This window comes from Pseudomonas sp. B21-048, assembly GCF_024748615.1.
GTDB lineage: Bacteria > Pseudomonadota > Gammaproteobacteria > Pseudomonadales > Pseudomonadaceae > Aquipseudomonas.
In genome coordinates this window covers 114,263-171,933 of sequence record NZ_CP087168.1, presented here as the reverse complement: position 1 = coordinate 171,933, position 57,671 = coordinate 114,263, and the positions used below count along the sequence as shown (strand labels likewise).

The 57,671-nt window shown below is 59.3% G+C and carries 27 protein-coding genes, 2 tRNA genes, 4 rRNA genes and 6 pseudogenes (2 of these 39 running past the window's edge); 16 read left to right on the top strand and 23 right to left on the bottom strand.

What is annotated here, in order from left to right; all coding sequences use genetic code 11:
• The 4 genes from pgaB to LOY56_RS00725 form a co-directional block, all read right to left on the bottom strand.
• On the bottom strand, positions 1–542 hold the 5' end (the start) of the coding sequence (gene pgaB, locus LOY56_RS00740) for a poly-beta-1,6-N-acetyl-D-glucosamine N-deacetylase PgaB (protein ID WP_258618758.1). It extends 1,456 nt beyond the left edge of the window; 542 of the gene's 1,998 nt are visible here — the first part of the coding sequence; it begins with the start codon at positions 540–542; the stop codon falls past the left edge of the window.
• Between the two features lie 12 nt (positions 543–554).
• Complete coding sequence (gene pgaA, locus LOY56_RS00735) at positions 555–3,035, bottom strand: poly-beta-1,6 N-acetyl-D-glucosamine export porin PgaA (protein ID WP_258618750.1); 2,481 nt, start codon at positions 3,033–3,035, stop codon at positions 555–557.
• Between the two features lie 372 nt (positions 3,036–3,407).
• Complete coding sequence (locus LOY56_RS00730; protein WP_258618746.1) at positions 3,408–4,919, bottom strand: YdgA family protein; 1,512 nt, start codon at positions 4,917–4,919, stop codon at positions 3,408–3,410.
• A gap of 233 nt (positions 4,920–5,152) precedes the next feature.
• Positions 5,153–5,788 carry an NADH:ubiquinone oxidoreductase subunit N gene (locus tag LOY56_RS00725; RefSeq protein ID WP_258618744.1) on the bottom strand — a complete coding sequence of 212 codons (636 nt, stop codon included), beginning with the start codon at positions 5,786–5,788 and terminating at the stop codon, positions 5,153–5,155.
• 241 nt (positions 5,789–6,029) lie between these two features.
• Here LOY56_RS00725 and LOY56_RS00720 point away from each other — a divergent pair, with 241 nt between their 5' ends.
• Together LOY56_RS00720 and LOY56_RS00715 are read left to right on the top strand one after the other, a co-directional pair.
• A complete protein-coding gene (locus tag LOY56_RS00720; protein ID WP_258618743.1) occupies positions 6,030–6,308 on the top strand; it encodes an antitoxin of toxin-antitoxin stability system in 279 nt (92 codons plus the stop codon).
• On the top strand, positions 6,305–6,586 hold the full coding sequence (locus LOY56_RS00715) for a type II toxin-antitoxin system RelE/ParE family toxin (RefSeq protein ID WP_258618737.1): 282 nt from the start codon (positions 6,305–6,307) through the stop codon (positions 6,584–6,586). Before LOY56_RS00720 ends, LOY56_RS00715 begins: the two co-directional genes overlap by 4 nt.
• Positions 6,587–6,589: 3 nt before the next feature.
• Here LOY56_RS00715 and LOY56_RS00710 read toward each other — a convergent pair whose 3' ends face one another.
• The gene (locus LOY56_RS00710) at positions 6,590–6,835 is read right to left on the bottom strand and encodes a DUF2789 domain-containing protein (RefSeq protein WP_258618735.1); all 246 of its coding nucleotides are present in this window, start codon (positions 6,833–6,835) and stop codon (positions 6,590–6,592) included.
• Positions 6,836–6,936: 101 nt separating this feature from the next.
• Positions 6,937–7,404 (bottom strand): aminoacyl-tRNA deacylase, encoded by a 468-nt coding sequence (locus LOY56_RS00705; RefSeq protein ID WP_258618732.1) that lies wholly within the window; start codon positions 7,402–7,404, stop codon positions 6,937–6,939.
• 213 nt (positions 7,405–7,617) lie between these two features.
• Here LOY56_RS00705 and LOY56_RS00700 point away from each other — a divergent pair, with 213 nt between their 5' ends.
• Entirely contained in the window at positions 7,618–8,166 is a 549-nt protein-coding gene (locus tag LOY56_RS00700) for an NfeD family protein (RefSeq protein WP_258618730.1), read from the top strand.
• A 2-nt stretch (positions 8,167–8,168) separates the two neighbouring features.
• Positions 8,169–8,927, top strand: coding sequence for a slipin family protein (locus LOY56_RS00695; protein ID WP_258618729.1), 759 nt, complete (start codon positions 8,169–8,171; stop codon positions 8,925–8,927).
• 116 nt (positions 8,928–9,043) lie between these two features.
• On the opposite strand, the gene LOY56_RS00690 is transcribed toward LOY56_RS00695, so the two are convergent.
• From LOY56_RS00690 to LOY56_RS00665, 6 genes and pseudogenes are all read right to left on the bottom strand, one after another.
• Positions 9,044–9,988 carry a sulfotransferase family protein gene (locus LOY56_RS00690; protein ID WP_258618727.1) on the bottom strand — a complete coding sequence of 315 codons (945 nt, stop codon included), beginning with the start codon at positions 9,986–9,988 and terminating at the stop codon, positions 9,044–9,046.
• 72 nt (positions 9,989–10,060) lie between these two features.
• Positions 10,061–10,180, bottom strand: a pseudogene (locus tag LOY56_RS00685) (ABC transporter substrate-binding protein); the annotation flags it as partial.
• A 15-nt stretch (positions 10,181–10,195) separates the two neighbouring features.
• Positions 10,196–11,107: a TauD/TfdA family dioxygenase gene (locus LOY56_RS00680; RefSeq protein WP_258618725.1), complete on the bottom strand. Its 912-nt coding sequence runs from the start codon at positions 11,105–11,107 to the stop codon at positions 10,196–10,198.
• Between the two features lie 307 nt (positions 11,108–11,414).
• Positions 11,415–12,782: an HlyD family type I secretion periplasmic adaptor subunit gene (locus tag LOY56_RS00675; RefSeq protein WP_258618723.1), complete on the bottom strand. Its 1,368-nt coding sequence runs from the start codon at positions 12,780–12,782 to the stop codon at positions 11,415–11,417.
• Positions 12,772–14,928 (bottom strand): type I secretion system permease/ATPase, encoded by a 2,157-nt coding sequence (locus tag LOY56_RS00670; protein WP_258618721.1) that lies wholly within the window; start codon positions 14,926–14,928, stop codon positions 12,772–12,774. Before LOY56_RS00670 ends, LOY56_RS00675 begins: the two co-directional genes overlap by 11 nt.
• Before the next feature lie 39 nt (positions 14,929–14,967).
• On the bottom strand, positions 14,968–16,320 hold the full coding sequence (locus LOY56_RS00665) for a TolC family outer membrane protein (protein WP_258618719.1): 1,353 nt from the start codon (positions 16,318–16,320) through the stop codon (positions 14,968–14,970).
• Between the two features lie 320 nt (positions 16,321–16,640).
• Between LOY56_RS00665 and LOY56_RS26840 the strand changes: the two are divergent.
• From LOY56_RS26840 to LOY56_RS00655, 4 genes and pseudogenes are all read left to right on the top strand, one after another.
• Positions 16,641–17,693, top strand: a pseudogene (locus tag LOY56_RS26840) (retention module-containing protein); the annotation flags it as partial.
• Positions 17,692–17,889 (top strand): annotated as a pseudogene (locus tag LOY56_RS26870) (immunoglobulin-like domain-containing protein); the annotation flags it as partial. The pseudogenes LOY56_RS26840 and LOY56_RS26870, both read left to right, overlap by 2 nt.
• A 161-nt stretch (positions 17,890–18,050) precedes the next feature.
• Positions 18,051–34,709: a LapA family giant adhesin gene (locus LOY56_RS00660; RefSeq protein WP_408980364.1), complete on the top strand. Its 16,659-nt coding sequence runs from the start codon at positions 18,051–18,053 to the stop codon at positions 34,707–34,709.
• A gap of 147 nt (positions 34,710–34,856) precedes the next feature.
• On the top strand, positions 34,857–35,195 hold the full coding sequence (locus LOY56_RS00655) for a tryptophan synthase subunit beta (protein ID WP_258618717.1): 339 nt from the start codon (positions 34,857–34,859) through the stop codon (positions 35,193–35,195).
• Between the two features lie 163 nt (positions 35,196–35,358).
• Here the strand turns inward: LOY56_RS00655 and LOY56_RS00650 are convergent, their stop codons facing one another.
• The 3 genes from LOY56_RS00650 to lapG all read right to left on the bottom strand — a co-directional run bounded on the left by LOY56_RS00650 (position 35,359) and on the right by lapG (position 38,755).
• On the bottom strand, positions 35,359–35,685 hold the full coding sequence (locus tag LOY56_RS00650; RefSeq protein ID WP_408980363.1) for a DUF6124 family protein: 327 nt from the start codon (positions 35,683–35,685) through the stop codon (positions 35,359–35,361).
• A 416-nt stretch (positions 35,686–36,101) separates the two neighbouring features.
• Positions 36,102–38,048 (bottom strand): cyclic di-GMP receptor LapD, encoded by a 1,947-nt coding sequence (gene lapD, locus LOY56_RS00645; protein WP_258618713.1) that lies wholly within the window; start codon positions 38,046–38,048, stop codon positions 36,102–36,104.
• 14 nt (positions 38,049–38,062) lie between these two features.
• Positions 38,063–38,755, bottom strand: coding sequence for a cysteine protease LapG (lapG, locus tag LOY56_RS00640; protein WP_258618710.1), 693 nt, complete (start codon positions 38,753–38,755; stop codon positions 38,063–38,065).
• A gap of 198 nt (positions 38,756–38,953) precedes the next feature.
• Here lapG and LOY56_RS00635 point away from each other — a divergent pair, with 198 nt between their 5' ends.
• The 5 genes from LOY56_RS00635 to LOY56_RS00615 all read left to right on the top strand — a co-directional run bounded on the left by LOY56_RS00635 (position 38,954) and on the right by LOY56_RS00615 (position 46,025).
• A complete protein-coding gene (locus LOY56_RS00635) occupies positions 38,954–39,664 on the top strand; it encodes a GntR family transcriptional regulator (protein ID WP_258618708.1) in 711 nt (236 codons plus the stop codon).
• Positions 39,665–40,395: 731 nt separating this feature from the next.
• On the top strand, positions 40,396–41,172 hold the full coding sequence (locus LOY56_RS00630; protein ID WP_007941184.1) for a DUF3050 domain-containing protein: 777 nt from the start codon (positions 40,396–40,398) through the stop codon (positions 41,170–41,172).
• On the top strand, positions 41,169–42,098 hold the full coding sequence (locus LOY56_RS00625) for a diiron oxygenase (protein WP_258618704.1): 930 nt from the start codon (positions 41,169–41,171) through the stop codon (positions 42,096–42,098). Before LOY56_RS00630 ends, LOY56_RS00625 begins: the two co-directional genes overlap by 4 nt.
• A gap of 13 nt (positions 42,099–42,111) precedes the next feature.
• A complete protein-coding gene (locus LOY56_RS00620; protein ID WP_258618701.1) occupies positions 42,112–45,528 on the top strand; it encodes a non-ribosomal peptide synthetase in 3,417 nt (1,138 codons plus the stop codon).
• Positions 45,529–45,557: 29 nt separating this feature from the next.
• The gene (locus tag LOY56_RS00615; RefSeq protein WP_258618698.1) at positions 45,558–46,025 is read left to right on the top strand and encodes an SRPBCC family protein; all 468 of its coding nucleotides are present in this window, start codon (positions 45,558–45,560) and stop codon (positions 46,023–46,025) included.
• Positions 46,026–46,176: 151 nt separating this feature from the next.
• On the opposite strand, the gene LOY56_RS00610 is transcribed toward LOY56_RS00615, so the two are convergent.
• Positions 46,177–48,057, bottom strand: a complete 1,881-nt coding sequence (locus LOY56_RS00610) for a methyl-accepting chemotaxis protein (protein WP_258618697.1) — start codon at positions 48,055–48,057, stop codon at positions 46,177–46,179.
• A 203-nt stretch (positions 48,058–48,260) separates the two neighbouring features.
• On the opposite strand from LOY56_RS00610, the pseudogene LOY56_RS00605 reads away from it, so the two are divergent.
• The 3 pseudogenes from LOY56_RS00605 to LOY56_RS00595 all read left to right on the top strand — a co-directional run.
• Positions 48,261–48,737: pseudogene (locus LOY56_RS00605) on the top strand (hypothetical protein); the annotation flags it as partial.
• A gap of 93 nt (positions 48,738–48,830) precedes the next feature.
• Positions 48,831–49,428: pseudogene (locus LOY56_RS00600) on the top strand (secretin and TonB N-terminal domain-containing protein); the annotation flags it as partial.
• Positions 49,429–49,589: 161 nt separating this feature from the next.
• Positions 49,590–50,786, top strand: a pseudogene (locus tag LOY56_RS00595) (PepSY-associated TM helix domain-containing protein).
• 65 nt (positions 50,787–50,851) lie between these two features.
• On the opposite strand, the gene rrf (LOY56_RS00590) reads toward LOY56_RS00595, so the two are convergent.
• The 7 genes from rrf (LOY56_RS00590) to LOY56_RS00560 form a co-directional block, all read right to left on the bottom strand.
• Positions 50,852–50,967, bottom strand: a 5S ribosomal RNA gene (rrf, locus tag LOY56_RS00590).
• 107 nt (positions 50,968–51,074) lie between these two features.
• A 5S ribosomal RNA gene (gene rrf, locus LOY56_RS00585) occupies positions 51,075–51,190 on the bottom strand.
• A gap of 148 nt (positions 51,191–51,338) precedes the next feature.
• A 23S ribosomal RNA gene (locus tag LOY56_RS00580) occupies positions 51,339–54,230 on the bottom strand.
• Between the two features lie 235 nt (positions 54,231–54,465).
• Positions 54,466–54,541 (bottom strand) — tRNA-Ala (locus LOY56_RS00575).
• A gap of 30 nt (positions 54,542–54,571) precedes the next feature.
• A tRNA-Ile gene (locus tag LOY56_RS00570) sits at positions 54,572–54,648 on the bottom strand.
• An 82-nt stretch (positions 54,649–54,730) separates the two neighbouring features.
• Positions 54,731–56,267: ribosomal RNA gene (locus tag LOY56_RS00565) — 16S ribosomal RNA — on the bottom strand.
• The 16S, 23S and 5S rRNA genes sit together here with 2 tRNA genes alongside, the layout of an rRNA operon.
• 640 nt (positions 56,268–56,907) lie before the next feature.
• Positions 56,908–57,671: the 3' portion of a CaiB/BaiF CoA-transferase family protein gene (locus tag LOY56_RS00560; protein ID WP_258618695.1), read on the bottom strand. The gene runs 457 nt beyond the window's last position; 764 of the gene's 1,221 nt are visible here — the last part of the coding sequence; its start codon lies off the right edge, out of view; the stop codon is at positions 56,908–56,910.

Below are 57,671 nucleotides of genomic sequence, written 5' to 3'. Positions count from 1 at the left end.
TGGGCGGCGATTTCCACCAGACCGGATCGGGAAACCTCGCGAATCTGCTCCCAGGTCAGGAAGTCCGAACGCTTGCGCGGCGTACCGGCGAAATCCACCGGCTGGTTCAGCGGCGTATCGATCCACGTCCCCACCGGCGCCAGCAAGGCATGCCAGTTATAGGCGCGCAGCACCGGCATCACGCGGGTGTAGAAGCTCGAATAGCCATCGTCGAAACTCAGCATGATCGCCCGGGGCGGTAGTTCAGGGCCGCCATTGCGAGCCGCCATGACCTGGTCGACAGTGACCGGCTTGTAATTATTCTCCCGTAGCCACGCCAGTTGCTCGAGCAGGCGCTCGGTGCGTACGGCCACTACCGCCTGATCGGGGTCGCGGTCTTCGACATCGTGGTAAGCGATCCCGAGTACGTGGTTTTTCGGCCATGGCTGTTCATTGACCGCCACCGGACGTTCGGACGGCGTTGTGAAGGCCGGGGCTTGCTGGGCGCAGGCGCTGATCAACAGCGCTCCCAGCAGAAGGATGAAACGCGAAATAAAAGGCATCTTCAAACTCTTCTAGAAGCGGTAAGTGAGGTCTACGAGCAGGCGCAGATCGGTTTCGCGGTCACCGTCATAAGGTCGGTTGATCACGCTTAACAGGCCGCCTACCTCCAATACGTCGTTCCAGCTATAACGCTGGCCGTAACCCAGCAGACCGACGCCGCCAGTCCCGTGATCGCGCTGGCTATAGGTGCCCGCACCGGCCTGGAACTGCTGGCTCCAGGACGTTTCGTAGCGGTGATAGAGCACGTGATTGACGTTCACCGTCGGCAGCACGCTGAAGTCGGATTTGGGGTTGAAGTACGGCACGTCGTCGGACTTGGAGTTATGGCTGCTGCCAACCTCCAGGCCAAGATCAACCTGCAACCCCGGCGCGCGGTAAACACCCTCGCGACCGGTGAGCAAGGCTTCGACACGGTTGTTGCCGTCACTGAAGTGCGAGGGGCTGACCGCCAGCCTCCACTCACGGCTCTCATTGGCGCGCCAACGGATGAAACCGCTGCCGCCGTTCGCGGTGATGTCGCTGTTCAAGGCCCGCAACGGCGTTTGCGCCGACAGGTATTCGAGGCTGCCGCCGTACTGCCAGTGATCATTGATGTCTCGGGCAATCGCCAGGCGCGCGCCCTGTTTGTTACCGAAGCCATAGGAGTGGTTGGAGACTTCCGCTTCCAGGGTCATGTCGCGGGTCCGGCGTTCTAGCCCGACGCGCTGAAAGCGATGGTGGCCGGTGCCTTCCTGGAAGTCGCCGGTGGCGTAACCGGCACCGGCGAACAGGCGCCAGTCTTCATCGATGGGCGGGCTATACAGCGTGGTTTCGATGCCGAAATCGCGACTGCCATTGACCGCCCCGACGTCGCTGTCGCCACCGCCATAACTCTTGCCGCCATAGGCCTCCACCCGCAGTTCGGCCATCTCATGAACCGCACGCTGACGCTGCAAACGCTGGACCTGACGGTTGTTGGGGAAACGCGTGACCACATCATCGGTCAGCGCATCCAGCTGCCGCCATTCCTGCAGATCCATGGCAGTGTGGCCTTGCGCAACTTCCAGCCCGATGTCCCGCGGGACCATGCTCTCGGTATCCTTGAGCTGATTCTCGGCGCGCCGTGGCCAGTTCCGGGCCAGGTACAGATCGGCCTGGGCCAGACTCAAGCCGAGGTTGCCCGGGGCCTGATCCACCAACGCCTGCAAGCGCTGCTCGCCCGACGGCAGATCGGCGCCGTAGGTGCCCGCCTGGGCGGCGAGTTGTTGCGCGTCCATCCATTCATCGTTGGGGTTACCCACTGGCAAACCTTTGAGCTCGACTCGCGGTTTCTGGGTCTTGGCCAGGTCTTCGGCGACCTGACGCGCTTCATCGGCCTTGTCGCTTTCGAGCAAGGCGTAATAGAGCGCCGTGCTGTCTTCCAGACGGTCGCCGACATCGGCATCCGGCGCGACCAGTATCTGGCGATACAAATCGGCGGCGATTTCCGGCTGACGCTGATCCAGATAGGACGACGCCACCCAACGCAGGGCGTAGGTCGGAATCTTCACGCCTTCGGCGAGCCGCTTCTGGTATTCGGCGATTACCTCGGCGGTGCGCGCACGGGTCTTGAGGGCCCCCATGCGATCGATTCGCCAGCGGACAACGTCATCGTGGGCCTGAGGGTCCGGCGTCCAGGTCGCCAGTAACTGGTCGTAATCGGCCAGAGCCCGATCAGCGATCACATAACGTTCTTTTTCGTTGGGAGTCGCCAGCTCGGCCAGGCGCACGCGTTCTGCGGCCAGGTCCCCTTCAAGGCGTCGCAGCGTGACCGGATCAATCAATCCCGGCCGCTGACGCGCCAGGCGCAAGGCGGGCTCCGGCAGACGGGCACGTTGCAGGGCGATCACATATTCCCGAGCGATGTCGGGTTTGTTGCCAGCACGAATGAAAGCCTGGTCGTATTCAAACAGCGCGTCATAGGTGGCACCGGCGCGAGTCAGGGCGTAGGCCAGGGCCAGGCGGCGGGAAGGATCATCCGGTTTCGCCGCCACGAGCGCCCTGGCACGGGCAACGGCCTCGTCAGGTTTACCGGCGTCGGCCTGGGTCATTGCCAGGCCCAGCTGAAGGTCGGGATTTTGCGGCTCAAGGGCCAGGGCCTTGTTGTACACCTGGGTTGCCGAATCCCAGCGTTTGAGGTTGCGATAGGCGCGCGCGGTGGCGGTCAGGGCCTGAACCGGCAGCGCCCGATTGTACCCCTGGGTTTCATAGACCTGGACCACTTCGGCGTCCAGGCCGGCCCAGTTGGCGATCTGCAAGTGATCGCTGATCTGGCCGGTGGTGGCCTGATTTTCCGGCACTTGGCGCAACACGGTCAGCGCCGGCGCGTAATTGCCGGCCCGAGCATCGCGAACCATTTGGTCGTAGGGGGTGTCGGCAAGCGCTGGCATCGGCCACAGCAACTGGCCGCAGAGCGCAACGCGAAACAAGGGGCGCAACCCACGATGAATGAAGGGACCAGCAATACACGGCATTTGTCAGCATCCTTACATGGCTAGCCGGGTCGCAATGTCCCTTGCCCATTCGTAACGAGAAAAGCCGGGGCGAAAGACCCAGCCAAAATTTATCGACGCAGTTTTGCATGCAAGCGCAGTCGACTATTCAGAACACAATAATTATTCAGATTCCTGACGCTCGGCTTTTCTCTGGTGCCAGTCAGCCAAGCGTAAATCGGACCTGTAGGAGCCAGGCTTGCCGGCGAAGGCGTCCTTAAGAGCGCCTTCGCCGGCAAGCCTGGCTCCTACAAAAAGCGGTTCCTCTCCTCACCTCCTTTCGAAACCCCAGACAGCAAAACGCCCGGCGTCTGCGTGCTGCAGAGGCCGGGCGTTGCGCGCAAGCCTGCGGTTTTACTGGATGGTGACGTCGCTCGTGCCGCCGAGTTTGCTCATCACGAAGCCGACAAATTCTTCGAGGGTCATTTTCTGGCCGTTGAAGTCCACCTGATTATTGGCGTAGTGCAGTTTGGTGACGACGTTGTTACCGTCCAGTTTCGCCAGTTGCGTGCCGACCGCCATGCTGCCGAACATATCGGCGGTTGCGCTCGCCTGATCGGCAATCAGCTTGGCGTCGGTCTGGCCGTCGATTTGCGACTGCACGGTGAGCACATCAACCAGCATTGGCTTGGACACCAATAGGTTGAAGTCCAACAGAGCAATCAACTGCTTGACCAACTGGTCTGGCGGCAGGTCCATGGACTGCGGTTTGGTCAGGTCCAGCACCAGGTTGGCGCGGCTTTCGCCGTTGCTGGTATGGAACGACAGGTTTTCCAGAGCCACCTGCGGGCCGGCGGCCAGCAGTTTCTCCAGGCCGGTCTTGACCTGTGCCTCTTCGGCCGGCGTCAGGTTCAGCTCCGGCGCCGGTAGACCGGCGGTAGCAGCTTCAGCGGCGGCCCTCTCGTACGGTTGCAGTCTGGTCTGGTAGATCTGCATCAGCGACATCGTTGACGGGATGTCGAGGTTTTTCAGGCTCATGGCCATCTGCGCGGAACCGATAACCTTGCCGTTCAAGGACACTTCACCGACCTTGTAATCGGCACGCCCCGAAGCATTAGTGCCCGACTCCTCGGTCTTGTTCTTCATTTCAAAATTCTTGAAACCGAGTACCGATTGTTTCGCACCGAAAGTGGTCTTGCTATTGGTCAGCTCGACGGTGTTCTCACCGACGTAATAGCCGTAGGTGCTTTTGTTCAGGTTACTGGCCACGGTCAAGCCATTGAGCTCGACCTGCACCGGGGTCTGATCTTCGGCCACGGTGATCAGCTTCAGGCTGTCCATGTAACCGTCTGCCTTGACCTTTTGCGCCTGGGCGCTGGCGGCCACGTCCAGTTTCAACCCGGAGAATGTCAGATTGGACTTGTCATCCAGCGCGGCTTCCAGTGGCAGAAATTCGAGCGTGCCCTTGGTGGAATTGTCGTAACCGATGTTGACCACGCCTTTGACCGGAGAATTGTCCTTGGCGGCGACGAACCACTTCTCGGTCAGCGGGGTCTTTTCCAGCTCGTAGTGACTGGTGGCCAGGACCGGCAACCACTTCAGCGACACCAGGCGCGAGAACGGCAGCGGGCCGTGTTCGATGCGGTCGACGAACAGCAACTCGACCGGCGCTTCACCAAACATCTCGCCCTCGCCCTTGAGGCGGTAGTGCGCGGTGCTGCTGAACACATGGCGGTCCAGCGACACCAGCTCCAACGACGCCGTGCCATTGGAACCTGCCAGCGCGGCTTGCAGTTCTTTATTGGCGTCTGCGATCGAGGTGTTCAGCACCCCATCGAGTTTGCTGCCGGTGTACCACGCACCGCCAGCGCTGATTGCACCGATCGCCACGACAATTCCTAGAAACACGCCTGCTGATTTATTCATGAAGTACCCGTTCAATGTCCGTTGTTGAAAGTGTGGTCGTCTTCCCTGAACCCATGACGGGTTGCGGCTCGACTTCGCTGAAAGTGGAAGGAGATTAGCATTTGCGCCACAGGGCGGCCCAATGATTAAAGGTGCAAGAGTGTCTATGGGATATCGCTGCTTGTGGATAACTGGCAAGAGTTGAGAGTTTCGGCGGTCATGCCCGCGAAGGCGTCAGTCCAGCCAACATCAATTCAGGAATACTGAACCTCAATCTCATCCAATTGATGATCAAAGCTCTTGAGCCGTGCGGTCCAGGTGTACACCAGCACTTCAAAATCCCGATTGATCACCGTCCCCCCCGTCACTTCCCCGCGTGGATCGCAGAAGTCCAGTTGATAACGCTCGCGGGCCATGGCGTTGGCGACATCGGACAGCTCTCGCGCATTGTTGAGCCAGTGCCACCCCTCGTCGGCCACTTGCTTGTCCAACGCCAGGCATTGTTTTTTCAAGGTTTCGAGGCTTTTTTCCAGCGGCGTGCCGGTGAGTTCGCCCATGACTTCCTGGAACGTGCGCCCCGGTTGCCAGTAACTGCCCCAGAAATACCGGTCGAACACGGTTTCGACACGACGCAAAGCCACCTTGGTGTCCCAGATCAGCACCAGGGTCTTGCCTTGTTCGAGTTGTCGTTTCTTGATGCGCTGGTTCTGTAAAGAAGCCCAGGCGACCACCACGATAGCCATCACGGCGATCAACGCCACCGCGCTGTCGAGGAATATCAGCGCCGTGTCGAGCTGGTGAGCCAGCATCACGCCGTAGAAATAGGTGGCCGACAGCAAAACCAATGCCGCAATGGCGCACCAGAAGCCGGGAGCATAAGGGTTTTTCATTATTAGATCCCCATGACCAACGCAAGCCTGATCGACGGGTTCGCCGCGCGCCCCCATCAAGTCAAAGCATAGCAACGGGCTCAGGGTTTGCCGGGTTGTGAGCCTTGCGTTCGTCCGCTTTACCAGCCGCCACCCAAGGCAAGGAACAAACACGGCCGTCCGTCGTGACAGCATCGCTTGAAACTAGAGTAAGTAATGAAGGCGTATATACTCAGTCAGTACATATTCGGAGAACTTGAGCATGTCAAAACAAGCCGTTTTTACGATGAAACTCGAATCTGAATTGCGCGAACAATTCATGGCCGAAGCAGAAGCTTCTCATCGTCCTGCCTCTCAAATCGTCAGGGAAATGATGCGCCAATTCGTTCAAACACAACGAGAGTCGCGCGAGTACGAAGCATTCCTGCAGCGCAAAGTCGACAGTGCCCGAGCGTCCATGCGCGCAGGGGATGGCCTGACAAACGATGAAGTTGAAGCAGAATTCACTGCCAGGCGAGTGCGAGCAGCCATCCAGGAATGAAGATAATCTGGACACCCACAGCAGCACAGGATCGTGCAGACATTTGGGATTACTTGCATGCCGTCAACCCGCAAGCCGCGATCGACATGGATAATCGCTTCAAAAACGCGATATCCCGTATTGCCCAATACCCTGAAAGCGGCCCTGTCGGAATCATTGCAGGTACTCGCGAGTTGATTCCACATCAGAGCTATCGTGTCGTTTATGAACTGCAGCCAGACGCGATCTGGATACTCGCTCTAGCGCATACGTCCCGACAGTGGCCACCAGAAAGATGATTGTTACACCCCCCGTCCCTTCCTCAGCAGCACATCCAACTGATCCACCACCTCCGCCCAATCCGCATCATCCAGAATCTCCTCACGCAGCAGCTCTGCCTGGCTCTCGCTCCAGAAGAACGCGTCCGCCAGGTGCAATTCGGGTTTGAGCGGTGAATGGGTCGCGATGAATTTGTCGATGCTTTCGGCGTCGTCGGGCAGGCCGAGTTGTTTGAAAAGAGAGGGGAGGTTGTGGGTTGGGGATTCCATGTCGGGTTCCTTCGTGATGGCATATAGGAGGGGGACTGCGGCGCGGCTGTTCGCGGGCAAGCCTCGCTCCTACAGAACGAGGCTTACCCGCGATGTCGACGCTATGCCGATTGACTCAACTCGCATACCTCGGCGTGCGGCACCATTTTCAGGAATTCCGGAACGCTCATGTGTACCAGGTTGTTGTGGTTGCCGGCTTCGAGGTAAATGTCTTTCTGCCGGGTCAGCTGTGGGTCGATGACCATGTCCATCCCGTAGGACTCACCTAGAGCAGGCACGGCGCCGCGTTCGCAATCATCGAACAGGTGCGGCAGGTTGCTTTCCCGGGTGACTTGCCATTCGCTGCTGCCACGTACTTTGCTCAGGTCCAGGTGACGGCTGGCGGGCAGCACAGCCATCAAGTAGTGGCCGTGACGGTCATCAAGAATCACCGATTTGGCCACCCGTTCGGCAGGGATGCCCGCCAGCCGAGCCGTTTCAAGGCTGCTGGCCGAGTGCGGGTGGGAAACGATGTCATATTCGCAGTGAGCCTTTTCGAGGCTGTTCTGCACGGTTTTTGCCATTCGCATGATGCACCTCGGTGTCCGCAGCAACGAATCGCGGACGATGGTTAACTTTTTTGTCTCCCTTAAAAGTCTAGGCCCGCTGGTGGGATCTGGCGGGAAATCCGCCCGTCGGACGCTGTCGACAACGGGTCAAAATTCATACCAGTGCAGGCTCAACTAGACTTGTATACAGAGTCACGAAACGATTCGCGGACAGTTGACTCTGCGGAGGGTCAAGTGAACATGCGTTATTGTGCAATGGCGCTGCTGTTGGCCTTGTGCGGGCCGGTTTTCGCAGCGGACACCCTTGTAGTGCTGGTTCCCGACCCCCTCGGGATCTGGCTGATCACCTTCGGCATTGTGTTTTTGATCGCCGAGGCAGCCTTGCCCAATTATGGCGTGGTGGGCTTGGGCGGCTTGGTGATGTTCGTGATCGGCGCGGTGATTCTGACCAATGCCGAAGTGCCTGTTCCCTTGATGATCGGGCTGGGGCTGATCAGTGCACTGCTGCTGGCTTTCCTGCTGATCCGTGCCTTGAAAACCCGACCACGCCGCAACGTCAGCGGTGACGCCGAAATACTGGGCGCGGTGACACCAGTGACGTCGTTGCAGGCAGGCAATGTTTATATCGGCTGGGTCCATCTGCAAGGCGAACAATGGCAGGTACTGAGCGAAACACCGCTGCAACCGGGTCAACAGGTCCGGGTGGTGGCACGCAAGGGTCTGCTGCTGGAAGTGGCCGCGGCTGACGCGGCGCCCGCAATGAACAATGATGGCGGAGAATAGTCATGGGCCTGCAACTGGGTTTTGCCGCGCTGCTGTTATTGCTGATTGCACTGGCGGGGTCGACCTTCCGCATCCTGCGCGAATATGAGCGCGGCGTGGTGTTCCAGCTCGGACGCTTCTGGCAGGTCAAAGGCCCCGGCCTGATCCTGCTGATTCCGGTGGTTCAGCAAATGGTTCGCGTCGACCTGCGGACCGTGGTGCTCGACATACCGCCACAAGACGTCATCACCCGCGACAACGTCTCGGTCAAGGTCAATGCAGTGTTGTATTTTCGCGTGCTCGACCCGCAAAGGGCGATCATTCAGGTCGAAGACTTTCTCATGGCCACCAGCCAACTGGCGCAGACCACGTTGCGGGCGGTGCTGGGTAAACATGAACTCGATGAGTTGCTGGCCGAACGGGAGCGGCTGAACGTCGATGTCCAGCAAGTGCTCGATGCGCAGACCGATGCCTGGGGGATCAAGGTGGCCACCGTCGAGATCAAGCACGTGGACCTCAACGAATCGATGATTCGCGCCATCGCCAAACAGGCCGAGGCCGAACGGGAACGTCGGGCCAAGGTGATCCACGCCGAAGGCGAATTGCAAGCCTCGGAAAAACTCATGCAGGCTGCGGAAATGCTCGGCCGCCAGCCGGGGGCCATGCAGTTGCGTTACATGCAGACGCTGAGTTCGATTGCCGGCGACAAGAGTTCGACCATCGTCTTTCCGCTGCCGATCGAGTTGCTCAAGGGGATGGCGGATTTGTCGTCCAAGCCTTGATGCACCGATGACCTGTGGCGAGGGAGCTTGCTCCCGCTGGGTCGCGTAGCGGCCCTGAAATCTGCGACTGCTTCGCAGCCGAGCGGGAGCAAGCTCCCTCGCCACAAAGGCCGCGATCATATCTTGCGCAATTGCTCCAAAGCTTCATAAGGCTCTAGCGCCGATTGTTGTATGCGTTCATTAAGCATTGTCGAGGCTTCACGACGCTTGCCATCGCTGTCACCGACAAACACCTGCGACGGCTGCTTGGCATGTTGCCCCACCGCCGCAAACACCTGCCTGCGCTGCTCGATATCCAACGCAAAGAACGCGGCCAACCGCCCTGCCATGGCCTGCGGCAGTTCGCTGTAATTCACCGCCAGGCCACCAAGCGCCTGGCATTGCGCCAATCCCGACGCCAGCAACCGCCCCAATCGTCGCGCGATGAAATCCTCACGGCTACTGAACGCAAATTCGTCATCCAGCACGCTCGCCCCGATCATCCCCGGCACCATGTGCATGCCCGGGCGACGCAGATGCGAGACGGCGATTTCCAGCGGATCGCGATAAAGAAACAACCACGGCGTTTCAGGAAAACACTCGCGCAGCAACGGCAGTTCACCGATGTTCCAGGCATCGAGCTTGATCACCAGACGTTGCTCCACGCCAAACCGACGTTGCCCGTAGGCAGACAGCAAGCCTTTGATGGCAACACGGCGCTCGACGGCGGGCAAATCACTGCGCAGCAACGCATCCAGCGGCGGTGGTTCGCTGATGACGATGTGGTTATCGAGTTGCGCCAACATCTGGCTGCGCAGGGTCGAGCCGCAGCGGGAGGTGTGAAAGATAAAGGCGCTCGGCGTCAGGCCGGGACTGCAAACCTGCCAGTCAGCGAGGGTCGACAACGCAGTTTTCCGGTGAAACGCCTGATTGAACGGCAGCCGTAGCGCATCCTCCACCGCATCACGAAAAAACGGCTGATGCAGCCGCGTGTCACCGAACCAGCACCAGTCGACTTGCCATTGTCCGGCTTCTTGCCAGACGCGGATCGGCAACCAGCCTTCGAGATTCAGGCACTCCATTGTTCATTCCATTGACGTCGACCGTCAGTACGGTCGGCGAGTTCGGACCGAGCAAGTCATAGGTATTCAACACGCGATACGGATTTCACCTTCGGCGTGGGCGACGGTCGGCGCTACCAGGCTGCCGGCGAGCAGGCTGAAACCCAGGCCAATGGCCGCAGCCAAGGGTGCAAATGGAAGACGTTTGGACATGGGAACTCTCCGAAATCAGAAAGGCGCGTCGCCCTGGATGGTGGTGCGATACAACTTGCGGCGCAGATGGCTGGGGCATCCGGCGGCGAGGTGAATCAGCGAACGGTTGTCCCAGAACACCAGGTCGTTGGCCTGCCATTGATGGCGGTAAATGTTTTGCGCCAGCACGCTGTGGGCGTAGAGCTCGTCGAGCAATTGTTTGCTCTCGTCTTCCGGCAAACCGACGATGCGGGTGGTGAAGCCCTCGCTGACGAACAACGCCTTGCGGCCATTTTCGGGGTGGGCGCGGACGATGGGGTGAACCACTTCGGAGACCTGAGCGAGTTGCTCCGGCGTCAGGGTCGGGCGCCAGTTGCCTTCAAATTTTGTCTCGCTGTAGCGCGCCGTGTAGGAGTGCGCGGCCGAGCGGCCCTCGACGGTTTTACGCAGTGCTTCGGGCAGGCTGTCCCAGGCTTTGTGCATGTCGGCGAACAGCGTGTCGCCGCCTTCGGACGGCAGCTCCTGGGCATGCAGCATCGAGCCCAGGCTTGGCAGTTCTTTATAGGAGAGATCCGAATGCCAGAACTTGCCGGCGTCACCGAGGCCGATGGATTGGCCGTTTTCGATGATGTTGGAAACGATGAGGATTTCCGGATGCGCGGCCAGCAGGAACTGTTTGAGCACGTGAATCTGCAACACGCCAAAACGGCGGCCAAAGGCGATCTGCTGCTCGGGGGTAATGCGCTGGTCGCGGAACACCACGACGTGATGATCCAGATGCGCGCGATGGACGCGGGCGAAGTCCTGGTCGTTGATCGGGCGGGACAGGTCCAGGCCGATGATCTCGGCACCGACAGCGCCGCTGAATGGTCGGACTTCGAAGGCTTGCGACGCGAGGATGGCGGCGCTGGTTGATGCAGGCTTTGGAGAAAAAGAGACGGCTGACATAAAAATCACTCCCACGCACGGCACGCTCAAGGGCGCGCGTCGATCAGAAACTCACGGAGGTCCCGTGTTGGTTCGTGTCGTGCGGCGCGCCGATTGGTCGGCAGGTACGCAGGGGAGTGACTTTATAGGTATAAGAATTTAAATTTAAATACCGTTAGTGAATAACGATATGGCGGAACAGGCGATGAGTCACCTGTGGCGAGGGAGCTTGCTCCCGCTGGACTGCGTAGCAGTCCTTTTTTTGGATAAAGAGGGGGCCGCTTCGCGCCCCAGCGGGAGCAAGCTCCCTCGCCACAGACTTAGCGTCCTACCGCTCGTGCAACGCCTCAGCCCGAGCCCGAATAATCGGCTTGAGCAAATAACTGAGGACGGTCTTCTTGCCGGTAATGATGTCCACCGACGCTACCATCCCGGGGATGATCAACAAGGGTTTGTCATCCGTCCCGAGGTGACTGCGCTCGGTGCGCAGTTTGATGATGTAGTAGGTAGTCTTCTTGTCTTCGTCGGTAATGGTGTCGGCACCGATCTGCTCCAGCTTGGCTTTGAGGCCACCATAAATGGTGTAGTCGTAAGCCGTGAACTTCACCGTGGCATCTTGCCCCGGATGCAGAAACGCAATGTCTTGCGGACGAATTTTGGCTTCCACCAGCAAGGTGTCATCCAGCGGCACGATCTCCACCAGATCGCTGCCCGGCTGGATCACGCCGCCGATGGTGTTCACCAGCAACTTATTGACGATACCGCGCACCGGCGATGTCACCAGCGTCCGGCTGACCCGGTCTTCCAGGGCCTTGCCAGTGGCCTTGGCCTTGTTCAAATCGGTGCGTGCTTCGTTGAGTTGAGTCAGGGCTTCGCTGCGGAATTTGCCGCGAGTCTCGTCGATCTTGCGCTGCACTTCCTTGATCGCCGATTCAGCGCGAGGAATCGCCAGGGTGGTGGCGTCCAGTTGGCCGCGGGTTTCAACCTCGGCGCGTTTGAGTCGCAACACCTCCACCGGGGACACCGCGCCCTGAGCCACCAACGGCTCGGACATGTTGATTTCCTGGCGCTGCAAGGCCAGACCGCTGCGGTATTGAGCCTGCTTGGAGGTGAACTCACGCAGCTCTTGTTGACGCTGGATCAACTGCTCCTTCAAGCCACCAATTTCATCGTGCAATTGCTGACGACGACTGGTGTACAGCGACTCTTCACTGGCTGCCTGAATGGGAACAGCCTTGAGCACGTCGGCGGGGAAGTTCAGCGGACGGTCATCGACCTCGGCGCTCAAGCGTTCCACACGCAGCAGCATCGACAGCCGATCGGCCTCGGTTTCACCGACGTTGGAGGCAAACCGCGTGTCGTCCAGACGAATCAGCGGCGCACCGGCCTCGACGATCTGCCCTTCGGTGACGAACAACTCGGAGACGATGCCGCCCTCAAGGTTCTGGATTTTCTGGATCTTCGACGACGGAATCGCCTTGCCGTCGCCCTTGGTAACTTCATCGATCACCGCGAAATTGGCCCAGAGCATCAGGAACACGAAGAAGCCGATGATCGCCCAGATCGTCAATCGCACCACGCGCGGCGCGTCTTCAATCAGCGCTTTGTTGACCTCGGGCAGGGGCTGGCCTTGCAGCGATGCGGAGCCTTTGAAGTAGCGGCGGATGGAATCTTTGACCCCGGACTTAAGCAACACTGATCTGCCCCTTCTTCAACGCTTCCATCACGGCGGCTTTCGGGCCATCGGCGAGTATCTGTCCACGGTCGATCACCAACAAACGATCCACCAGCGACAACAGCGAAGCCCGGTGCGTCACCAGCACCACGGTCTTGTTTTCCACCACGGCAGCGAGGCGTTGCTTGAGGCGTTCTTCACCGGTGTTGTCCATGGCGCTGGTCGGTTCGTCCAGCAACAGAATCGGCGGGTTGAGCAGCAGCGCTCGGGCCAGGGCGACGTTCTGACGCTGACCGCCGGAGAGGTTCTGCCCACGTTCACCGACTTGCAGTTCATAACCTTGCGGGTGCAGACGGGCGAATTCGTGAACGCCGGCCAGTTCCGCGGCTTGCAGCACCAATTCGTCTTCGACATAGCGCGCGCCCGAGACCAAATTGTCGCGCAAGGTACCGGCGAGCAATTGAATGTCCTGGGGCACGTAGCCGATGTTGTGGCGCAATTCGCTGACGTCGATCTGACGGATATCCACACCATCAACCAGCAGCGCGCCGTTGTCCGGCTGATAGAGGCCCACCAGCAATTTGGCCAGGGAGCTTTTGCCAGAACCGCTGCGGCCAATGATGCCGATCTTCTCGCCGGGCTTGATGGTCAGGTTGATGTTCTTCAGCGCGGGGTTCTGCTGATCCGGGTAAGTGAAGTTCAGCTGACGGCATTCAATGGCGCCTTGCAGCACTTTGCGGCTCAGCGGGCGCTCGTCGAAATTGCGCTCCTGGGGCAGCTCCATCATCTGATCGACCGAGGTCATGGTCACGCGGGCCTGCTGGTAGCGGGTCAGCAGGCCGGACAACGAAGCCAATGGGCTGAGGGCACGACCGCTGAGCATGTAGCACGCGATCAAGCCGCCCATGCTCAGGTGACCGTCGATGATCTGGTACACGCCGAAGACGATCATGATCACCCCGGCCAGTTGCTGAATCAGCAAGGTGATGTTCATCGCCAGGCCGGACAGCATTTTCACCCGCAGCTCGAGGCGACTGAGGGTGCCGATGGTCTGCTCCCACTGATACTGGCGTTCGCTTTCGGCGTTGTTGACCTTCACCGCATCGAGGCCGGCGAGGGTTTCGATCAGGCTCGACTGGCGCTCGGCGCCCAGGGCCATGGTTCGTTCCATGGTCGCCACCAGCGGTTTCTGCAAGGCATAACCGATCAGCAGGGCAATCGGGAACGCCAACACCGGAATCCACACCAGATGCCCGCCCAGAATCGCGATGACCATGAAGATCAGTAGCGTAAACGGCAGATCGATCAGGCTGGTGAGGGTCAGCGACGCGAGGAAGTCCCGCAGGCTCTGAAACTCATGGATGTTCTGGGCGAAGCTGCCGACCCGCGCCGGGCGGTACTTCATGGCCATGCCAACGATGCGCTCGAACAGCGTCGCGGAGATGATCAGGTCGGTTTTCTTGCCGGCCAGGTCCAGGCACAAGCTGCGCAGGCTCTTGAGGATCAGGTCGAACAGATAAGCGCCGGTGATGCCGATGGCCAGGACCCAAAGGGTCGACTCGGCCTGGTTCGGTACCACGCGGTCGTAGACATTCATCACGAACAGCGGCGCGGCCATGGCAATGATGTTGATCAGAAAACTGGCGGCGATGGCATCGGCATACAACCAGCGCGAACGCTTGAGGGTGTCGCGAAACCAAGAACGCGCGCGCGGGATCAGCGTGCCGTGGTTGACGTCGAATTTGTGTTGGGGTTGAGCGAAGAAGACTTTGCCACTGTAATCGTCAGCGAGCAGTTCACGGCTGACACAGACTTCGCCACCATCGCTTTCGCTGAGCAGCAGGCGGGCCTGGTCTTCACCGTGCCAGCCGAGCAGCACCGCGCTGCGACCTTCCTTGAGCAGCAACAGCGCCGGCATGGCAATCGCCGGAATCTGCTCCAGCTTGCGTTGCAGCACCCGCCCTTGCAGCCCGGCGCGAGCGGCCGCACGGGGCAGCAGTTCGACGCTCAGGCGTTGTTTGGGCAGCGGCAGGCCGGTGGTCAGCATCGCGGCGCTGGCCGGTTTCTGGTGCAAAGTGCAAAGGGCTAACAGGCCGTCCAGTAACGGATCGTCATGCAGCGCGCGCGGATCATGAATGAGTTGAACTCGACTGACTTCTGATTCCACGCTCGACACTCTTGGCTAACGATTAAAATGGGGCAGGACTCAATTCATCCCGGGCAGCTGAACCTTGGGCTTCACGTCGTTTTGCACGACGGATGCCAACGGTGCAACTACGCCCTGACTTTTGAGCAATTCGCCCATGGTCGCCTTGATTCGGTACTGAGTAAATAACTGAATGTTCTTGATCTCTGCCAGCCGACGGGAAGCGCTGAACAGCTCGTTTTCACTGTCGAGCAGATCAAGCAAGGTACGCTCGCCGAGGCTGAACTGCTTCTGATACGCGCTGCGTACACTGGCGCTGCGATCGACATATTGCTGGGCGATCGGCACTTGGGCGTTGGCGTTGCTCAGGGCATTCCAGGCCAGGCCCAGTTCTTCATTCAATACGCGCAGGGCGTTGTTGCGAACATCCAGCGCCTGGTTCGACAGGTAGGATTTGGATTCCAGGTCAGCCTTGTTGCTGCCACCGGCGAACAGATTGAAACGCATGCGCAACATGGCCTGCCATTCGTTGTTGTGACCGTTCTGACCGTCGAGATCGTTGTCGGCGGTGCGCCCCAGTTCCGCATCGAAGCGCGGATAGAAGCTCGACTTGGCGGCTTCATACTGCTTCTCGGCGGCGGAAATATCAGATTCGGCGGAGCGCAGGATTGGGCTGTTTTCCAGCATCTGCGCCCGGGCTTCATTCAGGTTGGCCGGCAACAACGCCATGAAATCGGCAGGCCGCTCCAGTTGATCGGGCATCTGGCCGACAGCGCTGAGGAAGTTGGTTTCGGCATCAGCCAGGTTGGTCTGTTCAGTGATCAGGTTGTTGCGGGCCTGGGCTACACGGGCTTCAGCCTGATCGAGATCGGCCCCGCTGCCTACACCACGCTGGGTGCGCAACTTGATTTGATCAAAAATCCGTTCGTGACTCTTTAAATTATCTTCTGCCAGGCGCACAAACTCGCGGCGGGTCAACACATCGAGATAGACCTGAGCGACAGTCAGCCCGGTACGTTCCGACGTACCCAGCAAGGAATAAGCGCGGGAATTAACGGTGGCTTGTTGACGCCCTACTTCGCTGGACGTCGCAAAACCGTCAAATACCATCTGCGACAGACGTAAACTTGACTCGCTGCGGTTCAGCGTTTCCCAGTGATTGCTATTGCCGGCGGAACGGGTGGTGACACTGTCGGTACCTTCGCGACCATAACCACCCAGCAGATCAACCCGTGGCAGGTATCCACCTTTGGCGGCCTTTAACTGATAATCCGCGGCCAATCGGCTGTTAACCCCTGCCTGAATTTCCGGATGAACATCGAGTGCCTGCTGCATAGCCTGCGGGAGGCTTTGCGCCTGTACAAAGCTGGCGGCAAGGGCGAAGGGTAGAACCTTGAACAAGTGCAAACGCATAGTTGGATTTTCCCGAGACTTCATGTCTTGAATCACTGCAGAACGTGGCGCTGCATCGAATGTGGCACCCCGACATGACCGTATGTCGGAAAGTTCAAAATCAGAACTGGGTCACACACTGTAGAACAGGCCGCCGCTTAAATATCAATGTGACATTATTTCGACGATTGTTTAGGATGGCTCCCATAAGGTCAATAGTTTGGCACAAAGTTAATTTCGAAAAAATACAGCCAAAATATTGACGGTTACAGCGTCAAAGTTATGCATCCAATATCTTGCAAGTACGTCCAGCCCCAATCGGTGAGCCCACCGAGCGGTTTATGGAAAGCCAACTGAACGTGACACCCGGAGAGTTTTCAATGAGTAGTGTTGTTGCCAACGTCAAAAGCATTGTTGGTCAGGTTTTTGCGGTGTCGCCAGAAGGCGTCCGCCGCGTACTCGTTGAAGGCGACCGGTTGTTTGTCGGCGATCAGGTAGACACCGGTGCCGCCGGTGCCATCACGCTCGAACTGACTGATGGCCGCACCCTGGACCTGGGCCGCGACACGCAGTGGAGCGGCAGCAATCCGGATTCCAGCACCGACCTTGCGCAGGCCACTGCACAAGCCGCGCCCTCGGTTGACGAATTGCAGCAAGCCATCGCCGCCGGCGTCGACCCGACCACCGCTCTTGAAGCCACCGCCGCCGGCCCTGCGGCTGCGGGTACGGGTGGTGCTGCGGGTGGTGGCCATAGCTTCGTGGTGCTGGATGCAACCGCTGGCCGGGTGGATCCGACTATCGGCTTCCCGACCGAGGGTCTCGCCACTGCCGCTTTGGCAGCACAAGCCACCACCGGCGGCCAGACTGCTGGCACCAGCACCAATGCCCCGCTTGAATCGACGCTGAGTCTGAGTGCCACGCCAACCATCACCGAGGCCGGTGGCGTGCTGGTTTATACCGCGACCCTGACCCAGGCACCGCTGACCGACCTGACCATCACCCTGTCCAACGGCTCGGTGATCGTGATTGCAGCCGGCCAAACCACCGGCACCGTCAACGTTCCGCTGGCACCGAACGACACGGTTTATAACGATCCGACCCAGATCAACGTGACCGTCACCGGCACCACGGGCGGCAGCGGTATCGTGGTCACCCTGCCGACCGTTCCGGCCGTGACCCAAGTCACCGACACCATCGACACCACCACCATCACACTGTCAGCGGGCTCGACCGTCACTGAAGGTGGCCAGATCACCTACACCGCGACATTGACCAATCCGGCGCAGACGCCGGTCACCGTCACCTTGTCCAACGGTTCGACCATCACCATCGCCGCGGGCAACACCACCGGCAGCGTGAACGTTCCGACGCCGGCCAACGACGTCTACAACAATGGCAGCACCGTCAGCACCACGATTACCGGCGCCACCGGCGGCAACTTCGAGCAATCTGGTGCCGAACACCACGCCGGCCGTCACCACCATTACCGATTCGGTCGACACCACCACCGTCACGCTGACGGCGGGCTCGACCGTCACCGAAGGCGGTCAGATCACTTACACCGCAACCCTGACCAACCCGGCACAGACACCCGTCACCGTGACCTTGTCCAACGGTTCGGCCATCACCATCGAAGCCGGTCAAGACCACCGGTTCCGTGAGCTGTCGACACCGCGGCCAACGACGTCTACAACAACGGCAGCACCGTCAGCACCACGATCACCGGCACCACCGGCGGCAATTTCGAGCAACTGAACCCGAGCACCGAACCGGCACTCACTACCATTACCGATTCGGTCGACGACACCTGCCTGAGCCTCAGTGCCACCAGCACCGTCGTCGAAGGTGGCCAGATCACCTACACCGCGACCCTGACCAACCCGGCCGGCACACCGATGACCGTCACCTTGAGCAACGGCTCGGTCATTACCATCGAAGCGGGCAAGACCACCGGCAGCGTGACTGTCGACACCGCGGCCAACGACGTCTACAACAACGGCAGCACCGTCAGCACCACGATCACCGGCACCACCGGCGGCAATTTCGAGCAACTGAACCCGAGCACCGAACCGGCACTCACTACCATTACCGATTCGGTCGACGACACCTGCCTGAGCCTCAGTGCCACCGGCACCGTCGTCGAAGGTGGCCAGATCACCTACACCGCGACCCTGACCAACCCGGCCGGCACACCGATGACCGTCACCTTGAGCAACGGCTCGGTCATTACCATCGAAGCGGGCAAGACCACCGGCAGCGTGACTGTCGACACCGCGGCCAACGACGTCTACAACAACGGCAGCACCGTCAGCACCACGATCACCGGCACCACCGGCGGCAATTTCGAGCAACTGAACCCGAGCACCGAACCGGCACTCACTACCATTACCGATTCGGTCGACGACACCTGCCTGAGCCTCAGTGCCACCGGCACCGTCGTCGAAGGTGGCCAGATCACCTACACCGCGACCCTGACCAACCCGGCCGGCACACCGATGACCGTCACCTTGAGCAACGGCTCGGTCATTACCATCGAAGCGGGCAAGACCACCGGCAGCGTGACTGTCGACACCGCGGCCAACGACGTCTACAACAACGGCAGCACCGTCAGCACCACGATCACCGGCACCACCGGCGGCAATTTCGAGCAACTGAACCCGAGCACCGAACCGGCACTCACTACCATTACCGATTCGGTCGACGACACCTGCCTGAGCCTCAGTGCCACCGGCACCGTCGTCGAAGGTGGCCAGATCACCTACACCGCGACCCTGACCAACCCGGCCGGCACACCGATGACCGTCACCTTGAGCAACGGCTCGGTCATTACCATCGAAGCGGGCAAGACCACCGGCAGCGTGACTGTCGACACCGCGGCCAACGACGTCTACAACAACGGCAGCACCGTCAGCACCACGATCACCGGCACCACCGGCGGCAATTTCGAGCAACTGAACCCGAGCACCGAACCGGCACTCACTACCATTACCGATTCGGTCGACGACACCTGCCTGAGCCTCAGTGCCACCGGCAGCGTCGTCGAAGGCGGCCAGATCACCTACACCGCGACCCTGACCAACCCGGCCGGCACACCGATGACCGTGACCTTGAGCAACGGCTCGGTCATTACCATCGAAGCGGGCAAGACCACCGGCAGCGTGACTGTCGACACCGCGGCCAACGACGTCTACAACAACGGCAGCACCGTCAGCACCACGATCACCGGCACCACCGGCGGCAATTTCGAGCAACTGAACCCGAGCACCGAACCGGCACTCACTACCATTACCGATTCGGTCGACGACACCTGCCTGAGCCTCAGTGCCACCGGCACCGTCGTCGAAGGCGGCCAGATCACCTACACCGCGACCCTGACCAACCCGGCCGGCACACCGATGACCGTGACCTTGAGCAACGGCTCGGTCATTACCATCGAAGCGGGCAAGACCACCGGCAGCGTGACTGTCGACACCGCGGCCAACGACGTCTACAACAACGGCAGCACCGTCAGCACCACGATCACCGGCACCACCGGCGGCAATTTCGAGCAACTGAATCCGAGCACCGAACCGGCACTCACTACCATTACCGATTCGGTCGACGACACCTGCCTGAGCCTCAGTGCCACCGGCAGCGTCGTCGAAGGCGGCCAGATCACCTACACCGCGACCCTGACCAACCCGGCCGGCACACCGATGACCGTGACCTTGTCGAACGGTGCCGTCATCACCATCGAAGCGGGTAAAACCACCGGCAGCGTGAGCGTCGATGCGCCTGCCGATGATGTTTATAAAGACGCCGGTACCGTCGAAGCGACCATTAAAGATGCGACCGGCGGCAACTTCGAGAAGCTGGTCACCAGCGATACCCCGGCGGTGACCACCGTCAACGACACCATCGACACCAGCACCGTCTCGCTGAGTGCCACTTCGAGCGTCGCTGAAGGCGGCACCGTGGTTTACACCGCCTCCGTCAGCGCGCCGGTCACCGGTTCGCCGGTGGTTGTGACCCTGTCCAACGGCCAGACCATCACCATCCCGGTCGGTTCGAACAGCGCCAGCGTGAACTTCACTGCGCCGAACGATGCCCTGGCCGGTGGCGGCTCGCTGAGCGTCAAAATCAACGACGCCAAAGGCGGTAACTACGAAAAGCTGGACGTCGACGGCAAGTCGGCCGACACCTCGGTAACTGATACCGCGAGCACCACCACTCTCAGCCTGAGCGCAACCGACTCCGTCGCTGAAGGCGGCTCCATCGTTTACACCGCGACCTTGACCAACGCCGCCGGCACACCAGTCACCGTCACGCTGAGCAATGGCGCCGTGATCACCATTGCCGCCGGTGCGACTACCGGCAGCGTGACCGTCGATGCACCGAAGGATGACGTCTACAAAGACGCCGGTACCGTCGAAGCAACCATCAAGAATGCCGCGGGCGGCAACTTCGAGAACCTGGTCACCAACCCGGCGGCTGCGATCACCGACGTCACCGATACCATTGACACTTCGACCGTGAACCTCACTGCGACCAGCACTGTGGCTGAAGGCGGCACCGTGGTTTACACGGCGTCCGTGTCAGCTCCGGTCACCGGCTCGCCAGTGGTCGTCACCCTGTCCAACGGTCAGATCATCACCATCCCGGTCGGCTCGAGCAGCGCCAGCGTCAACTTCACTGCGCCGAACGATGCCCTGGCCGGCGGCAGCTCCCTGAGCGTCAAAATCAACGACGCCAAAGGTGGTAACTACGAAAAACTGGACGTTGACGGCAAGTCGGCGGACACCTCAGTGACCGATACCGCGAGCACCACCACTCTCAGCTTGAGCGCAACCGACTCGGTCGCTGAAGGCGGTTCGATTGTTTATACCGCGACCTTGACCAATGCCGCCGGCACACCAGTGACCGTGACCTTGTCGAACGGCGCCGTGATTACCATCGCCGCCGGTGCCACCACCGGCTCCGTGACCGTCGATGCGCCGAAGGACGACGTCTACAAAGACGCCGGCACCGTCCAGGCAACCATCTCCACCGCCACCGGCGGCAGCTTCGAAAATCTGGTCACCAACCCGGCGGCTGCGGTCACCGACGTGACTGACACCATCGACACCAGCACCGTTTCGCTGACTGCCACTGTGAGCGTCGCCGAAGGCGGCACTGTGGTTTACACCGCGTCCGTCAGCGCACCGGTTACCGGCTCACCAGTGGTTGTCACCCTGTCCAACGGCCAGACCATCACCATCCCGGTTGGCTCGAGCAGCGCCAGCGTGAACTTCACCGCGCCGAACGATGCGTTGGCCGGCGGTAGTTCGCTGAGCGTCAAAATCAACGACGCCAAGGGCGGCAATTACGAGAAACTGGAAGTCGACGGCAAGTCGGCGAATACCTCGGTGACCGATACCCAGGACACCACCCACCTGTCGCTGACCGCGACCGGCACCGTGGATGAAGGCGGCCAGATCACTTACACCGCAACCCTGACCAACGCCGCTGGCACACCAGTGACCGTGACGCTGAGCAACGGCGCCGTCATCACCATCGAAGCGGGTAAAACCACCGGCTCCGTGACTGTCGATGCACCAAAAGACGACGTCTACAAAGACGCCGGCACCGTCCAGGCAACCATCTCCACCGCCACCGGCGGCAACTTCGAAAACCTGGTGCCAAGCACGGCTCCCGCGGTCACCACCGTCAACGACACCATCGACACCAGCACCGTTTCGCTGAGTGCCACTTCGAGCGTCGCCGAAGGCGGCACCGTGGTTTATACGGCGTCCGTGTCGGCGCCGGTCACCGGTTCGCCAGTGATTGTCACCCTGTCCAACGGTCAGACCATCACCATTCCGGTCGGCTCGAGCAGCGCCAGCGTCAATTTCACCGCGCCGAACGATGCCCTGGCCGGTGGCGGTTCCTTGAGCGTCAAAATCAACGACGCCAAGGGTGGCAACTACGAGAAGCTGGACGTCGACGGCAAGCCGGCCGACACCTCGGTGACTGATACCGCGAGCACCACCACTCTCAGCCTGAACGCTACCGACTCGGTCGCTGAAGGCGGTTCCATCGTTTACACCGCGACCTTGACCAACGCCGCCGGCACGCCAGTGACCGTAACGTTGAGCAATGGCGCCGTCATCACCATTGCCACCGGTGCGACTACCGGTTCCGTGACCGTCGATGCGCCAAAAGACGACGTCTACAAAGACGCCGGCACCGTCCAGGCAACCATTTCCACCGCCACCGGCGGCAACTTCGAAAATCTGGCCACCAACCCGGCGGCTGCGATTACCGAGGTGACTGACACTATCGACACTTCGACCGTGAACCTCACTGCGACCAGCACTGTGGCTGAAGGCGGCACGGTGGTTTACACCGCGTCCGTTAGCGCACCGGTCACCGGTTCGCCAGTGGTCGTCACCCTGTCCAATGGCCAGACCATTACCATCCCGGTTGGCTCGAGCAGCGCCAGCGTGAACTTCACCGCGCCGAACGATGCGTTGGCCGGCGGCAGTTCGCTGAGCGTCAAAATCAACGACGCCAAGGGTGGCAACTACGAGAAGCTGGACGTCGACGGCAAGCCGGCCGACACCTCGGTGACCGATACCGCGAGCACCACCACTCTCAGCCTGAGCGCTACTGACTCGGTCGCTGAAGGTGGTTTCATCGTTTACACCGCGACCCTGACCAACGCGGCCGGCACACCAGTGACCGTGACGTTGAGCAACGGCGCCGTGTTCACCATCGCCGCCGGTGCCACCACCGGCAGCGTGACCGTCGATGCACCGAAGGACGACGTCTACAAAGACGCCGGTACCGTCGAAGCGACCATCAAAGATGCGAGCGGTGGCAACTTCGAGAAGCTGGTCGCCAGCGACACCCCGGCGGTGACCAACGTCACCGATACCATCGACACTTCGACCGTGAACCTCACTGCGACCAGCACTGTGGCTGAAGGCGGCATGGTGGTTTACACGGCGTCCGTGTCAGCGCCGGTCACCGGCTCGCCAGTGGTTGTCACACTGTCCAACGGTCAGATCATCACCATCCCGGTCGGCTCGAGCAGCGCCAGCGTCAACTTCACCGCGCCGAACGATGCCCTGGCCGGCGGTGGTTCATTGAGCGTCAAAATCGATGACGCCAAAGGCGGCAATTACGAAAAACTGGACGTCGACGGCAAGTCGGCCGACACCTCGGTAACTGATACCGCGAGCACCACCACTCTCAGCCTGAGCGCTACTGACTCGGTCGCTGAAGGTGGTTCGATTGTTTATACCGCGACCTTGACCAACGCCGCCGGCACACCAGTGACCGTGACGTTGTCGAACGGCGCAGTGATCACCATCGATGCGGGCAAAACCACTGGTTCCGTGACCGTCGACGCACCGAAGGACGACGTCTACAAAGACGCCGGTACCGTCGAAGCAACCATCAAGGACGCCACCGGCGGCAACTTCGAGAAGCTGGCCACCAACCCGGCGGCCGCGATTACCGACGTGACTGATACCATCGACACTTCGACCGTGAACCTCACTGCGACCAGCACTGTGGCTGAAGGCGGTACCGTGGTTTACACCGCTTCGGTGTCGGCGCCGGTCACCGGTTCGCCAGTGGTTGTCACCCTGTCCAATGGCCAGACCATTACCATCCCGGTCGGCTCGAGCAGCGCCAGCGTCAACTTCACCGCGCCGAACGATGCCCTGGCCGGAGGCACCTCCCTGAGCGTCAAGATTGACGGCGCAACGGGCGGCAACTACGAAAAACTGGACGTCGACGGCAAGTCGGCCGACACCTCGGTGACTGACACTGCGGACACCACCACTCTCAGCCTGAGCGCTACTGACTGCGTGGCCGAAGGCGGTTCCATCGTTTACACCGCGACCCTGACCAACGCGGCCGGCACACCAGTGACCGTGACGTTGAGCAACGGTGCCGTGATCACCATCGCCGCCGGTGCCACCACCGGCAGCGTGACCGTCGATGCACCGAAGGACGACGTCTACAAAGACGCCGGTACCGTCGAAGCGACCATCAAAGATGCGAGCGGTGGCAACTTCGAGAAGCTGGTCGCCAGCGACACCCCGGCGGTGACCAACGTCACCGATACCATCGACACTTCGACCGTGAACCTCACTGCGACCAGCACTGTGGCTGAAGGCGGCATGGTGGTTTACACGGCGTCCGTGTCAGCGCCGGTCACCGGCTCGCCAGTGGTTGTCACACTGTCCAACGGTCAGATCATCACCATCCCGGTCGGCTCGAGCAGCGCCAGCGTCAACTTCACCGCGCCGAACGATGCCCTGGCCGGCGGTGGTTCATTGAGCGTCAAAATCGATGACGCCAAAGGCGGCAATTACGAAAAACTGGACGTCGACGGCAAGTCGGCCGACACCTCGGTAACTGATACCGCGAGCACCACCACTCTCAGCCTGAGCGCTACTGACTCGGTCGCTGAAGGTGGTTCGATTGTTTATACCGCGACCTTGACCAACGCCGCCGGCACACCAGTGACCGTGACGTTGTCGAACGGCGCAGTGATCACCATCGATGCGGGCAAAACCACTGGTTCCGTGACCGTCGACGCACCGAAGGACGACGTCTACAAAGACGCCGGTACCGTCGAAGCAACCATCAAGGACGCCACCGGCGGCAACTTCGAGAAGCTGGCCACCAACCCGGCGGCTGCGGTCACCGACGTGACTGACACCATCGACACTTCGACCGTGAACCTCACTGCGACCAGCACTGTGGCTGAAGGCGGCACGGTGGTTTACACCGCATCCGTCAGCGCACCGGTCACCGGTTCGCCAGTAGTCGTGACCCTGTCCAACGGCCAGACCATCACCATTCCGGTCGGTTCGAGCAGCGCCAGCGTCAACTTTACTGCACCGAACGATGCCCTGGCCGGAGGCACCTCCCTGAGCGTCAAGATTGACGGCGCAACGGGCGGCAACTACGAAAAACTGGACGTTAACGGCAAGTCGGCCGACACCTCGGTAACTGATACCGCGAGCAGCACCACTCTCAGCCTGAGCGCAACCGACTCGGTCGCTGAAGGTGGTTCGATTGTTTATACCGCGACCTTGACCAATGCCGCCGGCACGCCAGTGACCGTGACGTTGTCGAACGGTGCCGTGATCACCATCGAAGCGGGCAAAACCACCGGTTCCGTGACTGTCGATGCGCCAAAAGATGACGTCTACAAAGACGCCGGCACCGTCCAGGCAACCATCTCCACCGCCACCGGCGGTAACTTCGAGAAGCTGGTCGCCAGCGACACCCCGGCGGTGACCAACGTCACCGATACCATCGACACTTCGACCGTGAACCTCACTGCGACCAGCACTGTGGCTGAAGGCGGCACGGTGGTTTACACGGCGTCCGTGTCAGCGCCGGTCACCGGCTCGCCAGTGGTTGTCAGCCTGTCCAACGGCCAGACCATCACCATTCCGGTCGGTTCGAGCAGCGCCAGCGTCAACTTCACTGCGCCGAACGATGCCCTGGCCGGCGGTGGTTCATTGAGCGTCAAAATCGATGACGCCAAAGGCGGCAACTACGAAAAACTGGACGTTAACGGCAAGTCGGCCGACACCTCAGTGACCGATACCGCGAGCACCACCACTCTCAGCCTGAGCGCAACCGACTCGGTCGCTGAAGGCGGCTCCATCGTTTACACCGCGACCTTGACCAACGCCGCCGGCACACCAGTCACCGTGACCTTGTCGAATGGCGCCGTGATCACCATTGCCGCCGGTGCCACCACCGGCAGCGTGACCGTCGACGCACCGAAAGATGACGTCTACAAAGACGCCGGCACCGTCGAAGCCACGATCAAAGATGCGACTGGCGGCAATTTCGAGAAGCTGGCCACCAACCCGGCGGCGGCAGTCACCGATGTGACTGACACCATCGACACTTCGACCGTGAACCTCACTGCGACCAGCACTGTGGCTGAAGGCGGCACCGTGGTTTACACCGCGTCCGTCAGCGCACCGGTCACCGACTCGCCAGTGGTTGTGACCCTGTCCAACGGCCAGACCATCACCATTCCGGTCGGTTCGAGCAGCGCCAGCGTCAACTTCACCGCGCCGAACGATGCCCTGGCCGGCGGTGGTTCATTGAGCGTCAAGATTGACGGCGCAACGGGCGGCAACTACGAAAAACTGGACGTTAACGGCAAGTCGGCCGACACCTCAGTGACCGATACCGCGAGCACCACCACTCTCAGCCTGAGCGCTACTGACTCGGTCGCTGAAGGCGGTTCCATCGTTTACACCGCCACCCTGACCAACGCCGCCGGCACACCAGTGACCGTGACATTGAGCAACGGCGCCGTGATCACCATCGCCGCCGGTGCCACCACCGGCAGCGTGACCGTCGATGCACCGAAGGACGACGTCTACAAGGACGCCGGCACCGTCGAAGCGACCATCAAAGACGCGAGCGGTGGTAACTTCGAAAATCTGGCGACCAACCCGGCGGCGGCGATCACCAACGTCACCGATACCATCGACACTTCGACCGTGAACCTCACTGCGACCAGCACTGTGGCTGAAGGCGGCACCGTGGTTTACACCGCATCAGTGAGCGCACCGGTCACCGGTTCGCCAGTGGTTGTCACCCTGTCCAATGGCCAGACCATCACCATCCCGGTCGGTTCGAGCAGCGCCAGTGTCAACTTCACTGCGCCGAACGATGCCCTGGCTGGCGGCAGCTCCCTGAGCGTCAAAATCAACGACGCCAAAGGTGGCAACTACGAAAAACTGGACGTCGACGGCAAGTCAGCCGACACCTCGGTAACTGATACCGCGAGCACCACCACTCTCAGCCTGAGCGCTACTGACTCGGTCGCTGAAGGTGGTTCCATCGTTTACACCGCGACCCTGACCAATGCGGCCGGCACCCCGGTGACCGTGACCTTGTCGAACGGCGCCGTAATCACCATCGCCGCCGGTGCCACCACCGGCTCCGTGACCGTCGATGCGCCGAAGGACGACGTCTACAAGGACGCCGGCACCGTCCAGGCAACCATCTCCACCGCCACCGGCGGCAACTTCGAGAAGCTGGCCACCAACCCGGCGGCTGCGGTCACCGACGTGACTGACACCATCGACACTTCGACCGTGAACCTCACTGCGACCAGCACTGTGGCTGAAGGCGGCACGGTGGTTTACACCGCATCCGTCAGCGCACCGGTCACCGGTTCGCCAGTGGTCGTGACCCTGTCCAACGGCCAGACCATCACCATTCCGGTCGGCTCGAGCAGCGCCAGCGTGAATTTCACTGCGCCAAATGATGCGCTGGCCGGCGGTGGTTCACTGAGCGTCAAAATCAACGACGCCAAAGGCGGCAACTACGAAAAACTGGACGTCGACGGCAAGTCGGCGGACACCTCGGTGACCGATACCCAGGACACCACCCACCTGTCGCTGACCGCGACCGATGCCGTGGATGAAGGCTGCCAGATCACCTACACCGCGACCCTGACCAACGCGGCCGGCACACCGGTCACCGTGACCCTGTCGAACGGCGCCGTCATCACCATCGAAGCGGGCAAAACCACCGGCACTGTGACCGTCGATGCACCGAAGGACGACGTCTACAAGGACGCCGGCACCGTCGAAGCGACGATCACAGGTACGACCGGCGGTAACTTCGAGAAGCTGGTCGCCAGCGACACCCCGGCGGTGACCACCGTCAATGACACCATCGACACCAGCACCGTTTCGCTGACTGCCACTTCGAGCGTCGCCGAAGGCGGCACCGTGGTTTACACCGCTTCGGTCTCTGCGCCAGTCACCGGTTCGCCAGTGGTCGTCACTCTTTCCAACGGCCAAACCATCACCATCCCGGTCGGCGAAACTACTGGCAGCGTGAACTTTGTCGCGCCAAACAGCCCCTTGGCGGGCGGCAGCTCCCTGAGCGTCAAGATTGACGGCGCAACGGGCGGTAATTACGAGAAGCTGGACGTCGACGGCAAGCCAGCCGACACCTTGGTGACTGACACTGCGGACACCACCACTCTCAGCCTGAGCGCTACTGACTCGGTCGCTGAAGGCGGTTCGATCGTTTACACCGCGACCTTGACCAACGCCGCCGGCACGCCAGTGACCGTGACGTTGAGCAACGGTGCCGTGATCACCATCGCCGCCGGTGCCACCACCGGCTCCGTGACCGTCGATGCGCCGAAGGACGACGTCTACAAGGACGCCGGCACCGTCCAGGCAACCATCTCCACCGCCACCGGTGGCAACTTCGAAAATCTGGCCACCAACCCGGCGGCTGCGATTACCGACGTCACCGACACCATCGACACTTCGACCGTGAACCTCACTGCGACCAGCACTGTGGCTGAAGGCGGCACCGTGGTTTACACGGCGTCCGTGTCAGCGCCGGTCACCGGTTCGCCAGTGGTTGTCACCCTGTCCAACGGCCAGACCATCACCATTCCGGTCGGTTCGAGCAGCGCCAGCGTCAACTTTACTGCACCGAACGATGCCCTGGCCGGAGGCACCTCCCTGAGCGTCAAGATTGACGGCGCAACGGGCGGCAACTACGAAAAACTGGACGTTAACGGCAAGTCGGCCGACACCTCGGTGACTGATACCGCGAGCACCACCACTCTCAGCCTGAGCGCTACTGACTCGGTCGCTGAAGGTGGGTCGATTGTTTATACCGCGACCTTGACCAATGCCGCCGGCACACCAGTGACCGTCACGCTGAGCAACGGCGCCGTGATCACCATCGCCGCCGGCAAAACCACCGGCTCCGTGACCGTCGATGCGCCGAAGGACGACGTCTACAAGGACGCCGGCACCGTCCAGGCAACCATCTCCACCGCCACCGGTGGCAACTTCGAAAATCTGGCCACCAACCCGGCGGCTGCGATTACCGACGTGACTGACACCATCGACACTTCGATCGTGAACCTCACTGCGACCAGCACTGTGGCTGAAGGCGGCACCGTGGTTTACACCGCGTCCGTGTCCGCGCCGGTCACCGGTTCGCCAGTGGTCGTGACCCTGTCCAACGGCCAGACCATCACCATCCCGGTCGGCTCGAGCAGCGCCAGCGTGAATTTCACCGCGCCGAACGATGCACTGGCCGGTGGCGGTTCATTGAGCGTCAAGATCAACAGCGCTACGGGCGGCAACTACGAGAAGCTGGACGTCGACGGCAAGTCGGCCGACACCTCGGTGACTGATACCGCGAGCACCACCACTCTCAGCCTGAGCGCTACTGACTCGGTCGCTGAAGGTGGGTCGATTGTTTATACCGCGACCTTGACCAATGCCGCCGGCACACCGGTCACCGTGACCTTGTCGAACGGCGCCGTGATCACCATCGAAGCGGGCAAAACCACTGGCTCCGTAACTGTCGACGCACCAAAAGACGACGTCTACAAAGACGCCGGCACCGTCGAAGCGACCATCAAAGACGCGAGCGGTGGTAACTTCGAAAATCTGGCGACCAACCCGGCGGCGGCGATCACCAACGTCACCGATACCATCGACACTTCGACCGTGAACCTCACTGCGACCAGCACTGTGGCTGAAGGCGGCACCGTGGTTTACACCGCATCAGTGAGCGCACCGGTCACCGGTTCGCCAGTGGTTGTCACCCTGTCCAATGGCCAGACCATTACCATCCCGGTCGGCTCGAGCAGCGCCAGCGTCAACTTCACCGCGCCGAACGATGCCCTGGCCGGCGGTGGTTCATTGAGCGTAAAAATCAACGACGCCAAAGGCGGCAACTACGAAAAACTGGACGTCGACGGCAAGTCGGCCGACACCTCGGTAACTGATACCGCGAGCACCACCACTCTCAGCCTGAGCGCAACCGACTCGGTCGCTGAAGGCGGTTCCATCGTTTACACCGCGACCTTGACCAACGCCGCCGGCACACCAGTGACCGTGACGTTGTCGAACGGCGCAGTGATCACCATCGATGCGGGCAAAACCACTGGTTCCGTGACCGTCGATGCGCCGAAGGACGACGTCTACAAAGACGCCGGTACCGTCGAAGCAACCATCAAAGACGCCACCGGCGGTAACTTCGAAAACCTGGTGCCAAGCACGGCTCCCGCGGTCACCAGCATCACCGACACCATCGACACCTCGACCGTCACCCTGAACGCCACCGCTTCGGCAGCTGAAGGCGGCACCGTCACCTACACCGCGACTGTCGGTGCACCCGTGACTGGCAGCCCGGTCACCGTGTCCTTGGCCAACGGCCAGACGATCACTATCGAAGTTGGTAAAACCACCGGTACCGTGACCACCGCGGCGCCGAACGATGCTTTGGCTGGTCATACCCCGCTGACCAACTCGATCAGCAGCGTCAGCGGCGGTAACTATGAGAACCTGGTGGCGGATAAAACGCCGGTCAGCACCACGGTGACCGACACCGTCGAAACCACCACTCTCAGCCTGAGCGCATCCAACTCGGTCGCCGAAGGTAGCCAGATCACTTACACCGCAACCCTGACCAACGCCGCCGGCACTCCGGTGACCGTGACGTTGAGCAACGGTGCCGTGATCACCATCGACGCCGGTAAAACCACCGGCACCGTGACTGTCGATGCACCGAAGGACGACGTCTACAAAGACGCCGGCACTGTCCAGGCGACCATCTCCACCGCCACCGGTGGCAACTTCGAAAACCTGGTCACCAGCAACACAGCGGCAGTCACCACCGTCACCGACACAATCGACAAAACCGAAGTCAGCATCAGCGGCAGTACCTCGGTCACCGAAGGCCAGACCGCCAGCTACACCGTCAGCCTGACCCACCCGGCGCAGACCGAAGTGACGCTGAAAATCGTCTACAGCGGCACCGCCGCCGACGGTTCGGATTTCACCGGTGTATACACCGTGAAAATCCCGGCTGGCGCCAGCAGCGCGAGCTTCAACGTCGCGACGCTGGACGACAAGCTCACCGAAGGCACCGAAAACTTCGTGGTCAAGATCGACTCGGCCACGGGTGGTAACTTCGAAAACCTCGCGGTCAGCGCTTCCAATGGCAGCGTCAGCACCTCGATCATCGACAACGATGCTGCGCCGGTTCTCGACCTGGATGCCAACAACTCCAGCGGAGCCACCGGGGCCAACTACAACGTGACCTTCACTGAAGGCACCACCGGCCAGGGCGTCTCGATCGGCGACACCGACCTGAAAATCACCGACCCGGACAGCACGATGCTGACCGGCGCGACCATCGTGCTGACCAACCGTCAGCCGGGCGACGCGCTGAACCTGGGCAACAGCGTCAATGGCATCACCATCAATGCCAACAGCCAGGACGGCACGGTCACCCTGACCTTGTCGGGCAACGCGACGCTGGCCGACTACATGCAGCAGATCAAAAACATCAGCTTCACCAACAGCAGTGATGACCCGAGCACCGTGCCGCGGATCATCACCGTGACGGTGACCGATGGCAGCAACTACTCCAACACCGCGACCACCACCGTCAACGTGGTCGCCGTTAACGACTCGCCGACCGCCGCACCGGTTAATGTCACTGGCACTGAAGACACCCCGCTGACTCTCGGCTGGTCGACCTTCGGCATCAGCGATATCGACAGCCCGTCCGCCAATCTGGGGGTAAAAATTACTCAGCTGCCGGGCGACGGCAAGTTGCAGTACCTAGACGGTTCGACCTGGAAAGACGTAGCGACCAACCAGACCTTCAGCAAGGCCGACATCGATGCTGGCAAATTGCGCTTCACGCCAGATGCCAACGAATCGGGCGCCGATGGCTACGGCGGCACCGGCGTGGGCAACAAACAGGCGGACTACGCGCAGATCAAGTTCCAGCCAACCGACGGTCAACTGCTGGGCAACGCCGGCACGGTGAAAATCGACATCACGCCGGTTGCCGATGCGCCCTCCCTGAGCGTCGCGGACAACAGCGTCAAGTCCACCGGCCTGATCAAGGAAGTCTGGACCGGCCTATCGGGCCTCGGCACCGATGGCAGCGGCGCGTCTTCCAGCACGCTGAAATCGGTCATCGACGGCGCTGGCACCCCGAACTCCAGCAGCACTGTGACCAACGTGCAGTCCAACGGCAACGTCACTGCCGGCACAGCCTCGAAAACGTCCGGCCTGATTTTCCTCGAAGCCGGCAAGACGTACACCTTCAGCGGTACCGGTGACGACAGCCTGTTGGTGACCATCGGCGGTAAAAACGTGGCCGCCACCACTTGGGGGGCGGGCGGCAACCTGAACGGTTCGTTCACCCCGACCATCCGCGGTTACTACACCCTAGATATCTACCACCATAACCAGTACAACAAGGGCAGCTATGACGTTAACCTGTCGGTCAACGGCGGTGCGGCGATCGACCTGAGTAGCGCCGGCGTGCCGCTGTACACCGGCGTGGCGGATCTGGCCGCATCTGGTGTGACGGTTTCCGACCTGCACGGCACCAATGGCGAAGGCTACTACGACGGCTACAAACTCAACGAAGGCGCCGAAGGCACCAGCGTTCACTTGTCCACCATCAAAACGGCACTGACCGACACCGACGGCTCCGAAAGCCTGAGCGTGAAGATCAGCGGCATACCGGCGGGCTCGGTACTCACCGATGGCGCGGGCCACACCTTCACTGCCAGCGCGACCAACGGCGAAACCAACGTCACCGGCTGGAACCTCGGCACGCTGACCGTCACCCCGCCGCCGTACTACAACGGCCAGTTCACCCTGACCGTCACCTCGACATCCACCGAATCGCTGGGTGGTTCGGCGCCAAGTACCGCACAGGTCCCCGTTACGGTTTACCCGGCGGTATACAACGCCATCACCGCCACGGCCGCCAATGACACCATCACCGGCACCGACGGCAACGACATCGTCATCGCCGACATCGGCGGGCTGACCGTGGTGCCGGGCACCAACTACAACATCGCGTTCATGGTCGATAGCTCGGGCAGCATGAGCAGCACGTCGATCAACGACGCCAAGGATTCGCTGACCGCGGTGTTCAACACGCTCAAGCAAAGCATGGGTGGCAACTCCGGGACGGTGAATATCTTCCTGGTGGATTTCGATAACCAGGTCAACAAGTCTGTGTCGGTGAACCTGAACGATCCAAACGCGCTGACCTTGCTCAAATCCGTTCTGGATTCGATGTCGTCCGGCGGAGGCACCAACTACGAGGACGTGTTCAAGACCACAGCAAACTGGTTCCAGAGTGCCGACGCGATTGCCAACACCGGCGCGAAGAACCTTACGTACTTCATCACTGACGGCAAACCGACCTACTATCAGAGCGGCGAGCAGACCAACCCGATCTTGTACGGCAATGTGAAGCTCGATGACGTCATCACCACCACCAACTACAAGTTGGGACAGACCTATTCCGTAGCCTTGGACAGCACTCATTCCCTGACCATCGACAGCGCCGGCAACGTCACGCTGCTGACTCTAAACAACTGGGGGCGTACCGAATTGGGTACCCTCCATGCCGAGGGTAACGGAACGTACGAACTGTCCTATCGCAATGGTACCGGCAACTTTACCGATTCCACTGCCATCGACAACTCCACCAGCAGTTTCACATTGCTGAGCCGTGTGTCGACTGTCGAAGCCATCGGCCTGAACAAGGACATCACCCTCGGCGACCTCAAGCCCTACGACTCGAATCAAACGCCACAAACCGACATCGACCCGAAAGACCTGACCAACTCGGTCATCGGCCATACCGAAGCGACGATGCCGGGTGCCGACACGGTCAATGGCGGTGATGGCAACGACATTCTGTTCGGCGATCTGGTGAGCTTCAATGGCATTTCCGGCGAGGGTTATCAGGCCATGCAGGCGTTCGTGGCCCAGCAGACCGGCGTCGATGTCAGCAAAGTCACCACCAGTAACGTGCACCAGTACATCACCGAGCACTACACCGCGTTCGATGTGTCTGGCGCCCACGACGGTAACGACACGCTGCTGGGTGGCGCGGGCAAGGACATTCTCTTCGGCCAGGGTGGCAACGACCTCCTCGACGGCGGCAAGGGCAATGACATCCTGCTCGGCGGCAGCGGCAATGACTCGCTGACCGGCGGTCAAGGCAACGACATTCTGATTGGCGGTTCGGGTGCCGACACCTTCATCTGGAAGGCTGGCGACACCGGCAGCGACGTGATCAAGGACTTCAAGGCCAGCGAAGGCGATCGCATCGATCTGCGTGATCTGTTGCAGGGCGAAAGCGGCAGCACTATTGATCACTTCTTGAAGATCACCACGGTGGATGGTGTTTCGTCCCTGCAAGTCAGCTCTGGCGGCAAGTTCAATGGCGCCGACGCCGCAGCGGCCACCCCGGACGTGACGATCAAACTGGAAGGCAACAATTGGTCCACCGCCAGCATCAACTCGTTGATTGCCGGCAGTGATCCGACCATTAAAGTCGATCACAACAACAGCTGATCAGCAGACTGACGGCCGCCCAAACCGGGCGGCCGTCACGTTTGCGGCCACCTTGCGGGTGACGAGTTCCTCGTCGCACCGCATACTCGCCTGCGTTGGCCTATGCTGCTGACAGCACGACGCTGGTCCATTTTCGAGGGATGCTCAATGTTTTACGTGCAACGCGATGCGCGAGGTCAGTTGGTGCGCGTGGAAGCCACCGCCTACGCCGAGGCCACGGAAACGCTGCCGGCCGACCATCATGAAATCCAGGCCTGGTATGCCAACGAAGTGGTGGAGACCAGCCTCAAGCAGCTCAAGCAGAGCGACCTGGAAATGATCCGGGTACTCGACGACTTGATTCAGGTGCTGACCCAAAAAGGCGTGATCCGCGTCACCGACCTGCCGCCGGCCGCGCAGGCCAAGCTGATGGACCGCACCCAGGCCCGTGAAGCATTGGGCGGGTTGAGCCAGTTGATCGATGATGATGAGACGGGGTTGATCTAACGCCCGACGCCGATCATTCCCACGCTCTGCGTGGGAATGCCTCAAGGGACGCTCCGCGTTCCAGCCCCACCGCCGGCGTTGCGTCTGGCACCGTTGTGACGCGGAGCGTCACGGGCTGCATTCCCACGCAGAGCGTGGGAACGATCATCGGTGCTACCTCACGCTAAACCTTGGCCCGATCCTGCATCTGCGGCGATTCAAGGTGATCCAGCGCTCGTTCCACCAACAACTGCACGCCATCGGCCATTCGGCTGAGGGCCAAGGCTATGGATCGCCGTGAACCTTCCACATCATCCGCCAGGTCGGCGGCGATGGCGCTGATGGAGAGCAAGTCTTCGGAGGCGTTGGCGAGAAGGGCTTCAGTGTCGATGTCGGGGGAGACGGTGAAGAGGCGGCCTTTGCGGTGGCCAGGGGGATTCGGCGTTACTTTGAACATAAGAAATACCCTAAACAGTATGTTGGAGCCGTCACCGTTCGCTTGCACGCGAATAGGGTGGCGGCCGTGCGCAGGTGTGCAAGACCGGGACTGTTTAGGACACCCAGCAGATCCGAGGATCTCCTGCGCGCAGCCGCCATAAAGCAGTGAACATCGAAATGTTCATTGAGAGGAATGGCAGCACGCTACCTGAACAGTTTGGTCGGACTTGCACGTCCGTGTCACCGATTATTCAGTGACAAGGCCAGACTAGCCTTGGACTTCGACCGGAACAAGTTCACCAACACCGCTACAACTTGAAGGAAATCTCCTAGGACCTCGTTAGCGGTGATCGTTCCCACGCTCTGCGTGGGAATGCCTCAAGGGACGCTCCGCGTTCCAGCCCCACCGCCGGCGTTGCGCCTGACACCGTTGTGACGCGGAGCGTCACGGGCTGCATTCCCACGCAGAGCGTGGGAACGATCAGTGGGCTACTGCCAAGGCTTCGGCTCACCAAAGAGTTGCCCCTGAACCCCATACAACCCCATCTCACGAATCACCGCCAGCTCCCCTTCGGTCTCGACCCGCTCGGCAATCAACGGCAAATCAATGCTATGCGCCGCCCGCTGAATCGCCTCGATGAACAGACGCTTGTCGCTCTCCTGATCAATCGCCCGAATGTAACTGCCGTCGATCTTCAGATACGCCAATCCCAGCCGCGCCAGGTTGCCGATCATGCTGAAGCGCCCACCAAAACGCTGCAGACTCAGTGAGAACCCAAGCTCGCGTAAACGCCGCGTAAGCTGTTCCAGCACCGCTTGCTCGGGCAATTGTTCTTCGCCAATTTCCAGGGTCAGTCGCGCGCCCAGACTCGAATGAGAACGCAGGATCTCGAACACCTTGTTCAGCGCCTGCGGGTCCGCCAATGTCGCCGAAGACAGGTTCAGTGCCAGCGACTCTTCATGCTCGGCCATCTGCTCAAGCACCAATTCCAGCATCAAACGGTCCAGCCGCGCGGTCCAGCCGAAACGCTCGAGCCACGGCAGGAAACGCCCGGCGGGAATGGTCTGGTCCTGCTCGTCGAGCAGGCGCGACAGCACTTTGTAGTGCAGCACCATCTGCGTGTCGTGGCTGGCCACCACCGGCTGGAAATACAGTTCGAAACGCTGCTGATCCAATGCCTGATCCAACAAGGTGTGCCAGGCATGGTGATCGTCGCCAACCCGGGCCGATGCACTGTGATCGAGGCACGCCCAGCTTGGTTCGCCCTGACTTTCTGCCTGGGCCAACGCCTGATCCGCCAACCCGATGACCGCTTGCGGCGAGTCGCCATGGGCAAACGGCGCCAGCCCGATCGAGGCCACCGACGCCACGTCCGTGGCGCCCGTCGCATGCAGGCTCGCCAAGGCACTGTCGAGGTTGCTTGCCAGTTGCAGCGCTTCTTCGCGCACCAGCCCCGGCGCCAGCACGGCGAATTCACCGCCACGAATACGCGTCACGAGGTTCTGGGTTTCCGGGTACCTGGCGCATTCGCGAGACAATTGCTCGCCGACCGCTTTCAACAATTCATCGGTACGCTGACCACCCAGCCGCTGATTCAAACCAGCCAGATCCTTGACCCGCAGCAACAGCAAATAGCCGGAGCTGGCCTGCTCAGGATTGCTCACTCGCGCGTTCAATTGCATTTCGAAATAGCGCCGGTTGGCCAGGCCGGTCAGGTTGTCCTGATAGGACTCGGCCCGCAGTTTTTCACTGCGTTCGGCTTGTTCCTGGAACAGTGCCTTGAGCTTCTCGACCATCTGGTTCATGGCCTGCACCACCCGACGCAGTTCCGGGGTGCGCGGCAGTTCCGGCAGGCTGAGGAATTCACGGCGAGCAATGGCGTGGGATTGCTTGACCATGTAATCCAGCGGCTTCAGTTGCCGGCGCAGCAACAGCGCGCCCAGCACCGCACTCACCGCGCCGCAGATCAGCAACCAACCAAGGCTGCCCAACGCGCTCTGCCACAACTTGGCCAACGCGAACATCGGATGGCTGACCACCTCGACCCGCGCGGCCTGCTCCCAGCCACGGCTGACAATCGCGTCGCCACCGGCCGGTTCCAGGCCGATCAGTTTGACGAACCAGTCCGGCACGTTGGTGACCGCCGGGATGCCGCTGCGCTCGACGATCGTCTTGTCGTTGGCCAGATCGACCACGCGGATGCTCGCGTAATAGCCGCTGTCGAAGATCGAGCTGACCAGCAACTCGACCATCGCCGGGTCGTCGATGTTCGGTGTCAGGGAGAGCGCCAATGCCGTCGCGGCGTCCTGGGCGTGGGAGCGCAACTGGTTGACGTACTGGGTGCGCGAGCTTTCCAGACTGACCATGAAGCTGCCGGTGAAGGCGACCACCAGGAACAGACAGATAGCGATCAATAGCTGTTTGAACAAAGACATCCGAGCGCATGCTCCTAGTTAGTCGTCTCGACCGGAAAACCTTCGGCCTGCATTTTCTTCAACACATCCTGCCAGCGGGACAGGCGTTTGGTGTCTCCAACCTTTTTGTTGCCCTTGGCACCCGGCAACCACAACCCTTCGGCATTGAAAGAGTAGACCGGCAGCAAATCGGTTCGCTGGCTGGCGGGCTTGATCGCGTCGATCAGGCTGTCGAGCACCAAAGGCAGGGCCTCGGGGCTCGAGTAGTAGGTCAGCACCATGTGCGCGCGGTTCAGGCGCAAAGCCTTGACGTAGGTGATGCGCAGCTTGTCACTGGAGACACCGAGATGGCGCAGGCTGAAATACTTGGCGATCGCGTAGTCTTCGCAGTCGCCGGCGCCTTGCCATAGGGCTTCGATCGGCGTTTCCCAATAATCGACCTCGTGCCACAGGTCGATGTCTTCTTCGTAGCGCATTTGCTGGTTGAAGAACTGGTTGACCACCTTGAGCTGTTCCAGCTCACCCACCTGCTTATGCGTGGCCAGCAACTGCTGCCAGGCATCGATGCGCTGCCGCCCTTCCCCCAAAGGCCCGTACAATGCCTGCGCGCGGCGGCTGATCAGGGAAAAATCCCAGTCGGCATGCAGCCCGCCCAGCATGACGCCGGCCAGCAGCAGTGCGCAGCCTAGCCAGCGCAAGGTCCGAGGGATCGCGAAACGTACCGCCAATGCGAGGCATCCAGGGTAGGCAGGTGGAAGTCGGTTGATGGTGAAGGTTAGCCTGGTAAAAGACAATGGCACGGTGAGATCACTGTCGGCACGCTAGACTTTAAGGTAATGCAATCCTTTGGCCGTTTGACAACCTGTCAGGCAGTCACTAGTGTCAATTTGGATCCAAATATTTCAGCCAAACAGGGTGCGTTTGTTGTGACACAGAAGCCCAACCCTCTCAGCAGTATCAAGGTCAACGGGCCGATTCCCGCCCATTTGGCACGCTCGGTGATCGAAGAAACGCTGCGCGCGGCGATTCTCGACGGTCGCATTCCTTGCGGCATCGCCCTGCGTCAGCAAGACCTCGCCGACCTGTTCGGTGTCAGCCGCATGCCGGTGCGCGAAGCCTTGCGTCAGCTCGAAGCGCAATCGCTGCTCAACGTGATCGCCCATAAAGGCGCGGTGGTTGCACCGTTGGTTCAGGGCGACGCGGCAGAAACCTATGAACTGCGAATCCTGCTGGAGTCCGAAGCCCTGCGTCGGTCTATCCCCCTGCTTGAAGCCGCCGATTTCGAACAGGCGGCGCGCTATATCGACGAGTTGGAAACGGAACACGACTACACCGAGATCGGCCGGCTCAATCGCCTGTTCCACATGGCGCTTTACAACAAGGCTCCCAACCAGCGTCTGCTGAGACTCGTCGAGGACGGGTTGAACGAAGAGGAGCGCTTCCTGCGCTTCAACCTGGAAGCCATGGGCTTGGGCAAATTGTCTCAGGAGGATCATCGAGCGTTATTGCAGGCTGTCGAAGAGCGGGACGTCGAGCGCGCGGTGACGTTGCTCGAAAACCACCTCAACCGGGCTGTCGACGTCATCACGCGCTACCTCGAAAGCTCTGAACCACAGCGCAGGAAAACCTCGAAGTAACCCGCAGCGACAACGCCGAGCGAGCCCATCGAGCGGCTCGCTTTGGCTTACCGCGACATTGAGCTGATCCGCACCTGGATTACTCGACGAACAAATCTACTCACAAATCCTCCTTTCGTTCGCATTCCAGACCGGTGTGCCACGACTTCATCCCTGCTCCCCCCCTTCCCCCTCAAACCCGCCATTGCACCTATCAGATCAAGCAGGGGTGATAGCGACCGCCGTGAATTACGCTCACTCTTGAGCTGCCCACGAATAATGACGGACGACGCACCGCACCCGCGGAGCAGTCGACGCACCAAGAACCTACGGAAGGAGTCTTGCCACGGGAAAAGGAAGAACCGGCGTCATTTCCCAGCCAACTTCCACCCCTCAGATCACATCAAACGAACCCAGAAAAAAGTTGCTTTGAGTGAGGAATTCACTCTTTATTTAAATTTTGACCCCTATCAGTCGAAAGGAGCAACTACGCCCAAATAAAACTTTATCTACAAGTCTTATTGAAACTTGTCGCATGCGAGAAAGTTAAACTTACAACTAATTAAAAAACAACTTGCCCGACACTTTACTCGTGTATTAGTTTTTCTCTGCAACCCATAAACACCTGGCGCCAGCACCTCCTGACGACTTGCAAACATATGACACATATCCGTTCAAATTGAGGCACCCGTTCGCCAACGGAAACTTCAATGCATGTTCAACGGCACTCAACATCACTTATAGGCTCGCTCATGAAACCGACTAAAGATCGTCTCAATCAGAAGAAAGCAGAACTTAGTGCACACCCGATCTTCTCTGAAATACATTCGTTATCGGTCCTTCAACGCTTTATGGAAACCCATGTGTTTGCGGTGTGGGATTTCATGTCGCTGACCAAGCGCCTGCAACAGGAACTGACCTGCGTTCAACTGCCCTGGCTGCCGCCGCGAGATCCTCAGGCCGCGCGGTTGATCAACGAGATCGTGCTCGGTGAAGAGTCTGATGATCGTCCCGCCCAAGGTCACTACAGCCATTTCGAGTTGTACCTGGATGCAATGCGCGAAGTCGGTGCCAGCACGGTCGCCGTCGAACGCTTCGTGGCGCTGCAAAAAGAAGGCGTGAGCTATGACGTGGCCCTGCAAAGCGTGGACGTCGACCCGGCAGCCGCGCAGTTCGTGCGCCACACCTTGCACACCGCGTTGCATGCGCCGGGGCACAGTGTGGCGGCGGCGTTTCTGCATGGCCGCGAGAGTGTCATCCCGCAGATGTTCCAGCGGATTCTCGACGACTGGGGCATCGGCATCGAACAGGCGCCGACCTTCCGTTACTACCTGGAACGGCACATCGAAGTCGACTCCGAAGACCACGGCCCGGCGGCGGAAAAACTCCTCGCCCGCCTGGTCGATGGCGATCCGCAGCGCGAAGAAGACGTCTACGCCAGCGCCATTGCCGCCGTGGAAAGCCGCATCGCTCTGTGGGACGGCTTGCGCCTGAGCATGAGCGAACCGGTGGCGGAGGTGAACGCATGAACGCCGCCGACTACCAATCCTTCGCCGACGCCTGGGAGAGCCGCGCGACCATTCGCACCCGCCCCCGGCGCGTACTGGAAAACGACGACAAACTGATCTATCCGCTGAGCCGTCAGCCGCTGGTGCTGAGTGAAACCTTCCTGCGTGAATGTCCGGAACAACGGGACTTCGCCCTGGTGCAGACGCTCTACAAGTTCATCAACGACGTGGTGATTTTCGAAACCGAGATCGTCGACAAGACCGCCCGCAGCATCGCCAAAAACCGCTTCAGCGTGGCGTTCCCGTTCGCCTGTCGCTACGACGCCATGACGGTGGTGGTGGACGAGGATTACCACGCCTTGGTGGCCATGGATTTCATGCAGCAAACCGTCGCCATGACCGGCATCGCGCCGATCGGATTGCCGGATGAAATCGAACTGAGCCGTGCCATCCCGGCAGCCGTGGCCCTCGCACCGGAACACCTGCGCAGCGCCGTGGAGCTGATCTGCGTGGCCATCGCCGAGAACACCGTGACCGGTGATGTCGCGGCGTTCGCCAAGGACGACACGGTCAAGCAGTCGATCAAGGGCCTGATGGCCGATCACTTACTCGACGAGGGCCGTCACTCCGGGTTCTGGGCGCGGTTGGTGCGTATCTATTGGCACACCGCAAGCGAAGACGACCGTCAGTGCATCGCGCAAATTCTCCCGGTGTTCATCGGCCATTACCTGACCAATGACATCCAGAAGTCCTTCGACTTCCGCTTGATCGACGCCTTGCAGATCAGCGACGCAGCACGCCGGGCACTCAAGAGCGAAGTGTCGGGGCTGGCCTTCCCGATCAATCGCCATCACCCGCTGGTCGCCAACATCGTGCGGTTTTTCCGCAGCAGTTCGCTGCTCGATTCACCGTGCGTGCAAAACGCCCTGAGCGACTACCTGGTTTAACGAGGAGAACATCATGAGACGTCTCGATATTTTGCTCATTGGGCAAAGCCAGGCCCTGACCGACCTGGCGCTGGAACTCGAACAACACGGTCATTCACTGGCGCGGCTGGTGAATCTGGAGGCGCTGCCGCCCGGCACGTTTGATTTGCTGATCGACGATGCAAGCCTGCCGTTTCAGGACTTCGGCGATACACCGCGCCTGACGCTGCAGCTGGGTATCGGCGTGCCAGGCGTCTCAGGCCTGCCAGCATTGGACCTGCTGTGCACATACAACTCGATGCAACTAAGTCGCGTGCCAGTCGCCGAAGAACTGTCCGGCAATGGCCAAGCATTACGCCTGCGCGCAGTGGTCGATCTGGTCGATCATGTGGCGCTGCTGGTCAGCCGCTTCTCCCGGGATGCCGAGTATTTTCTGCTCGTCGAACCTTCAACTCCCGCTCACTTCGAGCAGGTGGAGAATCTGCTGTTTTTAGAGCGTCTGGCCTACGTCCATCAGCTCAACGCCTCAGCTGAACCCTGGTTGCTGCAACTGGCCCAGATACCGATGATTGAGCGGCTTGAACAACGCTTCAGCCAGTCCGCCGAGCGTCCGGCGCTGAACATCGCCGGTACGTCGCTGAGCTATCGGCAACTGCACGCCCACAGCCGCGCCATCCAGCAGCGATTGCAACCCTTGCTCGATCAGCATCAGGGACCGTTGGTGGTCGGGATCTGCCTGCCAAAATGCAGCGCGTTGTATGCGGGGATTCTGGCGATTCTGGGCAGCGGTGCGGTGTACCTGCCGCTGGAGCCAAGCCATCCGCTGCAACGTCAGCGGTACATTCTGGAGAACGCAGGGGCGGTGTTGTTGCTGCACGACGGAGAACATCCGCTCAGCGAGACGACGCCGGGGCTGGACATCAGCAGTATCGACATCGGCGATATGAATCTCGATCAACCCTTGATGCGCCAACGACCTGATCTCGACGCGCCGTGCATGGCGCTCTACACCTCGGGCACCACAGGCCATCCCAAAGGCGTGTTGCTCAGCCAGGCCAACCTCGCGCACTTCACGGCGTGGTACGCCGACTACGTGCAGCTGACCGAACAGAGTCGGGTGTTGCAGTTTTCATCGTTGAGTTTCGACTCATCGCTGATCGATATTTTCCCGACCCTGCTTCAGGGTGCCGAGCTGATCGTACCCAACGAGGACCAACGTCGCGACCCGCTGCAACTGGTCGAGCTGATCCGCCACCAACGACTCAGCCATGCCTTTTTGCCGCCGGCGCTGTTGAGCATCCTGCCGCTGGAGCAGTTGCAAATCCTCGATCATGTGATGACCGGTGGCGATGTTTGCGAACCCTACGTGATCGGGCAACTGACCCGCCAAGGCAATCTCTACAACCTCTACGGCCCGACCGAAGCCACGGTGCTGATCACCGCGCGCCAACTGCGCACCGGCGACAGCAACCGCACCCTTGGTGCACCGATTGCCAACAGTCAGGTGCTGATCCTCGATGAGGATTTTCAACCGGTGACCGAGCACACCGTCGGTGAGCTGTACATCGTCGGTCCGGGGGTGTGTCTGGGTTACCTGAACAATCCGCAGCAGACTGCCGAACGCTATCTGAACCTGAGCCTGCCAAACGGCCAGAGCTTGCGCGCCTACCGCTCCGGCGACATGGCCAAGTGGACCGGCGACGGTATCGAACTGTGCGGGCGGCGAGACAATCAGGTGAAGATTCGCGGCTTTCGGGTCGAGCCGGAAGAGATCGAACGCTGCCTGCGCGACAGCCAGCTGTACCGTCAGGTGGCGGTGGTCATCGACCCTCATCGACGGATTCTGGCCTTTCTCGCGCAGCCTCAGGAAGAGCAACCCGGCGCTGCTCGCGAAGCCTTGAAAGCCCACGCGATGCAGTTTCTGCCGGACTATATGCAGCCGACCGCATGGACCGAACTGGCGAGCATGCCGTTCGCCAGCAACGGCAAGGTCGACCGCAAAGCGCTGTTGGAACTGCCCGTCAACGTGACCGAAAACAGCCAGCGGCGTTTGCCTGCCAGCGCCGATGAAGCGCTGCTGCTGAATATCTGGGCCGAGCTGCTGGAGCTGCCCGCCAGCGACATTTCCACCGACGAAAGTTTCTTCAATCTCGGCGGGCACTCGATTCTGCTGTCGCGCATGCTCCTGCGTTTGCGTGAAGAATTCGGTCGCAGTATCTCGATCAACCGTTTCATCGAACTGCCCACAATTGCGAAGCTGGCGACCTTGGTCCGCGGCTCCGGGACCGAGGAAGTGCTAAGCGACAAAGCCCTGGCCGATGCCTTCCGTGAACTGGACATCAAGCCGTTGCCAGTCAGCCGAATGGGCGATGTCCACAAGGTGATCGTCACCGGCGCCAACAGTTTTGTCGGTGTGCACATCGTCGAAGCGCTACTGGCCTGGGGCGCCAGCGAAGTAGCGTGCCTGGTGCGCGATGGCGGCGGGCAATCGGCGGCGCAACGCTTCGCTGATGCGTTGCGGGAAAACCGGTTGGAGCATCTGGACCTGAGCCGGGTGCGGGTTTATGCGGCGGACATCACTCGCCCGCAACTGGGGCTCAGCGAAGATGTTTATCAACGACTGGACCGTGAGTTCGGTGCCCTGGTGCACAACGCCGCCAACGTCAATCACGTCCTCGATTACGAGTCGTTGGCGCGGGATAACGTCGAGCCGATTTTCGAATGCCTGCGTTTGTGTGAAGGGCGCAGCAAGAAGATCTTCAACTTCGTCTCGACGCTCTCGGCGTCCAGCACGATTTCCGACGATGGCCGGGTGTTGGAGTTGCCCGCCGCGCAGACGCCGCCGATCTACATCAAGAACGGCTACAACCTGTCCAAATGGGTCGGCGAGCGGATCCTCGAACGGGCGCGGGAGCGTGGGGTGCGGGTCAATCTTTATCGCCCCGGCAACATCAGCTTCAACAGCCTCACCGGCGTCTGCCAGCCCCACAAAAATCGCTTGATGCTAATGCTCAAGGGCTCGATCCAGCTCGGCCAGGTGCCGGAGTTCGCGCTGAATTTCGACCTGATGCCGGTGGATTTCCTCGCCCGTTTCATCGCCTTCCACGCCAGCCGTTACCAGGCCGAAAAAGCGGTGTTCAACCTGCACAACCCCGAGCCCCTGAGCTGGGACACCTACGTGGCGTCCTTTCGCGAGGCCGGTCGGGAGTTCGCCATGGTCAGCGTCGCCGACTGGCAACAGCAACTGGGCCGGGTCGACAGCGACAACGCGCTGTTTGGCGTACTGGGTTTCTACCTCAACGGCTTCGAGGAAGACATCGGCGACATCTCGATGATCGGCCACGACAACGCCCAGGCCGGCGTCCGGCAGATGGGCGCGCACTACCCGGAAAAATCCCCGGCGCTGCTGCGGCGCGGCTGCGACTACCTCAAAGAAATCAACTTCATCTGATTCACCCTACCCCTGCACGGAGCAAAACCATGAAGACTCTGCAACCCGATACCCTGATCAAAAACCCTCACGGCTGCCAGGTCATTTCTTCGGTGGAAGTACCGGCCGATGCAATGCAAGTCTGGGCCGTGGTCGGCAACTTTGCCGGCTTCGACCAATTCATTCCGGCGCTGTCGCACATCGAGATGACGGGCGACGGCGTGTCGTCGCTGCGCAAGAAATTCTTCAAGGACGGCAATCTGGTGGTCGAGCAACTCAACTCCCGGGATGATCAGGCGCTGAACATGACCTGGACGACGATCTACAACACGCTGGGCGTGGCCAATTTGTGGGCGGCGATGAGTGTTGAATCCTTGGGGGCGAGCAAGTCGCGGGCGACCTGGACCATCATCGCCGAACCGGCCCAGGGCGGTGCCGAAGCCCTGCCGGGGTTCAAGGATTTCGTTCAGGGGTTTGCCGATGATGCGATGGGGAATGTGTTGAAGCTGTTTGGGTAAGACTTTGGTTCGGCGGTGCCTGATCTGCCGCTTTCGCGGGCAAGTCGGATCGCCGCACCGCTCGCGCCTACAAGGGCTAACTTGTAGGCGCGAGCGGTGCGGCGATCCGACTTGCCCGCGAAGAACGATAACGCGGCCCAACTGACCTCAATCAGATCTTGAAGCTATCAACCAGTTGCTTCAACCGATTGGCCTGCTGGGACAGCGCATCGCAATCCTTCAACGTTTCATTGAGGTTGGCCACGCTCTGCTGGTTCAGCAGGTTGATCTGACTGACGTCGACGTTGAGGGTTTCCACCACGGCGGTCTGCTCTTCAGTCGCTGCGGCCACCGATTGGTTCATGCCGTCGATTTCGCCGATGCGCTGGGTCACGCTGACCAGTCGCAGGCCGGCCTGGTTCGCCACTTCAACGCTCTGCTCGCTGGACACCTGACTGGCGTTCATGGTGGTCACCGCTTCGCGAGAACCGATCTGCAGCGAACTGATCATCTTGTGGATTTCTTCCGCCGACTCCTGGGTGCGATGAGCCAGGTTACGCACCTCGTCCGCCACTACCGCAAAACCACGACCCGCCTCACCGGCACGGGCCGCTTCGATGGCCGCATTGAGCGCCAGCAAATTGGTCTGCTGGGAGATGCCTTTGATCACATCGAGAATGTGGCCGATGTTGTCGGTGCTCGCGTTCAGGGTTTCGATCTGCGTGCAAGACAGGCTGATCTTCTGCGACAGCTCATTCATGGCCAGAATGGTTTTTTCCACCACCTGACGACCATCATCAGCCTGCTCGCTCGCGCCGCTGGCGTGTTGCGAAGCATCGGCGGCGTTGCGGGCGATTTCCTGGGTAGCAGCGCCCAATTGGTTGATCGCCGCGGCCACGCTGTTGGTGCGGGCGCTTTGTTCGTCGGAGCCAAGGATCGAAGCGTTTGACGATGCCATCACCCGTTGTGACAGGTCATGAACCTGACGGGTCGCCGAGGATACTTCGCAAATCGACGCGTGAATCCGCTCCACGAACTGGTTGAAGGAACCGCCCAACTCGCCGAACTCATCTTTGCTTTCTACGACCAGGCGACGGGTCAGGTCGCCCTCACCCTGCGCGATGTTCTGCATTGCACGGCCCATCGTAGTCAGCGGACGCATCAGCACATTGATCAGCAGGCTCAGCAGTACCGCAATGGTGGTCACGGCGATGAGTATCGCGATCAGCGCCGAGGTGCGGAACTGGCTCAGCGGCGCGTAGGCCTTGGCTTTGTCGATCGACAGACCGACATACCACTCGGCATTCGGCAAACCCGTCACCGGGGTGAACGAGAGGATGCGGTCCTGCTTGTTCAGTTCTACTTCCTGAATCCCCTTTTCGATGCGGACATTGGACCCCGGATAGATGTCTTTCAGGTTCTTCATCACCTGATCCTTGTCCGGGCTGACGATCACTTGACCCTCGGCGCTGACGAGGAACGCATGACCGATGCCACCGAAGTCCACCGAGTTGATGATCTTCACCAGGGTTTCCAGACTCAGGTCGCCGCCGACGACGCCCAGCAGCTCGCCGCTCTTTTTCACCGGCATGGCGATGGTCACCACCAACCCGCCGACCGCGGCCATGTAAGGCGGGGTCAGCATGGTCTTGTCGGCGACCACGGCTTGTTTGTACCAAGGGCGCTGACGCGGATCGTAACCGTCCGGCATCTTCGCGTCAGGGCGCTGGGTGAACACACCATTGGCCTGCCCGACGTAAGTGAACTGAAAGTTCGAGGTGAGGGCGGGTTGATCCACCAGCCCCGGCAGATCGGCATGGGTGCCTTGATGGGCAACGTTTTGCGCAAGGTTTTCCAGAACCAGAACGCGGCCGCTCATCCAGTTCTGTACGCTGCTGGCGGTCAAATCGCCGGCTTGCTCCACGGAAGACTCGATGTTTTGCCGAATGGTGTTTCGCTGCAGATAGTCGTTGTACAAAGTGAACAACGCAAAAGCCAGCACCACGACGCCTGAAGCGGCCAGCAGAATTTTATGGCTGAACTTAAGATTCATTTCATAGGACTTCTTATGCAAAAAGTGGGGATGCGTTCCGGGTTGCAACATTCCATGTAACAGCGCAGACGGCATTCTGGAGCCGCTCTACTTTGGTGCACGCATGTCTCATCAGTCTGTCGGCACGAGTGGGAGAAATCTTAGGGGTTTGTACGAAAACCGTCAGATACCCGCCGAACGGCGTGCCAGAGAACCCGAGTAGCGCGGTGCCTGGGGCTCAAGTCGCTTTCAACGCTTTGGAAAACAGCGCGCAGGGACTCGGGCGGCGCCAAGCGTTGAAGCTGCTGTCGGACGCGTTGCTGATGGGTTCGGCGGCGTGGCTGGGCAAGGATGCGATCGGCTGGCAGCAGTGGGCCGCCGATGGCCTGCCGATTCAGGTGCAGGCCGGGCAGAGCTATCTGATCAATCGAAGTCGCACACAGGTGGCACCGCCTCAAGACATGGACACCGGCGCCTGGGTCGATGGCTTGATCGTCACCCGTAACATGCGCCTCGGGGACTTCATTAATGAAGTCGGGCGTTACCGTCCCGGCTATCTGACCTGCGCGGCGGACATTGCCCACTTGCGGCTGTCCGGAGTTTTCCATCTCGACGACACCGACAAACTGCTGGCCATCCTGCCGCACACCCTGCAGGTGCAACTGCGCTATCGCACTCGCTGGTGGGTCTGGAGCGACAGGCCTGAATTATTTTTGGCGGGTTTTCCGAACGAGTCCGGCTTAGTCAGTAAGCACTTCAACTCTGCCTTCAGCGACTTCCTACGGAAACCTACAATGACTGCGCGCGCCATCAGTAAGAATCCTCTCCATTTCGCCACGGAATCAGGCGTCTTGCGCCACGCCGTCCGCGCGACGCTGTTCTCGACCGCATTGGGTGTCGGCCTGCTGCCGACAGCACAGGGCAGCGAAGCCGTTAGCTACCGCTACAACATTGCCGCCGGCCCCTTGAGCGATGTGCTCAACCCATTCGCGCGTGGGCATCACTCTGTCGACGACTCCAGCTCAAACTCAAGGCCTCCAGTCACCGGGGCTACAGGGCGACTATTCGGCGGATCAGGCGTTGAGCCATTTGCTCAACGGCACAGGGCTTGTGGCCGTCAGCCAGGATGGCCGCAGCTATGTGCTGCGGCCCGTCGCTGAGACCGAAGCCCTGGCACTACCTATTACGGACATCAAAGGCTTCGCCCTGGGCAATGCGCTGGGCAGTATGGAGGGTTACCACGCAACGCACAGCCAGATCGCCACCAAGACCAGTACCACGCTGCTGGAAACCTCGCAAAGCGTGTCCGTGGTGACCCGCGAGCAAATGGACGACCAAGGCTCGCAAACCGTGTCCCAGGCGATGCGCTACACCCCGGGCGTATTGACCAACGAGTCCTACGTGGCCTCCTGTGCCAGCCTGAACTTCTGCTACCTGGGTGAAGAGCGCAACGTCGCCGCTACCGTGCGCTACCAGTTCTAACGACTCGTTATTACGACAAAGCCAGCACCTGAATTCAGGCGCTGGCTTTGTTGTCTCTGCAGGAAAACTCCATGCGTGCATTTCTGGCTCTACTTCATCGCTACATTGGCTTGGCGACTGCGTTGTTTCTGCTGATGGCGGGGCTGACGGGCAGCAATTTGGCGTTCAATCATGAACTGGACGGATGGCTCAATCCGGGGTTTTATTCAGCGTCTGCCGAAGGTCAACGTTTGCCACCTGGTGCCTTGGTCGACAAGCTGCAAGCGGAGCACCCGAGGCTGCAGGTCTGGTACATGGAATACCCGTCAGAGCCGGGTCATACCGCATTGCTGGCGGCGGTACCACGCAATGATCCTGCTACCGGAAAACCTTTTGCCGAACTCAATCAGGTGTTCTATCTGGATCCGGTCAATGGCGAGCAGAAAGGGCAGCGGTTCTGGGGAGAATGCTGCTTTCAGCGGGAGAACTTCATCCCTTTCATTCTTGAGTTCCACTACAACCTGGTCCTACCGAATAACTGGGGTTTGTTGTTAATGGGACTGGTCGCGATTGCCTGGGTTATCGACTGTTTCATTGCCCTTTGGCTGACGCTTCCACGAGGGAAACCATTCTGGAAGAAATGGTCGATGGCTTGGAAGATCAAAGGTGAGCATGCCTACCGGCTGAATTTTGACCTGCATCGGGCCGGTGGTTTGTTGCTTTGGTTATTGCTGCTGCCGATCGCTATCAGCAGTGTCGCCATGAACCTGCCGAGCCAGGTCTTCAAGCCTGCGGTTTCATTGTTTTCGCCAATCGAACCGAGCGTCTATGAAGCACGTGGACGCATGCCTGCCGAGGAGCTGGGAGTTACGCGGCCGAGTTATCAACAGGCTTATGAACGTGCGTAGCAGGAAGGGCAATGGCTGGGGCTGACAGCGGCGATCGGGGAGTTGTATTACAACGTTGAATACAACTTTTATGGGGCGGGGTTTGGGCAACATGATACCGAGGCCCATGGAAAGTCCTGGCTGTTCTTCCATGGCACGGACGGGCGTTTACTGGAGCAGGAAATCGCCGGGCAAGGCACCTTGGGAGAACGTTTTTATCGGCTGCAATTGCCGATACACGGAGGGCGGATCATTGGACTCACCGGACAAGTGATGATCGCGGTATTGGGTATTTTGATTGCAGTATTGTCGGGGACGGGAATCTATATCTGGTGGCGCAAGTTGCTGGCTCGAAGGAGTAGCAAGGCACGCAAGAGCGGGATGTACCCCATACCGGATTGAGGTTTCTATAGCCCAGAAAGACAAAACCCCTGTCTGCATAAGCAGACAGGGGTTTCGGAATTCAATCTTGACGATGACCTACTCTCACATGGGGAAACCCCACACTACCATCGGCGATGCATCGTTTCACTGCTGAGTTCGGGATGGGATCAGGTGGTTCCAATGCTCTATGGTCGTCAAGAAATTCTGTGACCAGCTCGTTACAACGGTAACGTGCCAGCAAAATCGGTGACTTCTACTAAAACAAAACCCCTACCTGCAGACGCAGATAGGGGTTTCGGAATTCAATCTTGACGATGACCTACTCTCACATGGGGAAACCCCACACTACCATCGGCGATGCATCGTTTCACTGCTGAGTTCGGGATGGGATCAGGTGGTTCCAATGCTCTATGGTCGTCAAGAAATTCGGGTACTGAGTCGTGACCAGCTGGCCTCGCTTCAGCAAATTGGGTATGTAATAGATTTGTGTGTTTGTTTCTCGAACTTTCGGTTCGTTGCGTCTTCACACACCGCAATCTGGCCTTTCGACGCAAATTGCTTGGGTGTTATATGGTCAAGCCTCACGGGCAATTAGTATTGGTTAGCTCAACGCCTCACAGCGCTTACACACCCAACCTATCAACGTCGTAGTCTTCGACGGCCCTTCAGGGGACTCAAGGTCCCAGTGAGATCTCATCTTGAGGCTAGTTTCCCGCTTAGATGCTTTCAGCGGTTATCTATTCCGAACATAGCTACCCGGCAATGCCACTGGCGTGACAACCGGAACACCAGAGGTTCGTCCACTCCGGTCCTCTCGTACTAGGAGCAGCCCCTCTCAAATCTCAAACGTCCACGGCAGATAGGGACCGAACTGTCTCACGACGTTCTAAACCCAGCTCGCGTACCACTTTAAATGGCGAACAGCCATACCCTTGGGACCGGCTTCAGCCCCAGGATGTGATGAGCCGACATCGAGGTGCCAAACACCGCCGTCGATATGAACTCTTGGGCGGTATCAGCCTGTTATCCCCGGAGTACCTTTTATCCGTTGAGCGATGGCCCTTCCATACAGAACCACCGGATCACTAAGACCTACTTTCGTACCTGCTCGACGTGTCTGTCTCGCAGTCAAGCGCGCTTTTGCCTTTATACTCTACGACCGATTTCCGACCGGTCTGAGCGCACCTTCGTACTCCTCCGTTACTCTTTAGGAGGAGACCGCCCCAGTCAAACTACCCACCATACACTGTCCTCGATCCGGATAACGGACCTGAGTTAGAACCTCAAAGTTGCCAGGGTGGTATTTCAAGGTTGGCTCCACGCGAACTGGCGTCCACGCTTCAAAGCCTCCCACCTATCCTACACAAGCAAATTCAAAGTCCAGTGCAAAGCTATAGTAAAGGTTCACGGGGTCTTTCCGTCTAGCCGCGGATACACTGCATCTTCACAGCGATTTCAATTTCACTGAGTCTCGGGTGGAGACAGCGCCGCCATCGTTACGCCATTCGTGCAGGTCGGAACTTACCCGACAAGGAATTTCGCTACCTTAGGACCGTTATAGTTACGGCCGCCGTTTACCGGGGCTTCGATCAAGAGCTTCGCGTTAGCTAACCCCATCAATTAACCTTCCGGCACCGGGCAGGCGTCACACCCTATACGTCCACTTTCGTGTTTGCAGAGTGCTGTGTTTTTAATAAACAGTCGCAGCGGCCTGGTATCTTCGACCGGCATGGGCTTACGCAGTAAATGCTTCACCCTCACCGGCGCACCTTCTCCCGAAGTTACGGTGCCATTTTGCCTAGTTCCTTCACCCGAGTTCTCTCAAGCGCCTTGGTATTCTCTACCCAACCACCTGTGTCGGTTTGGGGTACGGTTCCTGGTTACCTGAAGCTTAGAAGCTTTTCTTGGAAGCATGGCATCAACCACTTCGTGTTCTAAAAGAACACTCGTCATCAGCTCTCGGCCTTAGAATCCCGGATTTACCTAAGATTCCAGCCTACCACCTTAAACTTGGACAACCAACGCCAAGCTGGCCTAGCCTTCTCCGTCCCTCCATCGCAATAACCAGAAGTACAGGAATATTAACCTGTTTTCCATCGACTACGCTTTTCAGCCTCGCCTTAGGGACCGACTAACCCTGCGTCGATTAACGTTGCGCAGGAAACCTTGGTCTTTCGGCGTGGGTGTTTTTCACACCCATTGTCGTTACTCATGTCAGCATTCGCACTTCTGATACCTCCAGCAAGCTTCTCAACTCACCTTCACAGGCTTACAGAACGCTCCTCTACCGCATCACCTAAGTGATACCCGTAGCTTCGGTGTATGGTTTGAGCCCCGTTACATCTTCCGCGCAGGCCGACTCGACTAGTGAGCTATTACGCTTTCTTTAAAGGGTGGCTGCTTCTAAGCCAACCTCCTAGCTGTCTAAGCCTTCCCACATCGTTTCCCACTTAACCATAACTTTGGGACCTTAGCTGACGGTCTGGGTTGTTTCCCTTTTCACGACGGACGTTAGCACCCGCCGTGTGTCTCCCATGCTCGGCACTTGTAGGTATTCGGAGTTTGCATCGGTTTGGTAAGTCGGGATGACCCCCTAGCCGAAACAGTGCTCTACCCCCTACAGTGATACATGAGGCGCTACCTAAATAGCTTTCGAGGAGAACCAGCTATCTCCGAGCTTGATTAGCCTTTCACTCCGATCCACAGGTCATCCGCTAACTTTTCAACGGTAGTCGGTTCGGTCCTCCAGTTAGTGTTACCCAACCTTCAACCTGCCCATGGATAGATCGCCCGGTTTCGGGTCTATTCCCAGCGACTAGACGCCCTATTAAGACTCGCTTTCGCTACGCCTCCCCTATTCGGTTAAGCTCGCCACTGAAAATAAGTCGCTGACCCATTATACAAAAGGTACGCAGTCACCCAACAAAGTGGGCTCCCACTGCTTGTACGCATACGGTTTCAGGATCTATTTCACTCCCCTCTCCGGGGTTCTTTTCGCCTTTCCCTCACGGTACTAGTTCACTATCGGTCAGTCAGTAGTATTTAGCCTTGGAGGATGGTCCCCCCATATTCAGACAAAGTTTCTCGTGCTCCGTCCTACTCGATTTCATGACTAAGAGATTTTCGCGTACAGGGCTATCACCCACTATGGCCGCACTTTCCAGAGCGTTCCGCTAATCTCAAAGCCACTTAAGGGCTAGTCCCCGTTCGCTCGCCACTACTAAGGGAATCTCGGTTGATTTCTTTTCCTCAGGGTACTTAGATGTTTCAGTTCCCCTGGTTCGCTTCTTAAGCCTATGTATTCAGCTTAAGATACCTAACTTATGTTAGGTGGGTTCCCCCATTCAGACATCTCCGGATCAAAGTCTGTTTGCCGACTCCCCGAAGCTTTTCGCAGGCTACCACGTCTTTCATCGCCTCTGACTGCCAAGGCATCCACCGTATGCGCTTCTTCACTTGACCATATAACCCCAAGCAATCTGGTTATACTGTGAAGACGACATTCGCCGAAAATTCGCGATTAAACTCACAAATTTTACCTTAGCCTGAACAACACCAGTGAAAGTGCCATCCAGTCTATCTTTCTATCACATACCCAAATTTTTAAAGAACGATCTAATCAAAGACTAGAAATCAACATTCAACACCGTCTTGGTGGAATGCTCATTTCTAAGCTTTCAACAAACAGAAGCAGTAGTGGTGGAGCCAAACGGGATCGAACCGTTGACCTCCTGCGTGCAAGGCAGGCGCTCTCCCAGCTGAGCTATGGCCCCGTATTTCTACAGGCGTTTCCCACACAAAATTGGTGGGTCTGGGCAGATTCGAACTGCCGACCTCACCCTTATCAGGGGTGCGCTCTAACCAACTGAGCTACAGACCCAATTTCGGGCTGCTTCTTATCGTCTTCTTCAATGAATCAAGCAATTCGTGTGGGAACTTATGGAGCAGCTGATGTCGTCGATTAAGGAGGTGATCCAGCCGCAGGTTCCCCTACGGCTACCTTGTTACGACTTCACCCCAGTCATGAATCACACCGTGGTAACCGTCCTCCCGAAGGTTAGACTAGCTACTTCTGGTGCAACCCACTCCCATGGTGTGACGGGCGGTGTGTACAAGGCCCGGGAACGTATTCACCGCGACATTCTGATTCGCGATTACTAGCGATTCCGACTTCACGCAGTCGAGTTGCAGACTGCGATCCGGACTACGATCGGTTTTATGGGATTAGCTCCACCTCGCGGCTTGGCAACCCTCTGTACCGACCATTGTAGCACGTGTGTAGCCCAGGCCGTAAGGGCCATGATGACTTGACGTCATCCCCACCTTCCTCCGGTTTGTCACCGGCAGTCTCCTTAGAGTGCCCACCATGACGTGCTGGTAACTAAGGACAAGGGTTGCGCTCGTTACGGGACTTAACCCAACATCTCACGACACGAGCTGACGACAGCCATGCAGCACCTGTCTCAATGTTCCCGAAGGCACCCTTCCATCTCTGGAAAGTTCATTGGATGTCAAGGCCTGGTAAGGTTCTTCGCGTTGCTTCGAATTAAACCACATGCTCCACCGCTTGTGCGGGCCCCCGTCAATTCATTTGAGTTTTAACCTTGCGGCCGTACTCCCCAGGCGGTCAACTTAATGCGTTAGCTGCGCCACTAAGAGCTCAAGGCTCCCAACGGCTAGTTGACATCGTTTACGGCGTGGACTACCAGGGTATCTAATCCTGTTTGCTCCCCACGCTTTCGCACCTCAGTGTCAGTATCAGTCCAGGTGGTCGCCTTCGCCACTGGTGTTCCTTCCTATATCTACGCATTTCACCGCTACACAGGAAATTCCACCACCCTCTACCATACTCTAGCTCGTCAGTTTTGAATGCAGTTCCCAGGTTGAGCCCGGGGATTTCACATCCAACTTAACGAACCACCTACGCGCGCTTTACGCCCAGTAATTCCGATTAACGCTTGCACCCTCTGTATTACCGCGGCTGCTGGCACAGAGTTAGCCGGTGCTTATTCTGTCGGTAACGTCAAAACAATTACGTATTAGGTAACTGCCCTTCCTCCCAACTTAAAGTGCTTTACAATCCGAAGACCTTCTTCACACACGCGGCATGGCTGGATCAGGCTTTCGCCCATTGTCCAATATTCCCCACTGCTGCCTCCCGTAGGAGTCTGGACCGTGTCTCAGTTCCAGTGTGACTGATCATCCTCTCAGACCAGTTACGGATCGTCGCCTTGGTGAGCCATTACCTCACCAACTAGCTAATCCGACCTAGGCTCATCTGATAGCGCAAGGCCCGAAGGTCCCCTGCTTTCTCCCGTAGGACGTATGCGGTATTAGCGTCCGTTTCCGAGCGTTATCCCCCACTACCAGGCAGATTCCTAGGCATTACTCACCCGTCCGCCGCTCTCAAGAGGTGCAAGCACCTCTCTACCGCTCGACTTGCATGTGTTAGGCCTGCCGCCAGCGTTCAATCTGAGCCATGATCAAACTCTTCAGTTCAAACATCTTTGGGTTTTTAAGAAACCCTAAACTTGGCTCAGCAATCGTTGGTTACATCTTTGATTTCTCGCGGAGTAACTTGTGATGCTGATAATCTTGTTGACTATCAGTCTGACTCCACAAGCACCCACACGAATTGCTTGATTCAGTTGTTAAAGAGCGGTTGGTTAAGATCTTTCGTCTCAACCGAGGCGCGCATTCTACAGCAGCCTCTGTTGCTGTCAAGCGGTTATTTTCAGAAGTTTTCAAGGTTTTCCTTAACAACTTCAACCACTTGCGCTTTCGATCTCTCGTTAGCGGGAGGCGAATTCTACAGCGTTACTCGCTGCTGTCAACACCTCTTTTTTCCGCTTTCGACCGAGAAGATCGAACCGTCAAAAGAGCCAAACAACACCGCCCTTTCAACTCCTTCTGGCTTCGATGAACTGAAGCGTAACCACTGTCGAAAACTGCGTAACTCATTGTTTACCAAGGAGTTTTCCGTTTCGACTGCGCCGGAAGTGGGGCGAATTATAGGCTTTCAGAATCTGCCGTCAACCCCTGATTACACTTTTCTATCAATAACTTGCGCAAAGCAGGAAAACTGCGCACTCCCCTCTATATAGGAGAGCAAAACCAGCCTGCTATATAGAAGGAATACTCAGAGCACTCCAGACGCCTTGAACCCAGCAATGACGCCAGCATCCAGACCCAACACCCGCTGCAGAACCTCCAGCGTGTGCTCACCCAACAAAGGAGGTGCACTACGGTACTCCACCGGAGTCCCGGACAGACGTATCGGGCTCGCAACCTGCGGCACCATCCCGGCCAAAGCATGAGGCAGCTCAATGGCCAACCCCCGCGCCTGAACCTGAGGATCGGCAAACATCTGAGCCAGATCATTGATCGGTCCGCATGGCACGCCTGCCTGCTCCAGCTGCGCCACCCATTCGGCAGTAGTCTTGAACACGGTCGCCTGGCGGATAAGCGGAATCAATACCGCTCGGTTAGCCACCCGCAATTTGTTGGTCGCAAAACGTGGATCATCCGCCCACTGCGGCTGACCAGCCACCTGCGCAAACTTGCGGAACTGCCCATCATTACCCACGGTAAGGATGAAATCGCCATCAGCCGTAGGAAAGTCCTGATAAGGCACGATATTCGGGTGAGCGTTGCCCAGGCGTTTAGGCGCAACGCCTGTAGTCAGGTAGTTCATCGCCTGATTGGCCAGACACGCCACCTGAACATCCAGCAATGCCATATCTATATGCTGACCGCCACCGCCCTGATCCCGATGAGCCAAGGCCGCCAGGATCGCTACCGTTGAATAGAGACCGGTCAAAATATCTGTCAACGCCACACCGACTTTCACCGGGCCCGCGCCTTCATCTCCTTCGGGACGACCGGTCAAACTCATCAGACCGC

Bases quoted from the DNA above. Each gene is read 5' to 3' on its own strand.
- pgaA (WP_258618750.1), bottom strand. From the start codon at position 3,035: ATGCCGTGTATTGCTGGTCCCTTCATTCATCGTGGGTTGCGCCCCTTG.
- LOY56_RS00730 (WP_258618746.1), bottom strand. From the start codon at position 4,919: ATGAATAAATCAGCAGGCGTGTTTCTAGGAATTGTCGTGGCGATCGGT.
- LOY56_RS00725 (WP_258618744.1), bottom strand. From the start codon at position 5,788: ATGAAAAACCCTTATGCTCCCGGCTTCTGGTGCGCCATTGCGGCATTG.
- LOY56_RS00720 (WP_258618743.1), top strand. From the start codon at position 6,030: ATGTCAAAACAAGCCGTTTTTACGATGAAACTCGAATCTGAATTGCGC.
- LOY56_RS00715 (WP_258618737.1), top strand. From the start codon at position 6,305: ATGAAGATAATCTGGACACCCACAGCAGCACAGGATCGTGCAGACATT.
- LOY56_RS00710 (WP_258618735.1), bottom strand. From the start codon at position 6,835: ATGGAATCCCCAACCCACAACCTCCCCTCTCTTTTCAAACAACTCGGC.
- LOY56_RS00705 (WP_258618732.1), bottom strand. From the start codon at position 7,404: ATGCGAATGGCAAAAACCGTGCAGAACAGCCTCGAAAAGGCTCACTGC.
- LOY56_RS00695 (WP_258618729.1), top strand. From the start codon at position 8,169: ATGGGCCTGCAACTGGGTTTTGCCGCGCTGCTGTTATTGCTGATTGCA.
- LOY56_RS00690 (WP_258618727.1), bottom strand. From the start codon at position 9,988: ATGGAGTGCCTGAATCTCGAAGGCTGGTTGCCGATCCGCGTCTGGCAA.
- LOY56_RS00680 (WP_258618725.1), bottom strand. From the start codon at position 11,107: ATGTCAGCCGTCTCTTTTTCTCCAAAGCCTGCATCAACCAGCGCCGCC.
- LOY56_RS00665 (WP_258618719.1), bottom strand. From the start codon at position 16,320: ATGCGTTTGCACTTGTTCAAGGTTCTACCCTTCGCCCTTGCCGCCAGC.
- LOY56_RS00655 (WP_258618717.1), top strand. From the start codon at position 34,857: ATGTTTTACGTGCAACGCGATGCGCGAGGTCAGTTGGTGCGCGTGGAA.
- lapD (WP_258618713.1), bottom strand. From the start codon at position 38,048: ATGTCTTTGTTCAAACAGCTATTGATCGCTATCTGTCTGTTCCTGGTG.
- LOY56_RS00630 (WP_007941184.1), top strand. From the start codon at position 40,396: ATGAAACCGACTAAAGATCGTCTCAATCAGAAGAAAGCAGAACTTAGT.
- LOY56_RS00625 (WP_258618704.1), top strand. From the start codon at position 41,169: ATGAACGCCGCCGACTACCAATCCTTCGCCGACGCCTGGGAGAGCCGC.
- LOY56_RS00620 (WP_258618701.1), top strand. From the start codon at position 42,112: ATGAGACGTCTCGATATTTTGCTCATTGGGCAAAGCCAGGCCCTGACC.
- LOY56_RS00615 (WP_258618698.1), top strand. From the start codon at position 45,558: ATGAAGACTCTGCAACCCGATACCCTGATCAAAAACCCTCACGGCTGC.
- LOY56_RS00610 (WP_258618697.1), bottom strand. From the start codon at position 48,057: ATGAATCTTAAGTTCAGCCATAAAATTCTGCTGGCCGCTTCAGGCGTC.